The organism is Salmonella enterica subsp. arizonae, assembly GCF_008692845.1.
Taxonomy (GTDB): Bacteria; Pseudomonadota; Gammaproteobacteria; order Enterobacterales; family Enterobacteriaceae; genus Salmonella; species Salmonella arizonae.
Map to the genome: position 1 here is coordinate 115,343 of NZ_VXJW01000003.1, position 57,671 is coordinate 173,013.

Sequence of the window (57,671 nt, forward strand, 5' to 3'; positions counted from 1 at the left end):
CACCACCGGACCTCGGCAGGCGTTAATGAGAATGGCGCCGGGTTTCAGTCGGCGGATCAGCGTCTCATCGACCAGATGCAGCGTTTTGTACGGACCGTCTTTATAGAGCGGTGTATGGAAAGTCAGCACATCCGCCTCCTCCACCACCTCATCCATGGTACGAAAATCGCCCTCGTCCCCGCGCGCGGCGCGCGGCGGATCGCACAGCAGCGTGCGGATGCCCAACGCTTCAAGCCTTGTCTGTAGTCGACTTCCGACGTTACCCACGCCGACAATCCCTACGGTGCGATCGCGTAACGAAAAGCCGTCACGTTCGGCCAGCATCAGCAGCGCGGAAAACACATACTCCACCACCGCGATGGCATTACAGCCAGGCGCGGCTGAAAAACCGATGCCTTCCTGCTTCAGCCATGCCTCATCCACATGATCGGTGCCTGCCGTAGCAGTACCGACAAACTTAATCGGCGTACCGCTCAGCAATGATTCATTCACTTTCGTCACCGAACGCACCATCAACGCATCGGCATGATTCAATTCTTCGACGGGGATCGGGCGACCCGGCACCGTTTTTACCTCACCCAGGCGGCTAAATAATTCGCGGGCATAAGGCATATTTTCATCAACGAGAATTTTCACGACTGTCGTACCTGTTTGAGAACGAGAGTTAACCGGATAAGTGTGCCATAATCTGGCCGCCAGGCATATATTGCTCAGATTTATGGTTAAAGGATAATGAATTATGCATCCCATCTCCGGCGCCCCCGCTCAGCCTCCAGGCGAAGGGCAAAATCCTCTTTCCGCTGCGGGCGAGCAGCCGCTTTCCATGCAACAGCGTACTGTGCTGGAAAGGCTGATAACGCGCCTGATTTCCCTGTCTCAGCAGCAAAGCGCGGAGGTGTGGGCCGGAATGAAACACGATCTGGGGATAAAAAATGACGCGCCGCTACTGTCACGCCACTTCCCCGCTGCTGAACAGAATCTCACCCAGCGTCTGGGCGTAGCACAGCAAAATCACGCCAATCGTCAGGTGCTTTCACAGCTAACGGAGCTGCTTGGCGTAGGGAACAATCGTCAGGCCGTCAGCGATTTTATCCGTCAGCAATACGGGCAAACCGCACTTAGCCAGCTTACGCCCGATCAACTCAAAAACGTGCTGACGCTCCTGCAACAAGGGCAGCTTTCCATTCCGCAGCCGCAGCAACGTCCGGCTACGGACCGGCCATTATTGCCTGCTGAGCATAATACGTTGAATCAGTTGGTGACGAAGCTGGCGGCTGCGACTGGCGAGTCAAGCAAACTTATCTGGCAATCGATGCTGGAACTCTCCGGCGTGAAAAGCGGCGAGCTGATTCCGGCAAAACAGTTTACCCATCTGGTAACATGGCTACAGGCCCGGCAGACGCTGTCGCTACAACACGCGCCAACGTTGCATACGCTTCAGGCAGCGTTAAAACAACCGCTGGAGCCGGACGAGCTCACGGCGATCAAAGAGTATGCGCAGCACACGTATCAGATTCAACCTCAAACGGTGCTGACAACGGCCCAAGTGCAGGATTTACTTAACCATATTTTCCTGCGTCGCGTAGAGCGGGAGGCTGATGAGCTGGAACCGCTCTCCATTCAACCAGTCTACCGCCCGTTCGCGCCGATGATTGAAACCGTGAAGAATCTGTCAGCGCGACCAGGCCTGCTGTTTATCGCGCTGATGATTGTACTGGCGCTTTTCTGGCTGGTTTCTTAGCCGCGCCGGAACGATAAAATCGTCACCAGAATGCCAACCACCGCGGATAGCGCTCCCGCCAGGAATACGGAAGAATAGCCGCATGAAGTGGCCAGCACGCCCGCCAGCGGACCGGTAACGCCGTAGGAGATATCCTGAAACGCGGCATAGCCGCCAAGCGCCGTACCGCGTACCTGGGAAGGTACGCGTTTCACAACTTCCACGCCCAGCGCCGGGAAAATTAATGAACACCCAGCCCCGGTGAGCGCCGCGCCGACCAGCGCTATCCAGGCCATCGGCGCCAGCCATAAAAGCAGCAGTCCTGCCGTCTCAACCAGTAAAGAGACAATCGCCACTTTGACGCCGCCAAAGCGGTCCGGCATCCACCCGAACAGCACGCGCATTAGTACAAACGCGCCGCCGAAGGCTGTCAACGTAAAGCCCGCCATAGCCCAACCGTTACTGGCGAAGTAGAGTGAAATAAAGGTGCCGATAACGGCAAACCCCACCCCCTGTAGCGCCAGGCCAAGCCCAGGTTTCCAGATAAGCCCGACGACGCTCCACAGCGACGGGCGTTCGCCCGCATGAGCAGGCACTTTGCGCACCGTGCCATTAAAAGCCCACGCCAGCAGCGGCAGCGCCATGGTCGTTACCGCCAGAGCGGCGAAACCGAAATGGCTGTGAATCAATAATCCTAGCGGCGCCCCGGCAGCCAGCGCGCCGTAAATGGCCATTCCGTTCCATGACATCACTTTCCCGGAACGCGCCGGTCCCACCAGCCCCATCCCCCAGGTTAATGTGCCAGTCAGTAACTGACTCTCGCCGAAACCGAGAATTAAGCGCCCGACAATAAGCAATGCGAATTTTACCGAGGCAGAAACCGGCAACAGCGCGGCCAGCAGCCAGGCCGCGCCCGCCAGCCCACAGGCAAGCATCCCCTGTAGCGCCGATCGTTTAGCGCCATATTGATCCGCCAGCCTCCCGGCATAGCCGCGCGTCAATACCGTCGCAAAAAACTGAATGCCCACGGCGATACCGACCATTGTGTTGCTATAGCCCAGTTCGTGACGGACAAAAAGGGGAATGACAGGTAACGGTAGGCCGACCGTCATATAGGTCAGAAAAACCGCAAAAGCGATGCGAAACAGTAAAAAATTCGCAGGCGGGGTATGTGTTTTTTGGCTTACGGCTGTCATGCATTACTCCAGAATGCAGAGTAAGGCGGGGAAATGCCACCCCCCTCTACCTGAACATCAGGATTAAGGTGCGTTGGATAACGTTAAACGCTTACGCATTATCAGAAGGATAATGTAGAGCGTGAAGTCTGCCTGTGAGACGTGAAACTTGTCAACCTTGAAATTGCAGCCGGGGTATCAACGTGGCGGCTTACCGTCAAACAGAAAGGGAAAGACGGCTTTCATTCCTTTGACCCTAAACAGCCCGGTCACCTGCTTGCGCTGTTCTGGCGTCAATAATCTGAACATCATCTCCCAGATATCTTTAGGCTCCGCTTCCTGTACGGAAATGTGATCCGACACAGGTTCTTCCCCACCTTCGTCCAGATAACGATGAACGTAGAGAGGGAAGACAGAAATATGGAACTCCTCGGCCTTTGATTTAAGACGCTTACGCCTGACACCCTCTTTCCCTTCGCTGTACTTATATAAACGTTCGCGAACCGCAGGCTCGCTTCCCGGAAACCCCGGTAAGCCAAGACATTCCTTAACCGTGAACCATTCCTTTGCCATCGGTTTCTTTCCTTTCCTCTGATGAAATAAAAATATTTCTTCTTTTGCGCGAAATTCCGCTTTCTTTCTGGCAATATTCTTAGGGTGAAAAAGAAAGTAACTTTCTTTTTCTCACGCTAATTTTTACCTTAAAAATATCGGCGCCGATAACACATCTTCTTAGGATTACAGAATGGAACCAAAAAGCCAAGACTGGCATCGTGCAGATATTAAAAGCGCACTGGAAAAAAGAGGTATTACGCTCAGAGATCTTTCTCGTCAGGCCGGTTTATCCCCTGATTCACTGCGCAATGTTTTTACCCGCTCCTGGCCGAGAGCCGAACGGATTATTGCGGACGCGCTTGGCATCACGCCGCAGGAGATCTGGCCGTCGCGCTATGGCGATATGCAAATAAAAAATGATGCCGATACCGCAGAATAATAGTTAATGTTGAATAAATTGGCCCTAACTTATCATTCTCAACAATTAATGAATATTTAAACTTATTATATTGGAAATAGTAATAGCACTATCTGTCATGCTTCCCGAATCAAATACTGTTAAAGCATTACGTCATTGCTATTACGTATTTTATTAACAGGAATCATTATGAGTTGGGATAAAAGAATGGCGGTCAATTATGCCAAAACGCATGCAGGTTCTCATTCTCAAGGCCGGTGTGCGGAATTCACCCGAAAGGCAATTCAGGCGGGCGGTATCACGCTGGGGCATACTTATCATGCGAAAGATTATGGCCCAATGTTAAGAAGCGCCGGATTCACCGCTATTGGTACCTATGAAATGCCGCGCGAGGGTGACGTCATCATTATTCAACCTTACGCTGGCGGAAACCCGAGCGGTCACATGGCGATATACGATGGTGCAGAGTGGTATTCAGATTTTAAACAACGCGATATGTGGGCCGGCCCGGGCTACCGGGCAGCCAGGCCCTCATATACCATCTACAGGAAGAATTAATGAAAACGTTCTCCCTTGTCGCGCTTATCCTGTTGCTTTGTAGTTGCTCTGCGCCTCATCACGACAGTACGCAGGCCGTGAAGCAGTTCTATACTTCATGGATGACGACGTTCACGAACGATGTGAATACCCCTGACGACACCACCGCCTTAATGCAACGTTACGTTGCTAAAGAGGTTATTCATCGCCTGGCGCTAATACAGTCCCTTTATGAGCAGGCGATTGTGGGGGCAGATTATTTTATGTATGCGCAGGACTATGCGCCAGAGTGGATTCCACAGTTACGGGTTGGGAAGGCACACCCTTTCCTCGGCGGAGAAAAAGTGGATGTTCTGTTGGGTACAGAGTCAACGCCCATCCATTTGGAAGTTTATACCCGTTGGGAAGAGGGACGCTGGAAAATTTACCGCGTTCGGGATGCTGACAAGGGTTATGAACAGCCGATTTATGACGCAGGCGCCATCACCCAGGCTGAGGCATGGTCAGCGAAAATCGCAACAGAATATGAGAAGTATTAAAAAGGGAGCCGACAGGCTCCCTCGAAGATTGGTCAGGTATTTATGCCGCTATCCGGCAATATCTCTTGCCTGATGGCGTTGTGCTTATCAGGCCTACAGACTACGCATTACTCACGAACGTAGGCCGGATAAGGCGCTTACGCCGCCATCCGGCGATATACAAACTTTACCCTTTCAGCTTACGCATAACCAGCGTGGCGTTAGTGCCGCCAAAACCGAAGCTGTTAGACATTACGGTAGTCAGCCCACGCTCGGTCGTTTCTGTCACAATATTCAAACCCGCGGCCTGTTCGTCCATCTGTTCAATGTTGATACTCGGCGCGATAAAACCGTGCTCCAGCATCAGCAGAGAGTAGATGGCTTCCTGCACGCCCGCTGCGCCCAGCGAGTGGCCAGTCATCGCTTTAGTCGCTGAGATAGCCGGGCTCTTATCGCCAAAGACTTCGCGAATCGCGCCCAGTTCTTTCACATCGCCTACCGGCGTGGACGTACCGTGGGAGTTCAGGTAATCGATCGGCGTGTCAACGCCATGCATTGCCATTTGCATACAACGAACAGCGCCTTCGCCTGACGGGGCAACCATATCGGCACCGTCAGAGGTCGCGCCATAGCCGACGATTTCCGCATAGATATGCGCGCCGCGCGCCAGAGCATGTTCCAGTTCTTCGACAACCACCATACCGCCGCCGCCCGCGATGACAAACCCATCACGGTGCGCATCATAAGTACGGGACGCTTTTTCAGGCGTATCGTTATATTTCGTGGACAGTGCGCCCATCGCGTCAAACTCACAGGCCATTTCCCAGCACAGCTCTTCGCCGCCGCCAGCAAAAACGATGTCCTGTTTGCCCAATTGGATTTGCTCAACCGCATTGCCGATACAGTGTGCGGAGGTCGCGCAAGCGGAGCTAATGGAGTAGTTCACACCAAAAATTTTAAACGGCGTAGCGAGGCAAGCGGAAACACCGGATGCCATTGCTTTCGTAACCACATACGGTCCTACGGCTTTCAGACCACGCGGGCTACGCATGGCATCCGCGCCAAAGACCTGAAATTTTGGGGAGCCGCCGCCGGAGCCTGCAATCAAGCCGACTCGCGGGTTATTCTGATAGACTTCCGGCGCCAGACCGGCGTCGGCAACTGCCTGCTCCATAGACAGATAAGCATAGATGGATGCGTCGCTCATGAAGCGCACTACTTTGCGGTCAATGAGGCCAGTGGTATCCAGTTTTACGTTGCCCCATACCTGGCTACGCATGCCGGCGTCCTTCAGCTCCTGAGAGAAAGTGATCCCTGAACGTCCTTCACGCAGAGATGCCAGGACTTCCTGCTGGTTATTACCGATGCTGGAAACGATGCCCAGGCCAGTAATCACTGCACGTTTCATTCAATACCTCTGTAATTCGCACTATTTTTAAGTTTCGATTGGCACAATAGCGTACACTTGTACGCTGAACAAGTCCGATCAGCCATTTAGCACGGAAATTTGCGCCGTCAGGCACACATCGCTAAGATCGCGACACCGCCCGTCAGACGAGTAACTTACGTGAAACAATACGCCATACAACCCGCCACTCTCGAATTTAACGCTGAGGGTACACCTGTTTCCCGAGATTTTGATGATGTCTATTTTTCTAATGACAATGGACTCGAAGAGACACGCTACGTTTTTCTTGGCGGCAATCGTCTTGCGGAGCGTTTTCCCGTGCATTCACATCCATTATTTATAGTCGCGGAAAGCGGTTTTGGCACCGGACTCAACTTCCTGACGCTGTGGCAGGCATTTAACAACTTTCGTTCTGAACATCCGCAGGCGACGCTGCAAAGATTACATTTCGTCAGTTTTGAGAAATTCCCGTTAACACGCGACGATCTGGCGCTGACGCACCAACACTGGCCGGAGCTCGCGCCCTGGGCGGAACAACTTCAGGCGCAATGGCCGCTGCCGCTCGCAGGATGCCACCGATTATTGTTGGATCAGGGGCGGGTGACGCTGGATTTGTGGTTTGGCGATATTAATGAATTGACCGACCAACTGGACGCCACGCTGAATCAAAAAGTAGACGCCTGGTTCCTCGACGGTTTCGCCCCGGCGAAAAATCCGGATATGTGGACGCCAAACCTGTTTAACACGATGGCGCGGCTGGCCCGCCCCGGCGCAACGCTGGCGACGTTTACCTCGGCGGGTTTTGTCCGCCGGGGATTACAGGAAGCTGGTTTTACCATGCAAAAGCGCAAAGGTTTCGGACGTAAACGCGAGATGCTTTGCGGAGTGATGGAACGATGCCTCACGCCGACCATTTCCGCCCCCTGGTTTTACCGTAGCGGAAGCGAAAAACGTGAAACGGCGATCATTGGCGGCGGTATCGCCAGCGCGCTGTTATCACTGGCGTTACTGCGTCGCGGCTGGCAGGTTACGCTCTACTGCGCGGACGACAAGCCCGCCCGGGGCGCTTCCGGCAATCAACAGGGCGCACTTTATCCGCTCCTTAGCAAACATGACGCAGCTATTAATCGCTTTTTCCCGACCGCTTTCACCTTTGCCCGTCGCCTGTATGACGCCCTGCCCGTCTCTTTTGATCATGACTGGTGCGGCGTGACGCAGCTCGGATGGGATGAGAAAAGCCAGCAGAAAATTGCCCGGATGCTTTCCCTGGCGCTGCCAGCCGGACTGGCCTCAGCGCTCAATACCGAAGAGACGACACAGGCGGTTGGCGTTACGACACGTTGCGGGGGAATGACCTATCCGGCAGGCGGCTGGTTGTGTCCGGAACAATTAACTCGCGCAGTCATCGCACTGGCGACTGAACAGGGTTTACAAACGCGCTTTCGCCATACGCTCACGTCGCTCGCTGCGCAGGAGTCGCAGTGGCAACTGCGCTTTGCGTCAGGTGAAGCCGCCAGCCATGATACTGTAGTCCTGGCGAACGGCCATCAGATTAATCGTTTTGATCAGACCCAGCCGTTGCCGGTTTATGCCGTCGGTGGTCAGGTAAGTCATATTCCCACTACGCCCGCGCTCTCCGCGTTGCGCCAGGTATTGTGCTATGACGGCTATCTTACGCCGCAAAACCCGAATAATCGGCAGCACTGTATTGGCGCCAGCTATCACCGGGGTAATGAAAGCACCGTCTGGCGCGAAGAAGATCAGCGGCAAAACCGGCAGCGTTTGCTTGACTGTTTTCCGGATGCCGACTGGGCCAAAGAGGTTGACGTCAGCGACAACAGCGCTCGCTGCGGCGTGCGTTGCGCAACCCGCGACCATCTTCCGATGGTGGGCAATGTCCCGGATTACCACGCCACGCTGACACACTATGCCGATTTAGTGGATAACAAAGCGTCGGCGGTGCCTGCGCCTGTGTATCCGGGTTTATTTATGCTCGGCGCGCTGGGATCGCGCGGTTTGTGTTCTGCGCCACTATGCGCAGAAATTCTGGCGGCGCAGATGAGCAACGAGCCTATTCCACTGGATGCCAGCACGCTGGCGGCGTTAAATCCGAATCGGTTATGGGTGAGAAAATTATTGAAGGGAAAAGCGGTAAAGTAACGAAACAATAGCGGAAGGCGGCGAGCGTCGCCCTCCGGCTTACGGCGTTATTATTTTGCCTTGTCGAACAAATTGTCCCACATCGCTTTGACTAACGCCTGATCGCGCGGCGACAGTTCGCCGGCACCGATCGCTTTTTCCAGACTTTGGCTAACGTTGGCATAGACCGCCTCGACGGAGTGGTCATCACCGCTTTCCAGCTCGGCAATGGCTAACGTCAGGTGGCCACGCAGGTATCCACTGGCAAAAAGCTCATCGTCGCTGGCGTGCTCTACCATATCGTCAATTAATGCCAGAATGCGTGATTCAAACTCCGCGATCATCTTCTTTCCTCATTGTAAACGTGGCGCTGGCTTTAGTTGAGCTCTTCCGGCCACGGGAACTGTTCCGCCTTAAGTTCGGGCGTGTGATAATAATTCTGTAGCGCTTTGATGAAGCGGGCCGGTCGTTCAGGAATGCCCTGCTCCAGATAAGCCATTACCTGCGCATGAACCCGGCGCTGAAACGCCACGCGATCCGGTTCAATGTCGCCTTCCAGATTGTCGCAACTGACGTTAAAGGGATACCCCGCCGCCACGCAAAACAACCAGTCGAAGGCCTGTGGCTTCACCTCAACGTCTTCAAATTGACTTTGGGTCTGCGCGTCGCGTCCGTCCGGGCAGTACCAGTAACCAAAGTCGACCAGTTCGCGGCGCGCCTTACCGGCGATACACCAGTGAGAAATCTCATGCAGCGCGCTGGCGTAAAACCCATGCGCAAAAACGATACGGTTGTATGGTACCTGCGCGTTAGCAGGAAGATAGATCGGTTCGTCGTCGCCTTTAATCAGACGGGTATTAAATTCTTCGGCAAAGCAGCCGTTAAAAATCTCAATTAACTGTTCGTAATGGTGCGTACTGTTCATTAATTCATCCCCAACCAGTGGAGGATCTCCTGTCCGTGGCTATCATAAAGTAACTTGGCGCTCATCACCGCCGAGACAATAACGATCATCGGTCTGATAAGTTTTTGGCCTTTACTCAACACCAGACGCGACCCCATTCGCGCCCCTAAAAACTGCCCAACCAGCATCACGAAGCCCGTCGCCCAGATCACTTTGCCGCCGATGATAAATAACAACAGGCCGCCGACGTTGGAGGTAGCGTTAAGCACTTTGGCATGTGCCGTGGATTTCGCCAGGTTGTAGCCACACAAGGTGACAAACGCCAGCGCGTAAAACGACCCGGCGGCAGGCCCAAAAAAGCCATCGTAAAACCCGACGCATCCCCCGGCTATCAGCGCGAACGGTAAGCCATACAGGCGCCGCTGGCGATCTTCCTCGCCCAGCTTCGGCATTAATAGAAAATAGAGGCCGATGAAAATCACCAGGATGGGCAAGATCTGGCGCAAAATATCCGCCTGCACGTGCTGCACCAGCAGCGCGCCGCTCATCGAGCCAATGAACGTCATCAGAATATTGAGCTTTTGCTCGGCCAGGTTTACTACTTTACGGCGAATAAAATAGAGCGAAGATGAGAGGGAGCCGCCGCACGCCTGTAATTTATTGGTCGCCAGCGCGTTTGCCGGCGACATCCCGGCGGCCATCAGCGCAGGAATCGTGAGCAGCCCTCCGCCCCCGGCGATAGAATCGATAAATCCCGCCAGTACGGCGACAAAAAACAGCACCACCAGCAGCAGCGGGGAGACCATAAACAGCTCATAAAAATTGTCCATTAGAGTACATGCTCATCCAGTAGCGCCTGGCAGGAAGGCGGCAACGGCGGCGGTGTCTTCTTCTCAGGCTTTGTGGTGCCAGGTTTTGGCGGTTCGAACCAGCTTTGCAGTTCAGCGCCGCATCCATCGCCCGGCGGGGGTAAAGGTTGATCTTCGCACTCCAGGCTGTCGGCAGGGCAGCGTAAACGCACGTGCATATGCGCGCGATGCTGGAACCAGGGGCGTACTTTACGTAGCCAGTCACGATCGCTTCCGGCATCGAGACAAAGCTGTTGTTTAATAGCCGGATTGACGAAAATACGGGTGACGTCATTGTCCTCCGCCGCCAGTTTGATCAGACTGGCGATATCCGACGACCAGCGCGACGGCACGACATGTTTACCGTCGCGGGACACCAGATCTAACGCCTGCGGGCGCAATAGCTGCGCCTGGCTCCAGCGCGTTTTCGGCAACTGCAAGAAAATATCCACATCAAGCCCGGTCTGATGACTGGCGTGTCCGCCATTAAAGCGGCCTCCGGCAGGCATCCCCATGTCGCCTATCAGGACGGTTCCGAGCCCCCGTTGATGCGCCTGATGACTCAACCGCTGGATAAACATAACCAGATCCGGGTGGCCGAAATAACGGCGCTGATCGGTGCGCATTACCTGATAATTATCGGACTGTACCGGCAACGTGTCGGCGCCGATGATGCATCCGTTGGCAAAGCTACCGACAGACTGGGCGGCGCCGGGGACAGGATGGGTTATTTTCTGCCATGGCGTCGCCGCCAGGCTGGCGCTACTGACAAACCATGCCAGCAGCGCAATTGCGGTTTTTTTCATTTCTTACCAGCGTGGAATCTCTGTCTTTACATCCGCATTCTGTGCCCGATGGCGCAGCAGGTGATCCATCAGCACGATCGCCAGCATGGCTTCTGCGATCGGCACTGCGCGAATCCCCACGCACGGATCGTGGCGCCCTTTGGTGATCATCTCGACTTCTTCACCCATCCGGTTAATCGTACGTCCCGGCACGGTAATGCTGGACGTAGGTTTCAATGCCATATGCGCCACAATGTGTTGCCCGCTACTGATGCCACCGAGGATACCGCCCGCGTGGTTGCTCTGAAAACCCTGCGCCGTGATTTCATCGCGATTCTGGCTGCCGCGCAGCGCCACCACCTTAAATCCTTCGCCAATCTCCACGCCTTTCACCGCATTGATGCTCATCAGCGCATGGGCGATATCCGCATCCAGCCGGTCAAATACCGGTTCGCCAAGCCCTGCCGGCACGCCGCTCGCCATCACCGTCACTTTCGCGCCGATGGAGTCCCCCTCTTTTTTCAGCGCGCGCATCAGTTCGTCCAGCGCGTCAAGTTTGTCCACATCGGGGCAAAAGAACGGATTACGCTCAACCTGTTGCCAGTCTTTAATCTCCAGCGGAATGTCGCCCATCTGGGTCAGACAGCCGCGGATTTCGATACCGAACTTTTCCGCCAGGTATTTCTTGGCGATCGCCCCTGCCGCTACGCGCATCGCGGTTTCACGCGCGGAAGAACGTCCACCGCCACGATAATCGCGCAGGCCGTATTTCTGCTCATAGGTGTAATCCGCGTGTCCCGGACGAAAAACATCTTTAATCGCGCTGTAGTCCTGCGAGCGCTGATCGGTGTTTTCAATCAGCAAGCCAATGCTGGTGCCGGTCGTCACGCCATCAAACACGCCGGAGAGAATTTTTACCTGGTCCGGTTCGCGGCGCTGGGTAGTATAGCGCGAGGTGCCAGGGCGGCGTCTGTCGAGATCGTGCTGCAGATCGGCCTCCGTCAACGGGATGCCCGGCGGCACGCCATCGACGATACACCCAAGCGCCAGCCCGTGCGATTCGCCGAAAGTGGTTACGCGAAAGAGTTGTCCAATTGTGTTTCCTGCCATCACGGCTCCGTTATCGTTGTTGTCGTTTGCGTGTTTTAATCTTTATAAATGTTGAAATGTTCACGGGCCGCGAGCAGCTGCGCTTTGGTCAACATAAAGACGCCATCGCCGCCGTTGTCAAACTCCAGCCAGGTGAACGGTACCTCCGGATACTGCTCCATCAGATGTACCATGCTGTTTCCGACTTCACAAATCAGAACGCCCGCATCGGACAGATAATCCGGCGCGTTCCCAAGGATACGGCGGGTCAGTTTGAGGCCATCGGTGCCGGACGCCAGCCCCAGTTCAGGTTCGTGGCGATATTCGTTTGGCAGATCGGACATATCTTCCGCATCGACATAGGGCGGGTTAGTGACAATCAGATCGTACTGAACTTTCGGCAGATCGCGGAACAGATCGGAGCGGATTGGCGTCACATGATGGATAAGACCGTGCTCTTCAATGTTATGTTCGGCGACAGCCAGCGCATCCGGCGAAATATCGACCGCATCCACTTCCGCCTCCGGGAAAGCATAAGCACAGGCGATGGCGATACAGCCGCTGCCGGTACACATATCCAGAATATATTTCGGCTGTTGGCTAATAAGACCTGCAAAGTGGTTATTAATCAGCTCGCCAATGGGCGAACGCGGCACCAGCACGCGCTCATCGACATAAAATTCGTGGCCGCAGAACCAGGCCTTATTGGTCAGGTAGGCTACCGGGATACGCTCGTTGACACGACGAATCACCCGCTCGACAATGCGATGTTTTTCGCTGGACGTCAGCCGCGCGGTACGCATATCTTCCGGAATATCCAGCGGCAGATAAAGAGACGGCAGCACCAGTTGCACCGCCTCATCCCACGGGTTATCGGTGCCGTGCCCATACCAGATATTCGCCGCGCTAAAACGGCTTACCGCCCAGCGCAACATGTCCTGAATGGTATGCAGTTCATTCACTGCTTCATCGACGAAAATTTTATCCACGTATTCCTCCAGGGCATGCTCGCATTAAATTCGGCGGCTAGTTTGCCACGAAGACAGGGATAAATCAGCATTGACGCGGCGGGATAATACGAAAAATCCGTTTTGACCATTCGGATGTCATCCGGGTCGGGTAAACTAAAGCAAAATATCAGATGAGACACCCGAATGAAAAAGAAAGCATCGCTCAGCGAGGAGGACCAGACGCTGTTCCGTCAGCTTATGGTCGGCACCCGACAGATTAAACAAGATACTATCGTTCATCGGCCACAGCGCAAAAAAATCACGGAAGTCCCTACCCGAAGGTTAATTCAGGAACAGGCGGACGCCAGCCACTATTTTTCCGATGAGTTTCAGCCGCTGCTCAATACGGAAGGGCCAGTAAAGTATGTCCGGGAAGATGTCAGCCATTTCGAGCTAAAAAAAATGCGCCGCGGCGACTATTCGCCGGAACTGTTTCTTGATTTACACGGTTTAACGCAGATCCAGGCCAAACAGGAATTGGGGGCGCTGATTGCCGCATGCCGTCGGGAGCATATTTTTTGCGCCTGCGTCATGCATGGACACGGTAAACATATTCTGAAACAGCAAACACCGTTATGGCTGGCGCAGCATCCGCATGTGATGGCCTTTCATCAGGCGCCGAAGGAGTACGGCGGTGACGCCGCGCTACTGGTGCTGATTGAAGTGGAAGAGTGGCAACCGCCCGAGTTGCCCTGATGCGAGATCGCCGGATGGCGGCGCAAGCGCCTTATCCAGCCTATGCACAGTCAGCGCTGTCATAGGCTGGATAAGCGAAGCGCTATCAGGCGGCAGAAGATTAAATCGCTTTCGCCATTTTCAGATTGCAGGGACTCATTTGCCAGTTAAATGTCCCTTTGCCGCTTTTATCAAGCGTGACGTTGGCAATTGCGGACGTCGTGAACATCGGCGGCGTTTCGCCCGGACAAAGCTCAGATACCAGATATCCGACCAGAGGTAAGTGAGAGATCACCAGTACCGACTCGATCTCTTCATTGGCCAGAGCATGAAGGTAGGCGCTGACCAGACCGACATCGCCGCAGGGCGTTAGCTCCGGCAGGACATCCACCTGAGCTGGCAGATTCATACAATCGCCGACCACATCTAACGTCTGTTCGGCCCGAAGAAACGGACTAACCAGAACACGTTCGATATCCACTTTTTGACCTTTCAGCCAGTTCGCCATCAGGCGAGACTCGTCACAACCACACGAGGTTAAGGGACGAACCGAATCACTGGCGGCATCGAGGGCTGCGTCGCCGTGACGCATGATAAAAACTTGCATATTGCACCGCTTTTGTTAACCAGTTTCACCAGCACGCTTACCAGATGCCCCTATTGGCTGTGGCAAAAATGCGGTGGCCGGCATTGTGCCTTATCCATTCACCGAATGAAACGCTGTTTTTTACCTCAATGGCGTAAGTATAGTCAATCCTTGATTATTATTTCGCCACCAAGAAGGCATTCAGTGCGGATTCATACTTTCTTTGACCTTAATTTCCCTGGTCAGTTTCCTCATTCATCCAGAAATGCTCCCCGCGCTCAGCCATGCGCATTAATTGTTCACAAGGCGCGTAACGAGGGCCGTAAAGTGCGGCCAGGCGCTGCAAGGTCGCTACCACTTCACCCGGCCCGAGAGCATCCATATAACGAAACGGGCCGCCGAGAAACGGAGGAAAACCAATACCAAACACGGCGCCAATATCGCCATCGCGCGCGCTGCGAATTACTTTTTCGTCGAAACAGCGCGCCGCTTCATTGAGCATTAACATGACACAGCGCTCTGCCACCTGATGCGCAGACAGTCGACTTTGCCCTTGCACGCTAATAACCTTATAAATCGCATTGTCAACCTTTTTTTTGCTTTTACGCCCTTTTTCGCCATAAAGATAGAAACCGCGACCATTTTTTCTACCTTTGCGACCGTCATTCAAAATTGAAGCAACAACATTTGCTGGCGCGCTAAAACGTTCTCCATAAGCTGCCTCAAGCACAGGAATAATTTTAGTGCCCGTGTCGATTCCGACCTCATCCAAAAGTTGGATTGGCCCCACCGGAAAACCAAACTTTACCAGGGCGGCATCAATATGTTCGACACGTTCGCCTTCAGTCAGCATCCGAATCGCTTCATTAATATACGGCGCGAGAATTCGGTTAACATAAAACCCAGCTTTATCGCTAACGACGATCGGGGTTTTACCCTGTTTTTTCGCCAGCTTAACGGTCGTGGCGATGGTCTGCGCGGAAGTAGACGCATGGGGAATGACCTCGACCAGCGGCATTTTTTCGACCGGGCTAAAAAAGTGCAATCCAATCACCTGTTCCGGTCTGCCCGCGTACGCCGCAATATCGCCAATCGGCAAGGAAGAGGTATTGGACGCAAAAATGGTGTGGGAGGCGCAATTTTGCTCCACTTCCGCCACCATCTGTTGTTTTAACGACAGATCTTCAAACACCGCTTCAATTATCAGATCGCGATGACTGAAACCACGGTAATCAGTCGAGCCTGATATCAGCGCCAATTGTTTATCGCGTTCGCTGGCTTTGATATGGCGGCGGCGTACTTTTGTTTCAAGCTGGTCCCAACTATACTTCAGTGCATGATTGATTCCCTTAGCATTTATATCCTTAATACGTACTGGCAAGCCGCCTTTACAGGCCGTGACCAGGGCGATACCGCCGCCCATTAACCCGCCGCCCAATATGCCTACGCTGTTCAGCGGGCCGGACGGCGCATCGCTACCGGGATCTTTTTTCACTTGGGTACTGGCAAAGAAAAGATTACGCAGCGCCTGCGATTGAGGCGTCATCGCCAGCTCGCCGAAAGCACACGCCTCCGCGTCATAGCCGCTACCGCTGCCCTGCGCCAGTCCGGTTTCTATCACGTCAATGATCCGCTCCGTCGCTGGATAATTACCCTGCGTTTTCTGCGCCGTCTTTTTACGCACCAGGCGAAATAGCAGCGCCCGCCCCAGCGCCCCCGCCAGGATACGTTCACGGACCGGTAATGTCCGCTGCGCCAGGCGGTCTTTTTTAGCCAGTTCGACTGCTGCTTCCAGTAAAATAGTCTGCGGCACCACGTCATCAACCAGCCCTGTTTTAAGCGCCTGTCTGGCGCGAAGCTGTTTACCTGTCAGGATCATATCCAGCGCGGTGCTGACCCCCACCAGCCGAGGAAGGCGCTGTGTTCCGCCCGATCCCGGCAAAAGCCCTAACTGTACTTCCGGCAGCCCGAGAACAGTTTTAACGTCATCGGTACAGATACGCCGATGGCAGGCCAGCGCCATTTCAAGACCGCCGCCCAGACAGGCGCCGTGAATAGCGGCGATGACCGGAACAGGCAACGCCTGGATCTCCGCCATAAGTTGCTGTCCCTGACGCGCCAGCGTTTCCGCTTCCTGCGCGCTTTGGCAGCGGCCTATCATGTTGATATCGGCGCCAGCAATAAAGTTATCTGCTTTGGCCGAGATAAAAACAACGCCCTGCAACACTTTATTTTCGCGGATCTGCTTCAGGATGGCGCGCGCCTGGGCGGCAAACTCCGCTTTCAGGGTATTTACCTTTTCCCCTGGGACATCAATAGAGACAACCGCGACATTATCCAGGCGCACGTTAAGCGTAAAAGCTGATGTGGTCATTATTCCGCCTCCAGAACCATAGCCGCGCCAAGACCGCCAGCCGCACAGGCCGTTACCAGGCCAAAACCGCCGCCCCGACGCCGTAATTCATGCAACGTTTGGTTTATCATCCGCGCGCCCGTTGCGGCAAAAGGATGTCCGTAGGCGATTGAACCGCCGAGCACGTTAAATTTTGTGTCATCTACCTCCCCTGTCGCTTGTGCGCGCCCAAGCACATCGCGGGCAAATCGTTCGCTTCCCAGCAGTTGTAAATTGGCCAGCGTCTGGGCGGCAAACGCTTCATGCATGTCAAAAAGCGTCAGATCGGCCATCGTCAGTCCGGCCCGCTCCAGCGCCAGCGGCGTTGACCAGGCCGGTCCCAATAGCATGTCCTGCCAGACATCAATGGCGGTAAACGCGTAGCTACGGAGATAACCGAGCGGACGTAGCCCCAACTCTTTAGCCCGGGATTCGGTCATCAGGATAACGGCAGCGGCGCCATCAGTCAGTGGCGTACTATTGGCGGCGGTCACGGAGCCATGTTTTCTGTCAAAAGCGGGACGCAGTTTGGCGTAGTCCGCCAGCGTGGAGTTGCCGCGAATGTTATTGTCTTCTGAAAAAGGATTTTTATACGGCGGCGCATAGGTCGTCATCACCTCTTCCGCCAGCTTGCCCTCCGCCCATGCCTGTGCAGCGCGCTGATGCGAACGATACGCCAACGCGTCCTGCTGCTCACGCGTAATACCATACGTTTTCGCCATCTGTTCGGCGGTGTCACCCATGCGCAAACCGGTGGAATACTCGGCAACGGCGGGAGGAACAGGCAGCAGGTCGCGTAAGCGCAGGCGGGAAAAAAGCGTTAGCCGTTGGCGGGTTGTACGGGCTTTATTAACGTCTACCAGCACCCGCGCCAGGGCTTTACTCACGCCTATGGGCAGTACCGACGATGAATCTGCGCCGCCAGCGATCCCCGCGCGTATCGTACCTGCCATCAGGCTTTCCGCCACATTCGCTACCGCCTGAAAACTGGTGGCGCAGGCACGGCTTACGCTATAGGCATCGGTATGAACATTCATTCCCGTACCCAGCACAATTTCACGCGCAATATTAGGGGCTTCCGGCATTTGTACGACCTGACCAAAAACCAGTTGCTCGATGGCATCGGCTGGAATTTCACTGCGCGCCAATAGCTCGCTAACCACCATTTTGCCGAGATCAACAGCAGGAATACCATGAAATGCAGTGGCCTGACGAGCAAAGGGGGTTCGCAACCCACTGACAATAGCAATGCGATCGCCCTGACGGGTGACCAACGGTAAAGCCTGACGCATAGTACTCCCCTGTAAAAAATAAATTAGTGGTCTGACCTGATCACATTCTTAACTAATTTTTTACATTTAGCCAAGTGGAGAGAAAAGAAAGTGGGAGCTATGGCACAGTGAAGGGAAACATAAAAAATGAAAACGCCTCCGCCAGACGATGACGGAGGCGTCGTTAATGAACGGATTAACGCAGGCCTAGCTGGAAGATAAGCGTTTCTGCTTCGCAGGCGAAAACAAAATCGATATCCAGACGAACACCGTCAGATTCCTCGGTGAAGGTTGGCGTAATTTGGCAAGGCTCAGACTCCACGCTACGCGCTTTTTCGGTTAACGCCGCCAGCGTCTCTTCAGCCTCTGCACGGGTAGCGAATACGCGACTGTATGACGCGGTGCAATCGGAGTTGTCCATGATGGTTCCAACGTCCATACAGCAGCAAACCGGGGTTTCATCAGCACTGCATTTACTCATTGTAGATTTCCTCTGTATTTGCACCCAGGGTGCCAGATAAACAATGGGAATATTTTACGCTCCCGGCATACGTCTCTCCAGTCGTTAATGGTGGGAAACGCGTTAAGTGACCGAAATCACACTTAAAAATGATCTAAAACAAAAATCGCGCGATCGGATAGCCGTTGAGTCCCTTGATTTTGCCAACCAGATCTCGTTTCTAAGATCAGAATTGAAAAAACTTATAAACATACTTGCAACATTTAAGCTGGTCAGACCTATACTCTCGCCACTGGTCTGATTTCTAAGTTGTATCGCAGACCCTACACTTCGCGCTCCTGTTACATCATGTAACATAGTTTGTATAAAAATAATCAATGAGGTTATGGTCATGAGCCAGAAAACCCTGTTTACAAAGTCTGCTCTCGCAGTCGCAGTGGCAATCATCTCCACCCAGGCCTGGTCTGCAGGCTTCCAGTTAAACGAATTTTCTTCCTCTGGCCTTGGCCGGGCCTATTCGGGTGAAGGCGCAATCGCAGATGATGCGGGTAACGTCAGCCGTAACCCGGCATTAATTACGATGTTTGACCGCCCGACGTTTTCAGCAGGCGCGGTTTATATTGATCCCGATGTCAATATTAGCGGGACGTCGCCCTCTGGCCGGACGCTGGATGCGGATAACATCGCGCCGACGGCATGGGTGCCGAATGTCCACTTTGTCGCCCCGATTAACGATCAGTTTGGCTGGGGGGCTTCTATTACCTCTAACTATGGCCTGGCGACAGAGTTTAACGACACATATGCCGGCGGCTCGGTTGGCGGTACAACTGATCTTGAAACCATGAACCTGAATTTAAGCGGAGCCTATCGCTTAAATGATGCCTGGAGCTTCGGCCTCGGTTTTGATGCGGTATACGCACGCGCGAAAATCGAACGTTATGCGGGCGATTTAGGTCAGTTGATTGCTGCGCAAAGCCCGGCGCTGGCGCCAATAGCAAGCCGCATTCCCAGCGATACTAAAATCGCTCACCTGAACGGTAACCAGTGGGGCTTTGGCTGGAACACCGGTATCCTTTATGAACTGGATAAAAATAACCGCTACGCCCTGACTTACCGCTCGGAAGTCAAAATTGACTTTAAAGGTAACTACAGTAGCGATCTTCCCCTCGTCGTGAATAACTACAATCTGCCCATCCCAACGGCAACCGCAGGCGCGACGCAGTCAGGCTACCTGACGCTGAATCTGCCAGAAATGTGGGAAGTTTCCGGTTATAATCGCGTGGCGCCACAATGGGCCATCCACTATAGCCTGGCTTATACCAGCTGGAGTCAGTTTCAGCAGTTGAAGGCAAAATCCACGGCTGGCGATACTCTGTTTGAAAAGCATGAAGGCTTTAAAGACGCATACCGCATCGCGCTGGGTACAACGTACTACTATGACGATAACTGGACGTTTCGTACCGGTATCGCCTTCGATGACAGCCCCGTTCCTGCGCAAAACCGGTCTATCTCTATTCCGGATCAGGACCGTTTCTGGCTGAGCGCCGGTACGACTTACGCCTTTAATAAAGATGCGTCTGTCGACGTTGGCGTCTCTTATATGCACGGTCAGAGCGTGAAAATTAATGAAGGACCTTATCAGTTTGAATCTGAAGGGAAAGCCTGGCTGTTCGGTACTAACTTTAACTACGCTTTCTAATCTCTTGCCGAAAAGGATCAAAAAGGTGAGCGTAACGCTCACCTTTTTATTTACTGCCGTTCATTCAGAGTCGATCTCTTTGAGTTCGTCCTGAATCTCCTGCGCGTTCGGGTTTTCCTGCGGCTTGAGTTTTCCGCCATTGGCAATAAAGTCATGACGCTGGAAGTACGCCTCGCGTACCATAATATAAGGATCGGAAGACTGACGCAGCAAGCCATCGGAATCCAGCAACTGCGCGCGGGTTTCTATCCCTTCGATAGCCCATTTCCCCACGGACATTGGCCAGGTGAGCCACGAGAGCACCGGATATAAGGTATCCGCCATATCCCCGCCATCTTCACGCAACGTGAAGCTGCCGTAGAACGGAAGTTGCACATAAGGCCCGTAACCCACGCCATAATGGCCCAGAGTGCTGCCAAAGCGGTGCGGTTCAACGCGCTGCAGTTTAGGATTCGCCATTCCCGCGACATCAATAAAGCCGCCCATCCCTAATAAGGTATTCAGGAAGAAACGGGTGAAATGCACCATACCCTGATAAGGGTCGCCCTGCAGGAAATAGTTCACCATGATCGCAGGTTCTTCAAGGTTACCGGTGAAATTGCTTAAACCGTTGCGTGCAGGCTGAGGAACATAATCACGCCAGGCAACCGCGACCGGCCGAACAACATACGGGTCCAGCACATTAAAGTTGAAGTTGTACATGGTGCGGTTAAACCCTTCAAACGGGTCTGAACGCCCCTGCTGTTCTGTACCGGAACTCGCACACCCGACCAGCAGTGTGGTTCCCAGCGCCAGCGCCGACAGGCGAAGCTTCATAAATGTCTCCCTGTAAATTATGGCTATCGCTGATTACCATCCATGACGGAACGAACGCTACCGTATCCGCCTGTTTAGGTGTGAGCGATTTTAACAGCACGTCAAACGATGTCTATATGCGCGATCTCATTGCTCTGAGCATAGCCTGGTAACACAACAACGTGACGGTCCTATTCTAGCGAAACGGATAAAAACGGGCGTGATCATTTTTATTTTTTCGGAGAATGTCCCGGCTCAGGAAAATGAAAAGCCGCTACGCTTTATTAATATGTGTGAAATATAAGGAATCATCATGGATAGCCTTAACAACGACAAAATAAAACAGCACAGTAGTGACCTGGAAGTTGAAAGCGAAGAAAAACAAAGCGGTAAAGAGATAGAAGTGGATGAAGATCGCCTTCCTTCCCGCGCCATGGCGATTCATGAACATATTCGCCAGGATGGTGAAAAAGAGATGGAACGCGATGCGATGGCCTTGTTGTGGTCAGCCATTGCCGCAGGACTTTCTATGGGGGCATCACTACTGGCGAAAGGGATTTTCCACGTACAACTTGCAGGCGTTCCCGGCGGTTTTTTACTGGAAAATCTCGGCTATACCTTTGGTTTTATCATTGTCATCATGGCTCGCCAGCAATTATTTACTGAAAATACCGTTACCGCCGTACTGCCGGTAATGCAAAATCCCACATTGAGTAACGTTGGCCTTCTGATGCGCTTATGGGGGGTGGTCTTATTGGGCAACCTTATTGGCACCGGGGTCGCGGCGTGGGCTTTTGAATATATGCCTATCTTTAATGAAGAAACCCGCGACGCCTTTGTCAAAATTGGTATGGAGGTCATGAAAAATAGTCCAACGGAGATGTTTGCCAACGCGATTATCTCTGGCTGGATCATCGCCACAATGGTATGGATGTTTCCTGCCGCAGGCGGGGCAAAGATTGTGGTCATTATTTTGATGACCTGGCTTATCGCGCTGGGCGATACCACGCATATCGTCGTTGGGTCTGTTGAAATTCTTTATCTGGTTTTCAATGGCACACTGCCGTGGCGCGATTTTATCTGGCCCTTCGCCCTGCCTACTCTCGCCGGAAATATTTGCGGCGGTACCTTTATTTTCGCGTTGATGAGCCACGCACAAATCCGCAACGATATGAGCAATAAGCGCAAGGAAGAAGCCCGTCTACGCGGCGAACGCATAGAAAAAGCGCGGAAAAAAGAGGAAAAACAGAGCTAAATGGCGACGGTTTAACCAGTCAGGCGGCGCTACACTTACTCCGACAAACAAAAAACGCTATACTGGCACCGCACTGTCCTCTTAGTTAAATGGATATAACGAGCCCCTCCTAAGGGCTAGTTGCAGGTTCGATTCCTGCAGGGGACACCACTCGCAGTCTACCAGAATAAATAAAAACCTATAATAATCAGCAGCATAACCAAAGAAGCAACAATTTCATGTCAATCGGCATCTACCCATTTCAACGTAAAACGATACGTATATGGGGCCTTATAGGGGGCTTATTCTGTTCAGCGAAAGTGAGGCCACGGATGCCATAATAGCCTGGAAAGCAGGCTCGCCCGGAAACTGCGGATCCGCCGAGCCCTTCATCACTTTGCCGGTGTTCCCCGGAATGTCATACTCACGCCCGTAGGCTTCATAGCTCGTCGTTCCTTCTCCCCCGGTTGCCGGTTCATGTCAACGCAACCAGGTAAGAGTGAAGATGTTTTGACACAGGCTTGCCCTCAATAGTATTGATTAACCAGAGAATGGGAAATATTGGGTCCGATTCGCGGCCGGATTCCCCGGCCGTACCAGCATTATCCCCTGCGCTGGCAACATCACCGCTGCCGCCACGGTACGTTCACGCCGAATGTCGCCATTGTCGGCCCGCGCTGATCGCGCACTGCGTTTTACACGAAGAAATTATTTTAGCGAGGGCCAACCCATACGATCGCAAAATCATCATCAATAACGAATACGTCATTTTCATAATGAATCCGTTCTTTCAGACCATTCAGGAAGTTTTTCTCTGCCGCCACATAATCGATTGCCCAAATAATAACATCAGCCTCTATATGTTCTGCCCGTTCAACGTCCGGATGTTTATAATGAACCCGACAACGTCCTGACGGTGTCTGTACTACATTACTTACCGAACGGTTTCATTAAATCGAATTCAAGTTCACTTAGCGTAATAAACTGGAGGCAATAGAGCTTCTGATTAATTGCCCGTAACATTGCCCCAGAAATACCGTCGGATGTTAATATATTCTCCCGGTTGTTTTTTTGACACAGGTGCAAAAGCAGTTTACTGAAATATTCCGAATAGCAAGGCATATAAAAATCGTTGGTGAACGTAGAGTCATCAATCGGGAAAAAGCTACGCCGCCGCAACAGTCAGGTAATTCGTTCCGGTCGCTCGCTAGCTGGTTTCGACGACAGCTCAAGAAATACCTCAGCCCCGGACTGACCACCGCCGACAACCACCACCTGCTTCCCTGCGGTATTGTGGTTTTTCTTAATATACTGGCTGATGTGGAGCTGCGAACTACCCAGAAGCGGTAAGCCGCACACACCTGAACTGCGCCAGGAAGCCTTGAAACTGGCCGAACATATTGGCGTTACAGCCGCCGCAGGTGAACTCTGCCTTTACGAGTCACAACCTTATGCCGGGTAAAGCAAAGTCGCTAAATGTAATTGTGCCGTTTGGGATAAACGCCGTTTAAATAGTACTGGCCGATGGCATTAACCTTCCAGCGCACCGGATCATGCAGCGTATGCGTGCGCGCATTACGCCAGTGGCGGTGCAAGTTAAGTGATTCCCGGGTTGAACTGGTTCCGGCAAATTCAAAAAGCTTATTACTGGCCAATAACGCAATGTCGTTTGCCAGTACTTTTGCAATCCCCACGCGCACGGAAAGCCGGGCAAGATCGGCGTCGGTGCTGATTACTGTTTCATCCAGTTCTCCGGCTACCTGATCCAGCATCGCAACAGCGGCGGCATAACGAATTTCGAGATCGCCAACTCCCGAAATAAGATAGGGGTCATCACTCGCCTGTTCCACACCGCTGTCAATCCATGGGCGGGCCGTTTGCCTGATATATTTTATCGTCTCATCAATAGATTCCCTAGCAATCCCGATATCAATTGATGCATGGATCAACTGTGAGACAGCACCTATCGGATGGACATCAAGAAATGCTTCGGTAAACGGAATGATATGTTCTTCATTTACCACGACATCATTCAACAGCACGGTACCGCTTGCCGTCACTTTTTGCCCAAAGCCCGACCAGTCCGCCTTTATATCCATACCCGGCGCATCTTTCGGGACAAATGCATGCATAAATACGCCGATGTCATCTTTGGCAACAATGCCTATCCAGTCCGCGTGTATGCAGCCCGTCGCATAATACTTCTTGCCGTTCAGTCGCCAGCCTCCTCTTTCCTGCGTCAGCATCGTCTGAATATCAGCTACATTTTTACCGCCGATTTCCGATGCTGCCTGAGCGAATTTTTTACCCGCCAGGATTTCACGAAAGAAAAACATTTTCTGGGAAGGAAGAGCTACGGCCTTGAGGAGATCAATAATATGAAAATGGCCGCGGGGAATTTGCGCTATTGAGGGGTCGGCCGCCGCAATAAGGCGCGTTATCTGACTGAGCACTTTATAACCCAAATCAGGACCGCCATACTCCTTGGGTACCGTCACAGCCCAGAGTCCGGATGACGCGTAGGCATCCACCTGCTCCGTGCTGATATGACGGGTCTGATCCCGCTCAGATGCGCTGTGTCGTAACCATTGTGCAATATCATTAGCATCAGACAACAACTTGGATAACTGTGGGCTTATCATCGATTTCATAGCACATGACTCCGGCGTGGTTGCTTTTCAGCATATATATATTAATCGTTAATAATATATTTTACTTAGTTATTTCCGCTGATATCCTAATGAAAATCCTGATCAAGTTATTTTCTGTTACGCCATGTATTTACGCATATCACGATAAAAATTAAAATCAGTTTTTCCTTGATATACTTTCAACAAAAAACTCATATACAGGCATTATTACTCTACTTAATATCCCTGCCATCAAAGAAATAAACTTCGGTGTCATATAACAGGGGAATCAAGTGCTTACCATTATGTCCGTATTCCTATTGGCCGGAATAGTGAAAGGTGTGATCGGGCTGGGGCTGCCGACGATATCCATGGGTTTATTAACCGTCGTTATGGCGCCGGCCAGCGCAGCCAGTTTGTTGATTATTCCCTCTCTGGTGACGAATATATGGCAACTCTTTACCGGCCCTGCATTTCTTAGTTTAATCAAAAGATTATGGGGGTTTATCGCAGGGATTTTCATTGGCACATTATTCAGCGTGTTACCCGGTTTAACCTCTACATCCTCATGGACTGAAGCGGTGCTGGGTATCATGCTTATTATGTATGGTCTGTGGGGGGCTTATTGCCACGAAGTTCCCGTCCCCGGATGAAGCCGAGAAATGGCTTTCACCACTGGTGAGTTATATTACTGGCGCCATTACCGCTGCAACCGGCGTTTTCATTATTCCGGCGGCGCCCTACCTGCAATCGCTTCAGCTAAATAAAAACGATCTTGTCCAGGCGCTCGGACTGGCGTTACGGCTTCAACCATCGCACTGGCGATGCGTTTGTCATTGGGCAGCAAGCTGGATCACGTTGACTATTATTTATCCGCCATTGCCTTAATCCCTACAATTGCCAGGCGCTTATATGGCGTTAAAATAACGACTATGAGTCGACCGGGGGTTGCGCCAGGAAATCCACAACTTCCTTGGTGTAATCGGGAAGATCGGCGAAATCCCGCGCGCAGAAAATCAGTTTACGGTCAGCCCAACGCTCTGACAGGCGGATGATTTTGTAGCTATGGTGATGACAATAACGCTCAGCGGCATGCTTCGGAATAATCGCGATACCGACGCCGCTGCTAACGATCTGCATCATGGCATCAAACGTGGTCATACGGACACGGTAGTTAAGGCGGCGCCCCAACTTTTTGGCGTGATCTTCAATATGCTCCTGAAGCGCGCTACCTTCGAACAATCCGATGAACTCTGCCGCGACGATCTCTTCAAACGTCGTGCTTTCGGTATCATGCCAACGGCCTTTTGCCGGCGCAAACACCACCAGTTCGTCATAACTAAAAGGGAGCGAGGCCAGTCCGTTCAACTGAGTCGAGTCAGCTACGATGCCTAAATTCGCCATTTGATTCTTAACTGCCGCGACAATGTCGTAACTCAGCATCTCTTTAACAGTAATGGAAATAACCGATGTCTTTCCATCAGTCCGCCGCCATAAAGGCTCTTTTTGCTATAAGGCTGATGGTTCATCTTTTAGTGGCTGCCAGTCTTATTTTCCCCACTTACTGGCATAAGGTTATGCCACTACAAGTGATGCGAGTAAACGGCTGAAAGTAAATTCAACAGGTTAACATGACGTGAAAAATTTTTTAGCGTCTGGTTACGCTGTGTTGATACATGAAGTCTTCTTTCTTAGGTACTATGAACGGGATGTATGTATCTGTGCTATCCCTTGCAAGACACTTTTGGACTTTATTAAACACCCCCGCAGGTACTTCCGATTCCATCCTGCGGGTTTTTTTTACGCTGTTTCTCAAACGATTTACGTAATCTTTCCAGCAAATCCTTCTCAAATATTCCGGTGCTCTTACACCCACTGACTTCACCTTATCGTTACCGTCGGTAGTATTGTAGTGGTCAACGAAAACTGGCCACCGCTTTAGAGTTTTTCCAGTATCGGTATTCCGATTCGTTTGGAGGCAACCCACCGTTATATTCATGCGGCCTTAGCGAGCTGTAGTACCCGACGATAATGTTTGTGATCGCATGAGCTGCTTCGCTAAAGTTTATATAACCTGTCACTGGCATCCACTCGTTTTTCAGACTCCTGAAGAAGCGGTCCATCAGGCTGTTATCCCAACAGTTTCCGCGTCGGCTCATACTCTCTGCTTGATCCGGTAACGCCACAGTAACTGCCGGAACTGCCTGCTTGTATAGTGACTACCCTGAACGCTCTTCTAAGAGTCAAGTTGTTATCAGGAGACTGTGTTGACCTGCCTGTTTTGATTGCGCAGCAATGTATAAACTTCGCGTGAGATATATCGCTTCCGACAGCGTATTGCTTCCATTTTCGTATGCCCTTCGGCTATTCGTCTGGCGACATATTCCTTTGTTTTTCGTCAGCTTGCAGGCGTCCGATGGCGATGATGTGCAGTGCACTATTCGCAGCACGATCTCCTCCCAGGTTAAGCCGATATCCTTGCGAGCTCCAGGAATAAAGTTGAATTTGACAGAGCGTTCAACAGGGCATTCCCATCACCAGAAACTTAGAGCGATCTTCTTGATGAAAATGAATGATATGACCTACCCGGCCACTGTGCCGGGTTTTCTTTGCCCGTCACTTATCTGTATGAGTCGCATCTTGATCTGACACATACCTCTGAAAGGTTGATAGCTACCAATCTTGATGATGCTCAATCCTTATACAAAAACAAAGTAACTTTCATACCTAATGTTACTATTTACATGATCAAACAAATAATTTGTTATGAAAAAATTCGATTACAATGGTTTTCTTTATGATGTGCAGTTTGGGAATTTTTTGAAAGTATCTCGCGGAGTTTATTGTTATGATAATGTTTTAATAAAAAGTTATGATTTATTAACCAGCAATACTGGGCAACTTAAGTATTTTTATGAAAATATTAGTATCTTTTATTTGTACTTTTACAAGGCTGTTATTGAACGGAAAAATGCTAAAATGTAGACTTATTACATAAAAGAAAGTTAAGAATTGTAATAAAGAGTGCGTTTTTCGAAAGTGATATACATGTTATGCTATAGTATTTGTAATTCAGGAGACATATGCTCAAACCTATTTTCTACAGTACAAGTGCAAAGGTTCCGCAATATCCGGAAACAGATAAGGCAGAAAATGCCGGATGTATCTCTCTATCTTCAGTCATTCAGCATGTTAAAAATGTTGTTGAAGATGTTCCAGCATTTCCAGAAAGCAGAACGGTGAGTGGTTCTGTTAGCGCAGCGTACAGGCTTTCTTTTGAAGAGGAATTTTGCGGTCTCAGCAATGAAGAACGTAAAAAGGTGTATGGTCGTCTTTTTGGAAAACAAGTACTTGCACATATTAATTCCATCTATCAGCGTGACGCTGACTTAATAAGAGAAAAGCATTAAGGCGGGTAAGCCGTGAGTGTGGCGCAGAAATAGATTGCGTTAGCTTGTTAAACAAGATGGTGGATATTTTACAAAATGCCCGACTGACAATAAATTTTAATGCCGCAAAAATTGACTTTGTCTCTCTCTTAAAAAATAAACAATATCTAAACTCTCATGCTATAGGTTGCAGACCAGGAAATTTACCTGCTTATAACGTCGGACGTAATTCAGTTGAAACTAAAACATTTGAGCTGGGGAAGCTTGCAGATTCACCTTATGCCCCATATGGTCAGACAGGAGATTTTTCCTTAGCATATACTCCTCAAAATAGAAATTTTAGCCCTACAAGCAGACCAATTTATGCCGCACTGGACTTTCTGAAAGAGAGCGCATGGAGGAGCCAGCTCTTATGGGAAGTCATTTTTTGAACTAAATGATAATGTCAAAACAAATTGTACATTCTCACCTTTTGATATCTACGGTCACAGATTTGGTCTGGATACCAGTAAATTATCTACATTCTGGCATATGGAGAAACTCATTGCATTCTGTCAAGATGATTTGTTCGGTTATAATTGCTTTAAGAGCTTAGTTAAAATGGCTAAGGGTGAAAAATTTTCAGCTCATTCTAATTATGGTACGGGTTATGAAGGAAATTATATAGAGGCTCACATTCCTGGTGACGTATATTTATTTAGAGACATAAAATACGCTCATTTATATATGAAAGAAAGCTCTTATTCGAAAAATCAACTGGATGATTATGCAAAACAAATAAACCAAACGCTTAATGAAAATTGCATAATACTATATCAATAAACTCGTTATAAGGTTATTTAAAGAAACTTTAAATTGTTTTGGCCGTGTACAGATCTGATATATGGGTTTCTCGTGATATCCAATGCCGCCTAAGAGCAATTTCTTTTGCCTGATTTGCAGGTTCGCAAAGAGTGGTCATCGGCCTGTTTTGACCGATGACATCCCTCTGTGGTCTAGAAGCGGTACTGAAGCCCCGCAGTAACCGTATAGTTATTATTAGCGATACCTGCGACATCGCCACCAAAATACTCCGAATCACCGCTGGTTTTATCTATGATTTGCGTACCCCCCTTGCCTTCTTCATATTTACTGTAAGCAAATTCCGCAAAAATTTTTGCATTATTTGTAATATAATATCCTGCGTTAACAGAGGCTCCATAATATCTCGAACTTCCCGTTTTTTCACGAAAAGTAAGTTTGCGCATGTAGTGTTCGTCATTATCATGCGCATGTACCCAGTCGCTGTATTTAAACATTACATTACCCTCAAAATCATTAATACGATAATGACCCGCCAGTCCGATATAGGGCATTTCGAAACGCTGGCTATAACCTATGACGCGTTTGCCCGGAGGAAAGTTACCAATATATTGGCCATTATCATAACTATAAGACCCACCTCTTGCCGTCCAGCTAAAACGGGTTTCCTGATAACCCGCTGTTACGCCAGCCTTGAAGTTATCTCCCTGCAATAACCAGCCTTTTACATTCAAATCATATTCATTAGCATGGTTGACACTGGTGTCCGGATGAATTGAACGATCGGTCCAGCCTGACTGCTCGCTGTTCATCCAGTCGCGGTCAACCATATGACCCGACCCCGACGCCAAAGAAGTCCAGCCGCGGGCATTTAGCGTCACGAACGAATAGGGATCCCATGATAAATCCCCCTGCAAAATGGCGACATTTTTTATTTTCCAGTCCAGTTGACTAAGTTTCCGCCCGGTATCAATGTCATAAACCAGTTCCCTGGATTTACCATTTAACACTCCCGCGGAAAGGGACGTCGTGACGCTATCAGGAGAGAAATCCGGAATAAATAAGGTAGACTCCGCATAAACCGACTCAGAAAATACGGTGATTATCATTACTGCAATAACATGTTTTTTCATTTCTCTTACCCTAATATTCAGATATAATCTGGAGAGGTGATGAAGTTTTATCTTGTCAAATCGCCGGACAAGAGTACATTTGTTCCGCCAGAAAACTTGACGCATTTTTACCGTATATTTAAGTTAAGAAACAGGATTCGATAATCTAATGAATAATAAGGAGCCTATAATAAGAATGAGAGGGCTTACCTGTGTGGTGATTCTCGTTATGTGGCTAACGTCATTGCTGCCAGTGCTGCCAGCCAGATTGAACGCAACTGTGATGTCAGAATTTATAATGTCCTCTACTTAAACCATATTTTTTCATGCGCAGATAAAGTTTTTTACGGGGAATTTGCAGGTATTCCGCTACTTCATTCATCCGCCCCTGATGAATATTTAATGCTTCGGTAATAATTTGTCGCTCATACTCTTCAACGCGCCGGTCAAGCGGGGGTGGCTCCTGAAGGAGCAACTGTGGGTTGACCGTTTCCGCCAGCGGTAGCACGCCGACAGCAAAAAGTTCTGCCGCATTGGCCAGTTCGCGCACATTGCTTGGCCAGGCGCGTCGCATTATTCCTTTCAGTAATTCCCCCGCTATTTCCGGCACTGGATGATCCAGCCGCAGACTGGCTTTTCAAAGATAATGGCGGAATAACGGCTCAATATCATCCGGCCGCTGAGAAAGAGACTGGCAGGCGATTTGGGTCATGGCAAAACAGTAAGATAGCTCGGCCGCAATATGATTAGCTGCCGCCTGCCCCAACAGCGAAGCGCTGCCAACGCCTACCAGACGAAAAGGCCGATGTTCCAGACTTTGTAGACGCGCCAGATGGTGCTGCTGTTCGCGAGTCAGATATTCAGGATGACTCAACACCAGCGTACCTCCTTGCGCCTGGTCGATAAATACTTCTAGCTGCGCGGCATTATCCGGCGTGAGTTCATAGCGTACAAACGGGCCTTTTGCGTTACGCCCCAGTTGATGAAGATAGCGGGCGCCAGTCATACGTCCGGTTCCATGCTCACCGTAAAACCACACGGCAATGTCCGTTTCCGCCAACTGCTTTAACCGATGTCGAAATTGATTCATCCACTCGCTGCGCCCAATCAGTTCAACCTGTAACGTCTGCTGGCAATATTGCTGCCGTGCAATGACCGATCGGCGCTGGCGTAGCGCTTCTTCAATTAACATTAATAGGTTGAGCGGATAGAACGCGGCACCAACTTCTGGCTGGCGGCAGGCGCGCTATCAAATAGCGCCAGCTTTTGGTGCTCCTGAAGGTGTTGCAACAGCATGGGGGATGAGGTCAGGATCAAATCGACATTTTCCGCATTCGCTGTATCAAGTAATTGCTCTAAAGAGCCGCTGGTGCGGTTGAGAGTACGAATCATGACGGAGCCCGGCTCCGTCTGCCAACGCTGGATAATCCATGTGGTCGCGCCGGGTTAAAACGTCGTCGCCATCACCAGCTCGCGGCTGTATGCCTGGCAAGAAACAAGCATCGCAGCCAGCCACAGCGTAAAACCACCCACTCTGGCGAAACGACCATAGCAACAGAAAAGCCGATTTGTGATCCCGTTCATAAATATTGACATCACATAAAGAAAACCTTGAGACAAAACTTACCCTTTTATTTCTGTTAGCATCCAGAACAGCGTTATTTGAATAATAACGGGTCTGTCATCCGAAAGCACTAATAAATCGTATCAGATAACTGGCAGCAAATTTGTTAATATCCGCACATGATAACAATAAAACGGTTATGCCAATAATTAATCTCCCCTCACCTTTAAGATGGGTCAAAAATAGCCGCCAGACTCACCAAATTGAGTCAATTTTGACACATTTTCACGACTTGAGTTTTATTGTCATCTCTTTCATTCTGCCAACAAAACCTCCTGATATTAATCTCACTATAAAATACAGGTGACTCCATGTTATCAATATTAAAAAAGGGCGATCGGCGAATAAAGTCCCAGCGGAAAAAGTTCAGGCTACGTATGGACGATACCGTATGCAGGCATTGTTGAGCGTATTTCTGGGATATCTCGCTTATTATATAGTCAGAAACAGTTTCACTTTATCGACGCCTTACTTAAAAGAACAACTGGATCTTAGCGCTACGCAAATTGGCCTGCTGAGTAGCTGTATGCTTATTGCTTACGGAATCAGCAAAGGCGTGATGAGCAGCCTGGCAGATAAAGCCAGCCCGAAAGTCTTTATGGCATGCGGTCTGGTACTCTGTGCGATTGTTAACGTCGGATTGGGGTTCAGTGGCGCATTCTTGATATTTGCCGCTCTGGTAGTTTTCAATGGCCTTTTTCAGGGCATGCGCGTCGCCCCTCTTTTATTATCATAGCAAACTGGTTCCCTCGTCAGGAACGCGGGCGCGTAGGCGCTTTCTGGAATATCTCGCATAACGTTGGCGGTGGAATTGTCGCGCCTATCGTCGGTACGGCTTTCGCTATATTAGGCAGCGAACACTGGCAAAGCGCCAGTTATATCGTTCCGGCCTGTGTCGCCGTTATTTTTGCTTTAGTCGTTCTGCTCCTGGGAAAAGGTTCGCCGCGTGAAGAAGGTCTTCCCTCACTGGAACAGATGATACCAGAAGAAAAAATCATTCTGAAAACGAAGAATACAGCGAAAGCACCAGAAAATATGAGCGCATTTCAAATATTCTGTACTTATGTGCTGCGCAATAAAAATACCTGGTATATTTCGCTGGTGGATGTCTTCGTTTACATGGTGCGATTTGGCATGATTAGCTGGTTGCCTATCTATCTGTTAACGGTAAAATATTTTTCAAAAGAACAGATGAGCGTCGCATTTCTCTTTTTCGAGTGGGCGGCGATTCCCTCCACGCTACTGGCGGGTTGGCTGTCAGATAAACTGTTTAAAGGCCGTAGAATGCCGTTAGCTATGATTTGTATGGCGCTGATATTTGTCTGTCTGATCGGATACTGGAAAAGTGAATCTTTACTGATGGTAACGATTTTCGCCGCCATTGTGGGCTGCCTGATTTACGTCCCGCAGTTCCTGGCATCAGTACAGACGATGGAGATAGTCCCCAGTTTCGCCGTAGGCTCCGCCGTCGGATTACGTGGGTTTATGAGCTATATCTTCGGCGCCTCGTTGGGCACCAGTCTCTTTGGCGTGATGGTGGACAAACTTGGCTGGTACGGCGGATTTTATCTGCTGATGGGCGGCATTGTGTGCTGTATTCTGTTCTGTTATCTCTCCCATTGCGGTGCGCTGGAACTGGAGCGGCAGCGCCATGCGTTACATAACCAGAATTCGCTGCAACTTGCCGATGCGCAATAATCGATTAGCCTTCCCAGGGAAAATAAGCGCCGACGTTATCGGCGCTATCTATTTACTGACACTATGTATGCTAACGCTTGCCGTACCCTACCATAAAGCGAATGATTAACCCGCATGCCGGTGAGAGAAAAAGCAATAATCCGCTACCAATTTCATCGCCATCTTGCAGCCATACATTGAGTAAATAAATCAGTGCGACAAGAATAACCATTCCAGTAAAAGAAGAAACCGCAGAAAAAGCCCCCATCACCTGACCGATATAGCAACTTACGGCAAGTATACTTATTACAAGAAATGTCCATAAATAAATCATCTATAATACCTCCTGTCTATGGCAAGGCTTCCATATCGCCTTACAGTCCCTATCATTCCCCATTTAAGATAAACCTTATCGGTAAGTCATTTCCATAACATTTATCTCACATTTTATTTTTCTAATCACTTTCAATAACCTTCGTCTGAAATTAAATTAATAGTTTAAAAACAAAGGATTAAAAATAGTTGTCGATCTATTTTTGTTACCGAAGAAATATTTACGCTTCTTGATAAAGAATTTCTGGGCGCGAGTAAATAACTGGTGGTACATTAGCCTGCCTGGCATTCATGCCCCTCGTGGTTTAGTACTGACTTAGTTTTACACTCCTTACAGGAACCATTGTCGTACATGATGGCCTAACTAAACACAAAATCATTCAAGTTGCAGCAAGGCGGCAAGCGAGTTCTCTCAAGTAAGTGATTCAGGCGGCCCTTAAGGGCGAGTCTCATGGATGAGACGAGTAAACTCAGCAGCCTACACAGAGGCAGCCTGAAGGATGACGTGTATTTCAGAGTGTACCGCTGCGGATAATAACTCTTCTGCGATACATTATTTGCGTATCTACAGAAGGTATTTTATGTTTCCTCAAAGCAAATTTTCGCGCGCGTTTTTGCATCCGCGCTACTGGCTGACGTGGTTTGGCGTCGGCGTCCTCTGGTTACTGGTGCAACTTCCCTACCCTGTTTTACGTTTTTTGGGAACCCGCACGGGAAAACTGGCGCGCCCCTTTCTGAAGCGACGTGAGTCGATTGCCCAGAAAAATATTGAACTCTGCTTCCCGGCACTCTCGTGGGAAGAAAGGGAAAAACTGCTCGCCGAGAACTTTCACTCTCTTGGCATGGCGCTGCTTGAAACGGGCATGGCCTGGTTCTGGCCTGACAGCCGGGTTCGAAAATGGTTTGATGTGGACGGGCTGGACAACCTTACCCGCGCGCAGGCACAAAATCGCGGCGTAATGGTCGTCGGCGTGCATTTTATGTCGCTGGAGTTGGGAGGCCGGGTGATGGGTCTCTGTCAGCCGATGATGGCCACCTATCGTCCGCATAACAATCCGCTCATGGAGTGGGTGCAAACGCGCGGCCGTATGCGCTCAAATAAAGCGATGATCGGCAGAAACAACCTGCGTGGCATTGTGGGCGCGCTGAAAAAGGGAGAAGCCGTTTGGTTTGCTCCCGACCAGGACTACGGCCCTAAAGGCAGCTCCTTTGCACCGTTTTTCGCTGTTGAAAACGTCGCTACCACGAACGGCACTTATGTACTGTCCAGGCTGTCTGGCGCCGCTATGTTGACCGTCACGATGGTGAGAAAAACCGATAACTCAGGTTATCGTCTGTATATTACCCCTGAAATGGAAGGTTACCCGGCAGATGAAAATCAAGCCGCTGCTTATATGAATAAAATTATTGAGAAAGAGATCATGCGCGCCCCGGAGCAATATCTTTGGATTCATCGCCGTTTTAAGACTCGCCCGCTGGGAGAAGCGTCACTCTATATCTAAAAAAGGCTGAAAGGCCTTTTATTTTGTCATGCCGCATTGCCATGATATTCATATCGTAAATTACTTATCCCTACTTTTAGCGCCATGCCTCCTGGTTACAGGAGGTTTTTAATGCGTCGTCAGCTTCGCTCAATAGCGATTTATCACTGCCAGAAATCAAACTGTCGCCGATTCACGACACCTGTAAGTTACTAAAAGTAAATGGGAAAATCCCTCTTGTCTCACCTCATTTTTAGGCGTACATTAGCGCCGTCTGGAGCGATGAAGCTCAGAATTCCGAGGTGATGCAGGCAGTTGAAACACGAATAATTCTCAATTTCGTATTGTCCGGCGTCAACTCTTTATAATCAGGTAAGTGTTAGTTCATTTAGGCGTACGACAGGTACGCGGAGAGATGAAACGTGAAATATTTCTTTATGGGCATTTCATTTATGGTCATCGTTTGGGCCGGTACTTTCGCTCTGATGATTTAAAAGTACAATGCAGAGAAAAACAGGAGCCCGGGGCTCCTGTTTGCTTTTCTACTCCGAACGCGCCTCAACGGGCTTCAGATTTGCCGACAGCGCGCCATCGGCGCGGAACATCGCTTTAATCCCCCGGACGGCCTGCCGAATACGATCGCGATTCTCTATTAATGCAAAGCGTACATGAGTATCGCCATAATCGCCAAAGCCTATTCCTGGAGAAACGCAGACCTTCGCCTCATTCAGCAGCTTTTTGGCAAACTCAAGCGAGCCCATCGCCGCATATTGCTCCGGGATTTTCGCCCAGACGTACATTGAGGCTTTCGGCATTTCAACCATCCAGCCCGCCTCATATAGCCCCTTCACCAGTACATCACGACGGCGTTTATACTGCTCTGCAATATCACGCACGCACTGCTGATCGCCCTCCAGAGCGGCGATAGCCGCCACCTGAAGCGGGGTAAACGTACCATAATCGTGATAACTTTTAATACGCGCCAGCGCGCTGACCAGAGTTTTATTGCCCACCATAAAGCCAATACGCCAGCCTGCCATATTGTAGCTTTTCGACAGGGTAAAAAATTCGACCGCCACGTCGCGCGCGCCGGGCACCTGCATAATCGATGGCGCTTTCCAGCCGTCGTACACGATATCGGCATATGCCAGATCGTGTACGACCAGCACATCATAACGTTTAGCCAGAGCGACCACTTTTTCAAAAAATTCCAGTTCAACGCACTGAGCCGTAGGGTTAGACGGAAAACCCAAAATCATCATTTTCGGTTTCGGATAACTTTCGCGAATAGCACGCTCCAGCTCGTTGAAGAAATCAACCCCCTCCACCAATGGAACCGAACGAACCTGCGCGCCGGCGATAACAGCGCCATAAATATGAATCGGATAACTGGGGTTCGGCACCAGTACCGTATCGCCATGATCCAGTGTTGCCAGCATTAAATGCGCCAGCCCCTCTTTGGAACCGATGGTCACAATCGCTTCGGTTTCCGGATCGATATCGACATCATAACGTTCCTGATACCAGTGAGAAATCGCGCGGCGTAAACGCGGTATACCGCGAGACGTTGAATAACCGTGCGTATCCGGGCGCTGCGCGACGGTACAAAGTTTTTCAACAATGTGGGGAGGGGTTGCGCCATCAGGATTGCCCATACTGAAATCAATAATATCTTCGCCGCGCCGGCGCGCAGCCATTTTGAGTTCAGCGGTGATGTTAAATACGTAGGGCGGAAGGCGATCGATACGCGTAAAACGACGATCAGGGCGGAAGTCAGCCATAATATCCTCAGATTAACGTTAGCGCCCGGACCGTCCGAGCGACGTTGCCACGATGGTGGCTCCTTTAGAAAATAGCCTGAAAATTTTCTTCCTGTCGAGAGGGTAATGGAAATATTTTTTAGCGGCATAAAAGAGGAACAACAGTGAACAATCATCGTTTAAGTTTGTCAGTTATCGCGTAAAACAAACCAATTAATTAACAAGTTGATATCATAGAAGTTACCAAATCCGATATTACCGACGATAATTTCCTAGCAATAAACCTTATCTTAAATAATCCCCTTTTGATTTTGTGGTTTTTCCTCTTTAATTAAAGCCCTTACTAAGAGCAATGGTATTTATTCATGCCGTATTGAGGAGTTTTCAGGCACATTTATCTGAGAGCAAGGACCATTTTCGGCAATCTGGCGTGATGCAACAAATAAGGCAGCGATCCGGGTACGTGCAGTAAAGTGAATCCCTATTTTCCAATATTGATGATCGCCGTTATGTTATGGCTCAACGCTCTGGCGTTTGATCTTTCCTTTAGCAGGAGTAAAGTTAAATAATTCAGTTAGTTGAGGTATCTATAGCACAGGAACGGCAATGAACAAATCAGACTTACCGGCAGACCAACAGTTTTTTGCCGATCTGTTTAGCGGTCTGGTGCTTAATCCACACCAGTTAGGACGCGTATGGTTTGCCAGCCACCCCTCCACCCTGCCTTCCGGCAGTTTATGTATCGACCTGCCCCGGCTGGATATCGTGCTGCGCGGGGAATATGGTAATCAACTGGAAAAAACGCAACGTCGGCTGACGGAAGGCGAAATGTTGTTTATCCCTGCCCGTGCGGCGAATCTACCGGTGAGCGATAAACCGGTGATGCTGCTTAGTCTGGTATTCGCGCCCTCCTGGCTAGGGTTATCATTTTACGAAAACCGTACAGCGTCGCTTTTACGTCCGGTGCGCCGTATCGAATTGCCACACTTGCAGCGCGGCGAAGGCGAGGCAATGCTGACCGCGCTTACCCATTTAAGCCGTTCGCCTCAGGAGCAGAATATTATTCAGCCACTGGTGCTCAGCCTCCTGCATTTGTGCCGGAACGTGGTGAATACACGCCCCGATATCTATCGTCCACGCACCGAGTTTCTCTATCAGAGTATCTGTAACTGGGTGCAGGATAACTACGCCCAGCCGTTGAGCAGAGAAAGCGTCGCGCAGTTCTTTAATATCACCGCCAATCACCTGTCCAGGCTATTTACACAGCATGGCACGATGAGCTTTGTAGAGTATGTTCGCTGGGTGCGAATGGCGAAGGCGCGCATCGTGTTGCAGAAATACCACTTGCCGATTAACGAAGTCGCTCTGCGCTGCGGGTATCAGGATAGCGATTATTTTTGCCGTCTGTTCCGGCGCCAGTTTGGTCTGACGCCAGGGGATTACGGCGCGCGGTTTCAATAACAGGCCCCTCGCCGGATGGCGGCGTAAACGCCTTATCCGGCCTACATTATCACTCGTGCGTGTAGGCCTGATAAGGCGTAGCGCCATCAGTCTGTTAACCCACGTTAAAATGTCAACTCCGCTTCCAGCAGCGCCAGAATACTGTCGGTATCACTGGCGGCAAACAGCGACTGACGGAAGTTTTTATTCACCAGCTTACGGGCGAGCTGCGAAAAAACCTTCACATGATTTATCCCCTCATCCGCACCAAGCGTCAGCATAATCACCAGCTCCACGTCACCCATTTCCGACTGCCAGTCCACGGGCTGGGCGAGACGCGCAATACTGATCGACGAGTGGCGAATCCACTGCGATTTTGTATGGGGGATCGCTACGCCAAAACCGACGGCAGTAGTAACAATCTCCTCACGCTGCCAGACATCCTCTTCCAGTTCAAACGGATGTTCGGTACGCCCGTTCACGCCAAGGTTGCCGCACAGAAACTGAATAACCTGCTCCTTATTATTGAGCGGCTCGCCGACGAAGATATTTTCCAGCGCCAGCAGCGGGCGTACCTCTTTTTCCGGCGCAAACTGGTTCAGCAACGCTTCTATCTCTTGGGCGCTGCGGCACTCGCAGGCCTGACGCGCCAGCGTCCGACACGCCTGGCTATCCAGATGACGTAGCTGACTTTTCACCGCCGGGATACGTGGGCTGCTCATACTCAGTTCATCCAGCCCCAGTCCCAAAAGTAGCGGTAAATAGCGGCTTTCTCCACCCAGTTCACCGCAAATGCCGACCCATTTACCTCGTTCATGGGCAACATGGATAATCTGCCGCAACATGCGTAAAAACGATGGCGTAATCGGGTTATACAACGGCGAGACGCGCGGATTATTACGATCGACCGCGTACAGATATTGCGTCATATCGTTCGAACCGATGCTAAAGAAATCCACTTCATCACAAAAATGATCGATGATGTAACAGACCGACGGCACCTCAACCATAATCCCCAGCGGAATATCCTGCGCGTGACGCAGCCTTTCCTCTTTCAGCTCCGCGATCGCTTTTTTCAGCTCGCTTTTTACCCATAAAATCTGGTCAAGGCTATGTACCATCGGAATCATCAACTGCGCGTGACCGAAAACAGCGGCCCGCAAAATAGCGCGAAGCTGGGTGCGAAAGAGCCCGGAAAATTCAGGGTAGATGCGCACCGCGCGGTAACCAAGAAAGGGATTATCTTCCTGCGGAATATTGAGATAGCGGATGTTTTTATCACCGCCAATATCCATTGTGCGAAAAATCACAGGCTTTTCGCCCGCCGCCAGCAAAACTTGTTGGTAAGCTTCAAACTGCTCCTGCTCATCCGGCGCGCTGTCACGATCCATAAACAGCATTTCGGTACGGAACAGGCCAATCCCTTCCGCGCCGTTGGAAAACGCGCCGGGCGCTTCCAGCGCGGTGCCAATATTCGCCGCGATATCGATACGCTGGTTGTCCTGCGTACAGGCAAGCAACGCCGCATCGCACGCCTGCCGCTGTTGCCGTTTATCCGCCAGCTTCTCCGCCACGGCATAATAGCCGCGCACCGAGGAATTCGGGTTAATCGCCAGTACGCCGCACTGAGCGTCCAGCACCGCAGGCCGGGTCGCATAACGGCCAATGGCCTCAGCAGACAGCCCGCTAAGCACCGGGATCGCGGAGGCGCGCGCCAGAATCAAGGTATGTGACGTCCGACCGGTCTTTTCCAGGATCATACCGGACAGATACTGCAAATCGAGGCTTAAAAACTGGCTGGGCGTTAAGTCTTCCGCCACCAGAATGGTAGGGCGCGTAAGCACCAGCGCATTACGCGGTTGTTTTTCAGGCCAAGTAATGTGTAACAACTGCTCGCTGATATCGCGAATATCGCTTACCCGCTCGCGCAAATAGTCGCTTGCCGAGGCCGAAAGCTGGCTGCAAACCTGCTCCATATTGGCAATAATCGCCGCTCCCAGCGCCAGATGACGTTCAACCATTAAGCGACGAATGTTCCCCGCAAACTCATCGTCCTGAATGAGCGATAAATGAGCGCTTAAAATGGTTTTACTCTCGCCGTCACGCTCGCGAAGCTGTTGATTAAGCTGTTCCGCCAGCGTCGCCAGACTATTTTCAAGACGGGTAAGATCTTCAGCGCTCGCGGGAATGGTACGGTAGCCCTCCAGATTGTCGCTCTGCCATAGCGTCAGCATCCCCTCGCCCACGCCGCTTGCCAGGACGTCACCGTAAAGTAAATCTGGATTCAGGCGAAGTAACGATCGCGGCAGCGGACGCGCCGCCAGTTCAGCCGGCCCAGGCTGTACGCTATCGCTGTCGATAAAATGGTGCGCAAGCCAGACCTCCAGCGATCGTTTGGCCTGTTCCTCATCACGCCCGCTGATGTTCAGCATGCAGCTATCATTGAACAGCGTACCGGTGCCGATAAGCGCCAGCGAACTTTTCGCGTCCGCCCGCACGTTCTGGCGACGATTAATAAAAGTGATATCACTTTGCCACTGGCTGCATTGCTCTTTTAGCTCCCACGCGGGACGCGCATGAATACCATTAGGCAGCGGGCAGAGAAATTCAATTGTTAACATAACGACTCCTTTAGCGCGAAATCAGCACCTGAAATCCGTCAGGCGAGCCACAGTATCACGCGTAAAACCGGTAATCAGCGCCGACAGCAACTGCTGTGTTTGCAGAATGTCGCGACAGTCGGCAATCGAGGCGGCGCAATGTCCGTGGCGGGTCGCCGGGCCGAGCACCACCGTCGGGATGCCCGTGCCGCTCAGATGTACCACCCCGCCGTCCGTTCCGCCGTTGCTGAACATATCCAACTGTAGCGGTATCCCCGCCTGCGCCGCGATGCTCTCAATCCAGGCGGTTAGTTTTGGCGGTGCAATCAGCGATTTATCGCTCAACACCAGCATCGGCCCCTGGCCGATTTGCCGATGGTTTGCCGCCCCATAATCAAAATTTTTCGCCCAACAGGCAGTGTCCAGTACGATGGCTAAATCCGGCGCAATGGCGCGGGCCGCCGTTTGACCGCCGCGTAATCCCACCTCTTCGCTGGAGCTGGCCGCCAGCCAGATTTCCGCCGGTAATTCCGCATCATGCCATTCGCGCAGCAATGCGATTAGCAGATAGCAACCGAGCCGGTCATCAAAGGCTTTACCCATCACCCGCTGATGCGGCAGCACCTGAAACGCGCTATCAAAGGTCACACGATCGCCGGGACGAATCCCTGCCTGTATCACCTCGTCATGAGAACGCGCACCGATATCCACCCGCAGTCCGCTCACCTCGTTGCCGCTGCGTTCGCCCTCAAGCAGGCCGGGAATTTTGCACTCTTCTCGCGTGGTGATACGGACCGGCTGGAGCTGACGCGCCGCCATCCGCACATTACCCACTGGCAGCACATCAATCGCCCCCTCGCCGGAGATGCTGCGCACCATAAATCCCACTTCATCCATGTGCGCACAGATCATGACTTTCGGGCCATCCGAGGCATTAAGTCGGATCAATACCGATCCTAATCCATCGAAGCGCACCTCTTTATGCAGGCGATCCGCTTCGTCGAGTAAGATCTGACGGACCTCCTGTTCTGACGCGGCGATCGCATCCGCCTCGCACAGCGCTTTCAGTAACGACAAATCCATCATGCGACTCCTGTTAGTAATACGGTTTTCGGCATGGAATAGAGCACTTCCGCCCCTTCCGGCGTGACCAGTACAACATCTTCAATGCGTACCCCGCCCTGCTCCGGCAAATAAATGCCCGGTTCTACGGTCAGTAACATCCCCGGAGCGAGCACGGTGTTGTCATCAGGTGAAAAGCGAGGCTCTTCATGTACCTCAATGCCGATAGAATGACCGGTGTTATGGGCGAAAAACTCGCCATATCCCGCCCGTTCGATAACGTCGCGCGCGGCGGCATCCACTGCCAGACAGCGCACGCCCGGTCGAATAGCCGCAATGGCGGCAAGCTGCGCCTCAAGAACAATGTGATAGATGGGAAACAGCGGATGCTCCTGCAGCGCGCCCGCGCCGGATATCAGAAAGGTTCGGGTCATATCGGAACAATATCCCTGATACAGCGCGCCGAAATCGAGTGTTATCCATTCCCCCGCCGCTACGATTTTATCGCTGGCTTTACCGTGCGGCAGCGCGCCGCGCCAACCGCTGGCGACAATCGTATCGAAGGCGGCTTTCTCCGCGCCGCGCTGACGCATAAACCACTCAAGTTCAGCGGCGATTTCCCTCTCGCTCTGGCCTGGCGCGATAAAGCGACGAATATGTTCCGCACTCGCATCGGCAATGCGGCACGCCTCACGAATCCGATCGATTTCCGCCGCCGTTTTAATACGCCGCAGCGCGTCAATGGAGACACTGACCATGGTCGCCCGCAGTTCCGTCTGCCAACGACGCGCCGTCTCCCAACTGACCTGCGCGCCTTCAAAACCGACCGTTTGCAGATTTTCCGCAGCGATAATCTGATTCACCAGCGACGTCAGCCTCTGCTGCCCGCCGAGCAGATGTATGCAATACCCGTTCGCGCGCGCTTTTACATCGGCGTAATAACGAGCATCAACCAAAATATGCGCATGTTGACGGCTGATCAGTACAAACCCTGAGCCGCTGGAAATCCCCAGATGCGGCTGCTTGTTCGGGCGCGAGGAGATCAGTACCGCATCTAATTGACGCTCGTTGAGCCATTGGCGAAGCGATGTCAATCGCGTCATGGTATCGGTCCTTATTTTCACAGGCTTTCGATCAGCAATTTGCCACGGCGGTACATCATATGGCGCAAGAAGACCACCATCAGCGCCGTAATGACCGCGCCCAGTAAAATCCCTGCGATATAGACGCTGAGATGGCTTACTAGCGGCCACGCCCAGATTGCCGATTCAGGGAACCATTGCACCGCGCCCAGCCAGACGGCGAACGTCGAACCAACGATAGCGCCGACCATATAAGACGGGATGGCGGTGACAGGACTTTCCAGCGCAAACGGAATCGCCCCCTCGCTGATCCCCATAAATGCCAGGAACATCGCTGTTTTGCCCTGCGGATAAAGCTGCGCGTTGAACAGACGTTTACCGGTCAGACGGCGGTCAAGCAGAGTCGCCAGTCCCAGACCAATCGGCGGGATGACAATCGCGATGGAACGCGCCGTTACCGGCAATACATGGTCCGTGGTAAAACTGAAAGCAACAAATCCTGCGGCTTTGTTAATAGGGCCGCCGAGGTCAATTGCGGTCGCGGCAGCGATTCCCATCGCGTACATTAATGCCCCCTTTTCACCCGCCGCGGTGAGCAGAGTGCGAATTCCGCCATTGATCCAGCCGCCAAAGGGCGTAATCACGTAGTACATCGCCAGCATCACAAAAATGGCAGAGAGAATCGGCAGTAAAAAGGTTGTCTTAAAGGCCAGCAGAAAGTCAGGCAACTGGATTTTTTGGTTCATCCACTTCACCAGATATCCCGCGACGATAGAAATAATCAGCGCGCCGATAAAAGTTGACGGCACTGGCGCGGAGGTCACCCAATGCAGACTAGCCGAATCAAAATTCAGCACCTGCGTTGGCTGAGTGGACATCAACCCACCGATAAAACCAGCCGGGAACGCCAGCTTGCCGCCGATGGAGTTCGCCACAAAAGCGGCGAACATCGGGATGGCGAAACCAAACAACACGCCGCCGAAAGATTGCGATAACCAGGCGAACTTCAGTAAGGAGAGGTTAAAACCCGCGAATTTTCCGCTGTTCAACGCGTCCATAATGCCGGTGTCGGCGGGAATGTCCAGCCAGCTATAGGCAATCAACTGCGAGAAAGCGAGGATCACCCCGCCCATGATTAACGTCGGCACCATGCGCGAAATACCGGACATGACATGCTGCGGTAACTCGCCCCAGAAACTGTTGCGGGAGGCCTCGGTTTTTTTAATGGTTGTTGCCGCGCCGGATACGCCGGACACAATAGTCGCACTGCGTTTTTTAATGGCCATATCTGTATCCCTGTCGAGAATTACGGTTGTTCAGCGGCAGTCATCTCTTCAATTTCTTTGATAATGCCCGCGGCATTTTTAATGGCATCCTGAAGCGTGATCTCGTATACATCGCGTGATTCAAAACGTTCGTTATCTTCAGGCGTTACCGCCACGGAATGGATAATTAACGTCGCTTCGGCAATGTCCTGCGCCGTAAGACGGTTTTGAATACCATCAGCGCCCTGGGTTTCGATTTTGACCTCGTATCCCGCTTCCACCGCCGCCTCTTCCAGCGCCTGCGCCGCCATAAAGGTGTGGGCCAGACCCATAGGGCACGCGCAAACGGCAATCAGTTTTTTAGTCATAACATTTTCCTCGTAATAGTTAACGAGTGAAATTATGACGGTGAGAAGCCAATGATTGTTACCAGATGAATGATGCTTTTACTGGATAAATAATTCCACCAAACAGAAATGTGACACGTGTCGGCATAGCATGTAACAGGCGAAAAAAAACCGCGTAAGGGACGCGGTTTGAGACTACTAATAAAGTTCTTAACGGCCTGATGGCGCACTTTGCAGGTTGATAAAGCGCTTGCGCCGCCATCCGGCGATACCTGTCTTAATTATAAAATATGGCCTAATGTCTGACGCAGATGCGCGCCGGAGCCCAGCAATCCAGGATTATCATGGACAATCAGATAAACCGGAATACTATGCACATAATCTTTAAAACGACCTTTATCTTCAAAACCGCCCCGGAAGCCGGAGGCTTTAAAGAATTCCAGGAAACGCGGGACAATGCCGCCTGCGATATAAACCCCGCCAAACGTCCCCAGGGTTAACGCCAGATCGCCGCCAAATCGGCCCATAATAACGCAAAAGAGCGACAACGCGCGGCGACAATCAATACAGCTATCCGCCAGGGCGCGCGCGGTAATATCTTTCGGGCGCAGATTTTCCGGCAGACGATTATCGGATTTAACAATCGCCCGGTAAAGATTCACCAGCCCAGGGCCAGACAAAACGCGCTCGGCGGAAACGTGGCCAATTTCAGCGCGCAGTATTTCCAGAATCATGGCTTCTTCTTCGCTGTTAGGCGCAAAATCGACATGACCGCCTTCTCCCGGAAGGCTAATCCAACGCTTATCCACATGCACCAGATGCGCTACGCCAAGCCCGGTTCCCGCGCCATACACCGCGATGGGTTTGCCGTCTACCGGTTCGCCGCCGCCGAACTGAATTAAATGCTCTTTTTTCAGCATCGGGATCGCCATCGACACGGCGGTGAAATCATTGATAATCTCCAGATGACTAAAGCCGAGATTTTTTTTCATTTCCGCAATAGAAAATGCCCAGGTATGGTTTGTCATTGCCACCCAGTCGCCGGTAATCGGACAGGCGATGGCGATACAGCCATCCTCTACGCTGACGCTATGCTCATCGAGATAAACGCGCACCACAGCCTCAAGGCTGGGATAGTCCAGACCAGAATACGTTTTGGCCTGCGAGATTTCTCCACTGGCGATATCACACAGGGCAAGACGCGCATTCGTGCCGCCTACATCTCCTACTAAAGCATACTTTGTCATTCTTCTACTGCTCCGCTAAAGTCAAAATAAGTCTTTGTCACACTGTAAATTCATGGGGGCATAACAACAACGACCATCAGGCTGACTGCCTATAAATATAGATCTCCATCACAGAATTACTTTCTTGTTTCAGCACCAATTGCAGCAATGCCGTTGGGCAGGCTGTGCAAAAATAGGTATACGACCCCGTGTAAGGAAGAGATTATGTTCCACCCGCGTGCCCGAGCGATGCTGCTGCTGTCGCTCCCTGCACTGATTATTGGCGTAGCGTCAAGCCTGATTTTAATCGCCGCGATGAAAGTCGCGTCGGTTTTTCAGCAATTTCTTTGGCAACGACTGCCCGCCAGCATCGGAATCGCTTATGATTCGCCGTTCTGGATAGTGGGTATGCTCACGCTAACCGGGGTCGTGGTAGGTTTGATTATCCGTTACAGCCCAGGACATGCAGGCCCCGATCCCGCCATCGAGCCGTTAATCAGCATGCCGATCTCGCCCTCTGCACTGCCAGGACTGCTTCTCGCCTTAATCATCGGCCTTGCCGGTGGGGTAAGTCTGGGGCCGGAGCATCCGATAATGACAATAAATATCGCGCTGGCGGTGGCTTTCGGCTCTCGCCTGTTTCCGCGTATCACGACGTTAGACTGGATGATTCTGGCCTCGGCGGGCACCATCGGCGCGCTGTTCGGCACGCCCGTCGCTGCGGCGCTGATTTTTTCGCAAACGCTTAGCGGTTCTAACGATGCACCCATGTGGGATCGCCTGTTTGCGCCGTTAATGGCGGCAGCGGCGGGGTCGCTAACCACCAGCCTGTTCTTTCATCCGCATTTTTCGTTACCCATCGCCCATTACACGCAGATGCGACTAATGGACATTGCCAGCGGGGCGATCGTCGCGGCGATCGCTATTGCTGCAGGAATGGTCGCCGTCTGGTGCCTTCCACGTCTGCATGAGTTACTGCACCGGCTGAAAAATCCGGTCCTGATTCTCGGCTTTGGCGGTTTTATACTGGGTATCCTGGGCGTCATTGGCGGGCCGCTTACCCTGTTTAAAGGGTTGGACGAAATGCAACAAATGGCATTTAGCCAGACGCTGGGCGCGGGAGATTATTTTACCCTAGCCATCGTCAAGCTCACCGCGCTGGTCATCGCGGCGGCGAGCGGCTTTCGCGGCGGACGCATTTTTCCGGCCGTATTTATTGGCGCGGCGCTGGGACTCATGCTCCATGCCCACGTTGAGACCGTACCGGCAGCGATTACCGTCTCCTGCGCAATTCTTGGCTTAGTGCTGGTGGTGACGCGTGACGGCTGGCTCAGTCTGTTTATGGCGACAGTCGTCGTACCAGATACCAATCTGCTGCCGCTGCTATGCATTGTGATGCTCCCGGCCTGGCTATTGCTGGCGGGAAAACCGTTGCTGGCCGCCAACCGTCACGAGCCCTAATCCGGCGCAGCGGGGGCCATTATCCCCCGTTGCGGGCTTCCAGCGCCCGGGTCACGGTACGCAGTAATTCCGGCAGATCGGCTTTTGGCAACATCACTTCAATGAATGACAAACGTTGCGGACGCGCCAGCCGTTCGAGGACCTCTGCCAGTTGGGTAGCCTGCGTCACCCGCCAGCACTCCGCCTGTTGCGCCGCGTTTAGCGCCTGGGGTATCTGCGTCCAGTTCCAGCTCGCGATGTCATTATACCGCTGGGCTGCGCCGTGAATGGCGCGTTCTACGGTATAGCCGTCATTGTTGAGCAACAGAATGATCGGCGCCTGTCCGTCGCGTAGCATCGAGCCCATCTCCTGAATCGTAAGCTGCGCCGCGCCATCGCCAATAATCAGAATCACCCGCCTGTCGGGGCAAGCCGTTTGCGCGCCAAACGCGGCAGGCAAGGAATAGCCAATAGATCCCCACAACGGCTGAACCACAACTTCCGCACCGTCCGGGAGCGACAGGGCGGCGGCGCCAAATGCGGCGGTCCCCTGGTCGACAAGGATAATATCGCCGGGTTTGAGATACTGCTGTAAGGTTTGCCAGAAGTTTTCCTGGGTCAGTTCTCCCTTTTCAATCTGCACAGGCTGGCAGACGGGACGCGTCGGCGGCGGCGCAAAAGCGCATTCAAGACACAATTCGCGCAGCGTAGATACTGCCTGCGCCATCGGGAGGTTGAACCAGGTCTCGCCGATGCGCGACGCGTAAGGCTGAATCTCCAGCGTGCGTTCCGCCGGCAGTTGCTGGGTAAATCCGGCGGTAAGGGTATCGACAAAACGGGTGCCGACGCAGATAACCATATCGGCGTCCTCTATGGCCTGACGCACCGCTTTGCTACTGGCGCCGGCGCTATAGGTGCCAACGAAGTTCGGATGCTGTTCATCAAAAAGCCCTTTTCCCATCAGTAGCGTCGCATGGGCGATAGAGGTTTCCGCCATCCAGCGCTGCAACAGAGGGCGTAAACCAAAACGCCGGGCAAGAAAGTCGGCCAATAGCGCAATGCGCCGACTGTCCATCAGACACTGGCGGGCGCGATAACGAAATGCCGTCTCCACGCCGCTTTGTGCTTCATGCGCGGGCAACGTAAGCGCCTCAGTGGGCGGGATAGCCGTTGTTTTCGCCACGTCGGCAGGCAACATGATATAACCGGGCCTGCGTGCGGCGACCATTTCCCCCAATACACGATCAATCTCGAAACAGGCATTCTGTTCATTCAATATCGCGCTGGCGGCAGATATCGCCTGGCTCATACGATAGAAATGATGAAAATCACCGTCACCCAGGGTGTGGTGCATCAATTCGCCACTCTGCTGCGCATCACTACAGGGCGCGCCGACGATATGCAATACCGGCACATATTCCGCGTAGCTGCCCGCGATACCGTTAATGGCGCTAAGTTCTCCCACGCCAAAGGTGGTTAGCAGCGCGCCCGCGCCCGACATGCGCGCATAACCGTCGGCGGCATAAGCAGCGTTCAGCTCATTCGCGCATCCCACCCAACGCAGGGTCGGATGATCAATAACGTGGTCAAGAAACTGCAAATTATAATCGCCCGGCACGCCAAAAAGATGGCCAATGCCGCATCCGGCCAGTCTGTCCAACAAATAGTCGGCTACGGTGTAGGGGTTTTGCATGACAGCGTTCCTTCTGACGTTAACAATATGTTGAGTATTAAGGAATGACGATGGCTGTCCAGCACGACGGGCATGAAAGCCTGGAAAACAATGTTTACAGTGGCGAGGCGTAAAATCCAGATACCGCATGGCGAGTGTCACCGTATACACTAGTTACTCACGCCAAAGGGGGAAAGGTTATGGTTTATCAGCCCGATGAGAATCGTTATCACACAATGGAATATCGCCGCTGCGGGCGCAGTGGCGTCAAACTTCCCGCCATTTCGCTGGGGTTATGGCACAACTTCGGCGATGCGACACGGGTAGAAAATAGCCGGGCGCTGCTGCAACGCGCGTTCGATCTGGGCATTACCCACTTTGATCTCGCCAATAATTATGGGCCGCCGCCGGGCTCCGCAGAATGCAATTTTGGCCGCATTCTGCAGGAGGATTTTTTACCGTGGCGTGATGAGTTGGTCATCTCCACCAAAGCGGGCTATACCATGTGGGATGGCCCTTATGGCGACTGGGGGTCACGTAAATACCTTATCGCCAGCCTCGATCAAAGCCTGAAACGTATGGGGCTGGAGTATGTCGATATCTTTTATCACCATCGTCCCGATCCCGAAACGCCGCTTAAAGAGACGATGAAAGCGTTGGATCACCTTGTCCGCCAGGGCAAAGCGTTGTACGTGGGGATCTCTAACTATCCTGCCGATCTGGCCAGACAAGCTATCGATATTCTGGAGGATCTCGGCACGCCCTGCCTGATTCATCAACCAAAATATTCGCTTTTTGAGCGTTGGGTAGAGGACGGGCTGCTGGCGCTGTTACAGGAAAAAGGCGTCGGTAGTATTGCCTTCTCGCCGTTGGCGGGCGGGCAGCTCACTGACCGTTATCTGAATGGCATTCCGGAAGATTCCCGCGCGGCGAGCGGAAGCCGTTTCCTTAAACCAGAACAGATTACCGCCGACAAACTGGAAAAAGTTCGCCAGTTGAATGAACTGGCTGCGCGACGGGGCCAAAAATTGTCTCAGATGGCGCTCGCCTGGGTGCTGCGTAACGATAACGTTACCTCGGTGCTGATTGGCGCCAGCAAACCGTCGCAAATCGAAGATGCCGTGGGAATGCTGGCAAACCGCCGTTTTTCAGCGACGGAATGTGCAGAAATTGACGCGATTCTGGACGGTCGGTTTTAGCAAAAAATGCTCTCCTTCATGATTTAAGAGTTAAGGCGATGAAACAAATCTTTACTGCTTTGTAATATTGCATTAACAGGCCGGCTACGGCTCGATCGTGAAGGAGAGAAAGTATGTTCAGGTCACTGATTCTGGCGGCAGCCTTGCTGGCTTTTACACCGCTTGCCGCGAATGCGGGTGAAATCACCCTGTTGCCCTCAATAAAATTACAGATTGGCGATCGCGATGATTACGGTAACTACTGGGACGGCGGTCGCTGGCGCGACCGGGATTACTGGCACAACCATTATGAATGGCGTAAAAATCGCTGGTGGCGCCATGACAACGGCTATCATCGCGGCTGGGATAAGCGTAACGCGTATGAACGCGGTTATCGGGAAGGCTGGCGCGATCGTGACGATCATCGCGGGCGAGGCCGGGGTCACAAACACCATCACTAAGCCTCCTGCTGAATAACAGCCCGATGACGCCAACGCATCGGGCCTGCTATCTTTTCAGCCGCTATGACAATCCCATCACCGTTCCAACCAGCAACCAGATATTCAGGGCGACGACCAGTACGACAATTATCCAGCCAACCTGTTTTACCCGGCGCGTATTCACCAGCTCGCCCATTAGCGTGGAGTTACTGGTGAAAATCAGTAGCGGCACCAACGCCAGCGCAATACCAAAACTCAGCAGCACCTGGCTCATCACCAGAATTCGGGTAGGGTCCAGCCCCATAAAAATCACAATAAATGAGGGCAGCATAGTGATGGTACGCCGTACCCACAGCGGAATGTGAAAACGGACAAACCCTTGCATCACCACCTGCCCCGCCAGAGTCCCTACGACGGTGGAGGAAAGCCCTGCCGCTACCAGACTAAGACCAAACACCGTTGCCGCCGCATGACTAAGCAAAGGTTCCAGCGTCAGGTATGCCTGATCGAGATCGGCGATGCCGGTGTGGCCGCTAAAATGGAACGCCGCAGCGGCGGTCGCCATCATTGCCAGATTGACAAAACCAGCAATCGTCATGGCAATGGCGACATCCCATTTCGTTGCTGAATACCTCTGTTGCCGCGTTCCGCCATGCAGATGCTGCGTTAAGGAAGAGTGCAGATAAATCACATGCGGCATAATCGTCGCGCCAAGCACCCCGGCGGCCAAGAATACGGCTTCCGAGTTCGGCAGTGCCGGGATAACCATTCCTTTGCCGAGCTGCGCCATATCAGGCTGAGAGAAAAATAGCTCCACAATGTAAGCGGCGGCGACAAAAAGCAGTAAACCGCCGATGACTTTTTCAAGCGGTTTTTGACCGCGGCGCTGTAGCATTAAAATCAGAAACGTCGCGATCCCGGTTAATACCGCGCCCTGTAATAAAGAGACGCCAAGGATCAGCCTGAAGCCAATTGCCGCGCCGATAAATTCAGCTAAGTCGGTGGCCATCGCGATAATTTCCGCCTGTACCCAGTAAAACCAGACCACCGGGCGCGGATAATGGTCGCGAATTTGCTCCGCCAAGTTCTTGCCTGTGGCGATCCCAAGCTTTGCCGAGAGGATTTGGATCAGCATTGCCATCAGGTTCGCCCAAACCACGACCCAGAGTAGCTGATAGCCAAAGCTGGCGCCGGCCTGAATATTGGTCGCGAAATTACCGGGATCGATATAACCAATCGCGGCAATGAACGCAGGTCCCATTAATGCGAGCCTTAGCTTGCGCCCCGCCCGTCCACTGCTATTCTCTACACGATTGTCAGTCATCTTTTGCCTCAAAAACATAGCCTTTGCTATGTTTTATGCTATGTTTATTGATAATGATTATCAAGTGCATTCCAATGGGTACGGGTGATTACTTTGATAGTGTGAAACGATAGACCGATACGATGACGACCTGTATCAGAACAGTTTGGCTTACATTTACAATTGTAGCACGCTGATATAACTTTTCATTTTCATATTCAGTATAGTAAAAGTGTATTACAGATCACTAATTTTGAATCTCGTCACAGCTCCTTATTATAGTGTGTGCTGGATCTCGTTTTCTTTACGCCTGTTGCATAGAATGTGCACGAAAATTAAACCTGCCTCATATTTGGAGCAAATATGGACCGCGTCCTTCATTTTGTCCTGGCGCTTGCCGTTGTTGCGGTACTCGCACTGCTAGTTAGCAGCGACCGTAAAAAAATTCGCATTCGTTACGTCATTCAATTACTCATCATCGAAGTATTACTGGCCTGGTTCTTCCTGAACTCTGATGTTGGCCTTGGCTTCGTAAAAGGTTTCTCCGAGATGTTTGAAAAACTGCTCGGATTTGCCAACGAAGGGACAAACTTCGTCTTCGGCAGTATGAACGATCAAGGTTTGGCGTTCTTCTTCCTGAAAGTATTGTGCCCGATCGTCTTTATTTCCGCGCTGATCGGTATTCTCCAGCATATCCGCGTTCTGCCAATGGTCATCCGCGCGATTGGTTTTCTGCTGTCCAAAGTAAACGGTATGGGCAAACTAGAGTCTTTTAACGCCGTCAGCTCGCTGATCCTGGGCCAGTCCGAGAACTTTATCGCTTATAAAGATATCCTCGGCAAAATGTCCCGTAACCGTATGTACACCATGGCGGCGACAGCAATGTCTACCGTTTCCATGTCTATCGTAGGCGCGTACATGACGATGCTGGAGCCTAAGTATGTAGTCGCTGCGCTGGTTCTGAACATGTTCAGCACCTTTATCGTTCTTTCGCTGATTAACCCGTATCGCGTGGACGCCAGCGAAGAAAATATTCAGATGTCTAACCTGCATGAAGGCCAAAGTTTCTTCGAAATGCTGGGCGAGTACATTCTGGCAGGTTTTAAAGTGGCGGTTATCGTCGCGGCGATGCTGATCGGCTTCATCGCTCTGATCGCAGCGCTGAATGCGCTGTTCGCAACGGTTACCGGTTGGTTCGGCCACAGCATCTCCTTCCAGGGCATTCTGGGCTACATCTTCTACCCGGTAGCGTGGGTAATGGGCGTGCCGTCCAGTGAAGCGCTGCAGGTAGGAAGTATCATGGCGACCAAACTGGTTTCCAACGAATTCGTAGCGATGATGGACCTGCAGAAAATCGCCGCCACCCTCTCTCCACGCGCTGTAGGCATTATCTCCGTTTTCCTGGTATCCTTCGCGAACTTCTCTTCCATCGGTATTATCGCAGGCGCAATTAAAGGCCTGAACGAGGAGCAAGGCAACGTGGTTTCCCGTTTTGGTCTGAAACTGGTTTACGGTTCTACCCTGGTGAGCGTACTGTCCGCCTCTATCGCGGCGCTGGTACTGTAAGTCTGCGCCGGCTTTAGCTTTTTCATTCAGAAACCGGGGATATCCCGGTTTTTTTATGCCGCTTACTCGCCTAACGGGCGCGGGCGGCCAATTAGATATCCCTGCAAACTGTTTACGCCAAGCTGTAATAGCAGATCGCGCTGCTCAGGCGTCTCTACAAACTCAGCCACTACGCTCAACGATTTCGCTTTCGCTAAGTCAGTGATGGATTTCACTATCATCGCATCCAGAGAGTCCGTCAGAATATCTTTTACGAAGCAGCCGTCGATTTTAATGATGTCAGCCTTGAGGCGTTTTAGACGCTCATAGTTTGCATAACCAGTGCCGAAATCATCAATCGCGATTTTTAGGCCAAACTTACGCAGTTGATTGATATTGTACATACTGATTTCGGAATGAGAAAAGGCCTGTTCTTCAGTAACTTCGATGATGACCGAAGCTGGCGGGACGCCGTAGCGTTTGAAAAGCTGAATAATGCGCGGCGCTGTCTCTTTTTGCAGCAGCGTCAGCGGCATCAGATTAACCGAGAAACGCGCTCCCTGCTCCGCCGAAGGATGGGCGGAAAGCCATTGCAGAAGCGCTTCCACCACCTGCATATCAAACCGCACGCTCAGGTTAAATTGGGCGATAAGCGGAATAAACTGATTCGGCATCATGATACCTTCATCGCATCTGAGCCGCGTCAGAATCTCGTCATATCCTTTTCCCTGCGCGTCGCGGATGGGCTGCGCATACAAAACCAGTGCGCCGCGCTCCAGCGCCTGACGGATTTTCTGCAACCGCAACACCCGCTCAGTAGTCTGGCCGGAAGCGGCTTCAATACTATGTGTCAGTGACAGCACCCGACGATGCGAACAGGATTGCTCCGCCAACCAGCTTAGCTGTCCCAACAACGGCTGTAAGGTTTCCTGGCGACCATCAAATGTCCCCCACGATGCGCCGTATTCCATTTCCAGACCGGTATTGTTCCAGTAGATTTTTCGATTATTAAGCACATTGATCATATATTGCAGACGGGCTTCAGTCTCCGGTCCTGCCAGTACCAGCAATAACTCACTGCCCGGCAGATGAAAAACTTTCTCCTTTTCCTGCAGCAGCGGCTGCAGCGCGCGAAACACTTCGCGTTCGCAATGAACGCGCATCAGCATACCGTAATGGCGGCTCAGAAATTCCAGGTTTTCCATGCGTAAATAGCACACGCTTTGCCCGGCACCCTGTAAAAGAAACTGCTCCAGCGCGCGCAGGTTTGGCAATTGCGTCAACGGTTCAGTCAATGCCCGCGAGTGCCATTGTCGATTCAGCCACTCGCTGCGCTGGTTAATCCGCGCCATGTATAACAAACAAATACTAAAAGAAATGAGAACCGAAAGAATGAACGCCAGTGAATATTCTGAGCCCACGCCCTGCAGAAAATTGCGGTTATAGATAAGCAGGAACAACGTCGTGATAGCCCAGCTAAAATTCAACAGCGGATAGCTTATTTTCCCCACGCCGAGGGTAAATCCAATAAACAGGACTGGCACCAGATAACCAGCAATATACTTTGTCTCGAAAGGCGTACACAGTACCGTTAATAGCGTCGCCAGCGTCGCAAACCAGATAAGCGTAAACAGGCGCTTTTCTTTGGCGAGATAAGGAGCGACATTCCTGCGCCAGAAAATACGAATATAGTGCGGGCTGACTATCATCCGCATTGGATAATAGAAAAAGAGGGTAAAAATGAGCACAGCAGAAATTAGACTCAATAGATCGACAATCAGGAAAATAGCGGTACCAGCGCCAAAAAAGGTAGAAATTGTCACCGGGAAAGCAAGGTAATGCCCGGCCAGATGCATACTGATTTTTATGCCTAACGGCGTCATTAGCCCTAACCAGAAGACGCGTAGCCAGATGTCTTTGTTCGGTATTCCATAGCGCCAGCGAGCGCCCAACTGCCAGCGTACTATGGCGCAAGCCAGCAACACGGGAAAAGTCTGGCAAAATAACAGCACCATCGCCTGAGGCAGAGGCAAATGAAAATTCCATTCATTGGTCAACATCATTCCGCCTGCCATCGGCGCGACGCCGCGGCGGCCAAATAAGAATAGAACGGCAAACATGACGCAGAGCGGTAGCCAAGCCAGAAAAATATAGCTGGAATCAATTGTGGCGCGGGGAGAAATGACACGGGATACAAGAATAGCCGGAACGGTCAGGCTGAGTGCCAGTAAAAATATTTTTATATTTTCTAGCAACTTACACTTATCCGGCATTACTTTAATGCTCACATCATTATATAAGAAGCATGAATAATAAGTATATTCGTACCGTGAAGCAATCCAACAAAAGCTCACATTGACGGCAAAAGTAGTGGCAAACAAACGAAAGCGAAGGGCAGACTGGAAGCCATAAATGCTGTGAAAAAAAGCAAAAACCCCCGCGTTACAGCGAGGGTTTGAATGTTGGTGGAGCTAAGCGGGATCGAACCGCTGACCTCTTGCATGCCATGCAAGCGCTCTCCCAGCTGAGCTATAGCCCCACGATGCTTTTACGTCTACGCCAAATTTATTGGGAGTAAATTTGGTGGAGCTAAGCGGGATCGAACCGCTGACCTCTTGCATGCCATGCAAGCGCTCTCCCAGCTGAGCTATAGCCCCATTACGTAAAGCTTGTCGAGTTGACGGGCGGCATCATATGAATTCCCTTCGCATGTGTCAACGGCAAAATGAACTTGCCGAATTCAATCGCTGAAAAAGCATTCAAATAAAGAACATTGCGGCACAACTCGCATTCAGTAGTTAAACACGTCACGGTTTCGACTAAAATGGTGCTATAAAATGAACCACTAATTAACCCCACGACTATTCAGGGAATCGCTATGTTCAAGGAACGGATGACGCCAGAAGAACTCGCTAATCTCACCGGTTACAGCCGACAAACCATCAATAAATGGGTACGGAAAGAAGGCTGGGCGACGTCACCCAAACCCGGCGTCCAGGGCGGTAAAGCCCGTCTTGTTCATGTAAATGAACAGGTTCGTGAATATATCCGCAGCGCTGAACGCTCGGTTGACCACCATACAGACACATTCATGCCTGCCAGCGACGCGTCGCTTGAAGCATTACTCATGACGCTCGCCAAAGAGATGACCTCATCCGAGCAAAAACAGTTTACCTCTCTCCTCGTTCGTGAAGGGATTACCGGTTTGTTACAACGCTTAGGGATACGCGATAGCAAATAATATGAAAAGATTACGCAGTAAAATGACCACTGAAGAGCTGGCTGAATGCCTCGGCGTGGCGAGACAAACCGTCAATCGCTGGATCAGAGAGCAAAGTTGGAAGACCGAAAAATTTCCCGGCGTTAAAGGCGGACGCGCAAGACTCATCCATATTGATGCCGGCGTGCGGGAATTTATTCTGAACATTCCGGCTTTTCGCAAACTGCCAGCGTTTTATCAGGCGGAAGAACCTTTTGCAGAATATGCCAACGCGGCGCACAGTCACGCTTATCGTCAAATTATTGATGCCGTTGAAAATATGTCGGCTCAGGAACAGGAAAAACTGGCGCTGTTTTTGTCACGAGAAGGTATTCGCGGATTTCTGACGCGTTTAGGTATCAATGCGTCAGACTAACAAATAATAAACGGCAGGCGTCTTCCCTGCCGTTTATTCTGTTTCAGCTCGCGTTACTGTTGGCTTTCACGTTCTGCAATAAAGCCCAGCGCTTTGTTGATGCGCTCAATGCTGCGGGTTTTGCCAATCGCATGTACGGTGACATCCAGCGCAGGAGACTGCCCTGCGCCTGTCACAGCCACACGCAGCGGCATCCCCACTTTACCCATCCCCACTTCCAGCTCCTCCGCCGTGGACTGAATCGCGTGATGGACGTTTTCTGCTGACCAGTCCGTAATCGCCGACAGCTTGTCGCGCACCACTTCCAGCGGCTGGCGCGCCACCGGGCGGAGGTGTTTTTTCGCCGCATCGGCGTCAAACTCGCTGAAGTCTTCATAGAAGTAGCGGCAGCTCTGCGCCATCTCTTTCAGA

At 51.5% G+C, this 57,671-nt stretch carries 48 protein-coding genes, 3 tRNA genes and 9 pseudogenes (2 of these 60 running past the window's edge); 22 read left to right on the plus strand and 38 right to left on the minus strand.

From position 1 onward, the window contains the following. On the minus strand, window positions 1–636 hold the 5' portion of the coding sequence (gene pdxB, locus F4V61_RS07735) for a 4-phosphoerythronate dehydrogenase PdxB (RefSeq protein ID WP_000699185.1). 501 nt of this gene lie to the left of the window's left edge; the window shows 636 of its 1,137 coding nt (coding positions 1–636); the start codon lies at window positions 634–636; its stop codon lies off the left edge, out of view. Between the two features lie 103 nt (window positions 637–739). On the opposite strand from pdxB, the gene flk reads away from it, so the two are divergent. Next, window positions 740–1,741 (plus strand): flagella biosynthesis regulator Flk, encoded by a 1,002-nt coding sequence (gene flk, locus F4V61_RS07740; protein WP_038395107.1) that lies wholly within the window; start codon window positions 740–742, stop codon window positions 1,739–1,741. Here flk and F4V61_RS07745 read toward each other — a convergent pair. Next, window positions 1,738–2,916, minus strand: a complete 1,179-nt coding sequence (locus tag F4V61_RS07745; RefSeq protein WP_079798710.1) for an MFS transporter — start codon at window positions 2,914–2,916, stop codon at window positions 1,738–1,740. The two genes, flk and F4V61_RS07745, sit on opposite strands and share 4 nt — an antisense overlap. 177 nt (window positions 2,917–3,093) lie before the next feature. Then, complete coding sequence (locus F4V61_RS07750) at window positions 3,094–3,468, minus strand: hypothetical protein (protein WP_001051262.1); 375 nt, start codon at window positions 3,466–3,468, stop codon at window positions 3,094–3,096. Window positions 3,469–3,640: 172 nt separating this feature from the next. Here F4V61_RS07750 and F4V61_RS07755 point away from each other — a divergent pair, with 172 nt between their 5' ends. From F4V61_RS07755 to F4V61_RS07765, 3 genes are all read left to right on the plus strand, one after another. Further along, window positions 3,641–3,889: a helix-turn-helix domain-containing protein gene (locus tag F4V61_RS07755; RefSeq protein ID WP_000433428.1), complete on the plus strand. Its 249-nt coding sequence runs from the start codon at window positions 3,641–3,643 to the stop codon at window positions 3,887–3,889. Between the two features lie 168 nt (window positions 3,890–4,057). After that, complete coding sequence (locus F4V61_RS07760) at window positions 4,058–4,426, plus strand: NlpC/P60 family protein (RefSeq protein WP_000118253.1); 369 nt, start codon at window positions 4,058–4,060, stop codon at window positions 4,424–4,426. Further along, window positions 4,426–4,944 carry a YbjP/YqhG family protein gene (locus F4V61_RS07765; protein WP_000847537.1) on the plus strand — a complete coding sequence of 173 codons (519 nt, stop codon included), beginning with the start codon at window positions 4,426–4,428 and terminating at the stop codon, window positions 4,942–4,944. Before F4V61_RS07760 ends, F4V61_RS07765 begins: the two co-directional genes overlap by 1 nt. A gap of 166 nt (window positions 4,945–5,110) precedes the next feature. Here the strand turns inward: F4V61_RS07765 and fabB are convergent, their stop codons facing one another. After that, window positions 5,111–6,331, minus strand: a complete 1,221-nt coding sequence (fabB, locus tag F4V61_RS07770) for a beta-ketoacyl-ACP synthase I (RefSeq protein WP_000817156.1) — start codon at window positions 6,329–6,331, stop codon at window positions 5,111–5,113. 159 nt (window positions 6,332–6,490) lie between these two features. Here fabB and mnmC point away from each other — a divergent pair, with 159 nt between their 5' ends. Continuing rightward, window positions 6,491–8,491, plus strand: coding sequence for a bifunctional tRNA (5-methylaminomethyl-2-thiouridine)(34)-methyltransferase MnmD/FAD-dependent 5-carboxymethylaminomethyl-2-thiouridine(34) oxidoreductase MnmC (gene mnmC, locus F4V61_RS07775; RefSeq protein ID WP_170243774.1), 2,001 nt, complete (start codon window positions 6,491–6,493; stop codon window positions 8,489–8,491). A 50-nt stretch (window positions 8,492–8,541) separates the two neighbouring features. On the opposite strand, the gene F4V61_RS07780 is transcribed toward mnmC, so the two are convergent. Genes F4V61_RS07780 through prmB form a run of 6 tightly spaced genes read right to left on the minus strand, consistent with a single transcriptional unit; the run spans window position 8,542 to window position 13,085 of the window. Continuing rightward, window positions 8,542–8,814: a YfcL family protein gene (locus tag F4V61_RS07780; RefSeq protein ID WP_038395092.1), complete on the minus strand. Its 273-nt coding sequence runs from the start codon at window positions 8,812–8,814 to the stop codon at window positions 8,542–8,544. Between the two features lie 32 nt (window positions 8,815–8,846). Further along, on the minus strand, window positions 8,847–9,395 hold the full coding sequence (locus F4V61_RS07785; RefSeq protein WP_080161000.1) for an elongation factor P hydroxylase: 549 nt from the start codon (window positions 9,393–9,395) through the stop codon (window positions 8,847–8,849). Continuing rightward, a complete protein-coding gene (locus F4V61_RS07790; RefSeq protein ID WP_000368602.1) occupies window positions 9,395–10,204 on the minus strand; it encodes a sulfite exporter TauE/SafE family protein in 810 nt (269 codons plus the stop codon). Before F4V61_RS07790 ends, F4V61_RS07785 begins: the two co-directional genes overlap by 1 nt. After that, entirely contained in the window at window positions 10,204–11,028 is an 825-nt protein-coding gene (mepA, locus tag F4V61_RS07795) for a penicillin-insensitive murein endopeptidase (RefSeq protein WP_000750432.1), read from the minus strand. Before mepA ends, F4V61_RS07790 begins: the two co-directional genes overlap by 1 nt. A gap of 3 nt (window positions 11,029–11,031) precedes the next feature. Continuing rightward, window positions 11,032–12,117 carry a chorismate synthase gene (aroC, locus tag F4V61_RS07800; protein WP_038395086.1) on the minus strand — a complete coding sequence of 362 codons (1,086 nt, stop codon included), beginning with the start codon at window positions 12,115–12,117 and terminating at the stop codon, window positions 11,032–11,034. A 35-nt stretch (window positions 12,118–12,152) separates the two neighbouring features. Continuing rightward, window positions 12,153–13,085, minus strand: coding sequence for a 50S ribosomal protein L3 N(5)-glutamine methyltransferase (gene prmB, locus F4V61_RS07805; protein ID WP_038395083.1), 933 nt, complete (start codon window positions 13,083–13,085; stop codon window positions 12,153–12,155). Window positions 13,086–13,250: 165 nt separating this feature from the next. Between prmB and smrB the strand changes: the two genes are divergently transcribed. Further along, complete coding sequence (smrB, locus tag F4V61_RS07810) at window positions 13,251–13,802, plus strand: endonuclease SmrB (protein WP_038395079.1); 552 nt, start codon at window positions 13,251–13,253, stop codon at window positions 13,800–13,802. Window positions 13,803–13,902: 100 nt separating this feature from the next. Here the strand turns inward: smrB and sixA are convergent, their stop codons facing one another. The 4 genes from sixA to F4V61_RS07830 all read right to left on the minus strand — a co-directional run bounded on the left by sixA (window position 13,903) and on the right by F4V61_RS07830 (window position 18,511). Further along, the gene (sixA, locus tag F4V61_RS07815; protein WP_038395077.1) at window positions 13,903–14,388 is read right to left on the minus strand and encodes a phosphohistidine phosphatase SixA; all 486 of its coding nucleotides are present in this window, start codon (window positions 14,386–14,388) and stop codon (window positions 13,903–13,905) included. A 208-nt stretch (window positions 14,389–14,596) separates the two neighbouring features. Next, window positions 14,597–16,744, minus strand: a complete 2,148-nt coding sequence (gene fadJ / locus F4V61_RS07820) for a fatty acid oxidation complex subunit alpha FadJ (protein ID WP_038395075.1) — start codon at window positions 16,742–16,744, stop codon at window positions 14,597–14,599. Further along, a complete protein-coding gene (gene fadI / locus F4V61_RS07825; protein ID WP_038395072.1) occupies window positions 16,741–18,051 on the minus strand; it encodes an acetyl-CoA C-acyltransferase FadI in 1,311 nt (436 codons plus the stop codon). Before fadI ends, fadJ begins: the two co-directional genes overlap by 4 nt. Before the next feature lie 175 nt (window positions 18,052–18,226). Continuing rightward, window positions 18,227–18,511 (minus strand): YfcZ/YiiS family protein, encoded by a 285-nt coding sequence (locus tag F4V61_RS07830; protein WP_000030903.1) that lies wholly within the window; start codon window positions 18,509–18,511, stop codon window positions 18,227–18,229. 370 nt (window positions 18,512–18,881) lie between these two features. Here F4V61_RS07830 and fadL point away from each other — a divergent pair, with 370 nt between their 5' ends. After that, window positions 18,882–20,189, plus strand: coding sequence for a long-chain fatty acid transporter FadL (gene fadL / locus F4V61_RS07835; protein WP_141029332.1), 1,308 nt, complete (start codon window positions 18,882–18,884; stop codon window positions 20,187–20,189). A 60-nt stretch (window positions 20,190–20,249) separates the two neighbouring features. Here fadL and mlaA read toward each other — a convergent pair whose 3' ends face one another. Beyond that, complete coding sequence (mlaA, locus tag F4V61_RS07840) at window positions 20,250–21,005, minus strand: phospholipid-binding lipoprotein MlaA (RefSeq protein WP_038395067.1); 756 nt, start codon at window positions 21,003–21,005, stop codon at window positions 20,250–20,252. A 292-nt stretch (window positions 21,006–21,297) separates the two neighbouring features. Between mlaA and F4V61_RS07845 the strand changes: the two genes are divergently transcribed. Then, the gene (locus tag F4V61_RS07845; RefSeq protein WP_038395064.1) at window positions 21,298–22,239 is read left to right on the plus strand and encodes a formate/nitrite transporter family protein; all 942 of its coding nucleotides are present in this window, start codon (window positions 21,298–21,300) and stop codon (window positions 22,237–22,239) included. Between the two features lie 75 nt (window positions 22,240–22,314). Then, a tRNA-Arg gene (locus F4V61_RS07850) sits at window positions 22,315–22,389 on the plus strand. Window positions 22,390–23,148: 759 nt separating this feature from the next. On the opposite strand, the pseudogene F4V61_RS07860 reads toward F4V61_RS07850, so the two are convergent. After that, a pseudogene (locus tag F4V61_RS07860) lies at window positions 23,149–23,577 on the minus strand (SidA/IucD/PvdA family monooxygenase). On the opposite strand from F4V61_RS07860, the pseudogene F4V61_RS22815 reads away from it, so the two are divergent. Further along, window positions 23,537–23,671 (plus strand): annotated as a pseudogene (locus F4V61_RS22815) (IS3 family transposase); the annotation flags it as partial. The pseudogenes F4V61_RS07860 and F4V61_RS22815 overlap by 41 nt on opposite strands. A gap of 19 nt (window positions 23,672–23,690) precedes the next feature. Here F4V61_RS22815 and F4V61_RS07870 read toward each other — a convergent pair. Then, the gene (locus tag F4V61_RS07870) at window positions 23,691–24,869 is read right to left on the minus strand and encodes an SfnB family sulfur acquisition oxidoreductase (protein WP_000839652.1); all 1,179 of its coding nucleotides are present in this window, start codon (window positions 24,867–24,869) and stop codon (window positions 23,691–23,693) included. A gap of 284 nt (window positions 24,870–25,153) precedes the next feature. Here F4V61_RS07870 and F4V61_RS07875 point away from each other — a divergent pair. Further along, window positions 25,154–25,774, plus strand: a pseudogene (locus F4V61_RS07875) (sulfite exporter TauE/SafE family protein); the annotation flags it as partial. Window positions 25,775–25,778: 4 nt separating this feature from the next. Here F4V61_RS07875 and F4V61_RS07880 read toward each other — a convergent pair. From F4V61_RS07880 to F4V61_RS07890, 3 genes and pseudogenes are all read right to left on the minus strand, one after another. Further along, window positions 25,779–26,312, minus strand: a complete 534-nt coding sequence (locus F4V61_RS07880) for a LysR substrate-binding domain-containing protein (RefSeq protein ID WP_349251640.1) — start codon at window positions 26,310–26,312, stop codon at window positions 25,779–25,781. A gap of 452 nt (window positions 26,313–26,764) precedes the next feature. Continuing rightward, window positions 26,765–27,081 (minus strand): annotated as a pseudogene (locus F4V61_RS07885) (integrase core domain-containing protein); the annotation flags it as partial. 21 nt (window positions 27,082–27,102) lie between these two features. Next, a pseudogene (locus tag F4V61_RS07890) lies at window positions 27,103–27,326 on the minus strand (IS110 family transposase); the annotation flags it as partial. A 605-nt stretch (window positions 27,327–27,931) separates the two neighbouring features. On the opposite strand from F4V61_RS07890, the pseudogene F4V61_RS07895 reads away from it, so the two are divergent. Next, window positions 27,932–29,059: pseudogene (locus F4V61_RS07895) on the plus strand (DUF3626 domain-containing protein). Between the two features lie 173 nt (window positions 29,060–29,232). Here the strand turns inward: F4V61_RS07895 and pgtE are convergent. From pgtE to pgtC, 3 genes and pseudogenes are all read right to left on the minus strand, one after another. After that, window positions 29,233–30,171, minus strand: a complete 939-nt coding sequence (gene pgtE / locus F4V61_RS07900; RefSeq protein WP_038395055.1) for an omptin family outer membrane protease PgtE — start codon at window positions 30,169–30,171, stop codon at window positions 29,233–29,235. A gap of 265 nt (window positions 30,172–30,436) precedes the next feature. Further along, window positions 30,437–31,357: pseudogene (locus F4V61_RS07905) on the minus strand (sigma-54-dependent transcriptional regulator); the annotation flags it as partial. Then, window positions 31,348–31,653, minus strand: a pseudogene (pgtC, locus tag F4V61_RS07910) (phosphoglycerate transport regulator PgtC); the annotation flags it as partial. The pseudogenes pgtC and F4V61_RS07905, both read right to left, overlap by 10 nt. 437 nt (window positions 31,654–32,090) lie before the next feature. On the opposite strand from pgtC, the pseudogene pgtP reads away from it, so the two are divergent. After that, window positions 32,091–33,472, plus strand: a pseudogene (pgtP, locus tag F4V61_RS07915) (phosphoglycerate transporter PgtP). A gap of 70 nt (window positions 33,473–33,542) precedes the next feature. Here pgtP and F4V61_RS07920 read toward each other — a convergent pair. Then, entirely contained in the window at window positions 33,543–33,785 is a 243-nt protein-coding gene (locus tag F4V61_RS07920) for a YfdY family protein (protein WP_000639891.1), read from the minus strand. A 580-nt stretch (window positions 33,786–34,365) separates the two neighbouring features. Here F4V61_RS07920 and lpxP point away from each other — a divergent pair. Both lpxP and ypdK read left to right on the plus strand, forming a co-directional pair. Continuing rightward, window positions 34,366–35,286, plus strand: coding sequence for a kdo(2)-lipid IV(A) palmitoleoyltransferase (gene lpxP / locus F4V61_RS07925; protein WP_000484426.1), 921 nt, complete (start codon window positions 34,366–34,368; stop codon window positions 35,284–35,286). 401 nt (window positions 35,287–35,687) lie between these two features. Continuing rightward, window positions 35,688–35,759 (plus strand): membrane protein YpdK, encoded by a 72-nt coding sequence (ypdK, locus tag F4V61_RS07930; RefSeq protein WP_010723117.1) that lies wholly within the window; start codon window positions 35,688–35,690, stop codon window positions 35,757–35,759. Between the two features lie 48 nt (window positions 35,760–35,807). Here ypdK and alaC read toward each other — a convergent pair whose 3' ends face one another. Then, window positions 35,808–37,046, minus strand: coding sequence for an alanine transaminase (gene alaC, locus F4V61_RS07935; protein WP_079827492.1), 1,239 nt, complete (start codon window positions 37,044–37,046; stop codon window positions 35,808–35,810). Between the two features lie 585 nt (window positions 37,047–37,631). Between alaC and F4V61_RS07940 the strand changes: the two genes are divergently transcribed. Beyond that, window positions 37,632–38,486 (plus strand): AraC family transcriptional regulator, encoded by an 855-nt coding sequence (locus tag F4V61_RS07940; protein WP_001042955.1) that lies wholly within the window; start codon window positions 37,632–37,634, stop codon window positions 38,484–38,486. Window positions 38,487–38,590: 104 nt separating this feature from the next. On the opposite strand, the gene ptsP is transcribed toward F4V61_RS07940, so the two are convergent. The 6 genes from ptsP to glk all read right to left on the minus strand — a co-directional run bounded on the left by ptsP (window position 38,591) and on the right by glk (window position 46,068). Further along, on the minus strand, window positions 38,591–41,086 hold the full coding sequence (gene ptsP / locus F4V61_RS07945) for a phosphoenolpyruvate--protein phosphotransferase (RefSeq protein WP_000955498.1): 2,496 nt from the start codon (window positions 41,084–41,086) through the stop codon (window positions 38,591–38,593). 21 nt (window positions 41,087–41,107) lie between these two features. Beyond that, window positions 41,108–42,148, minus strand: coding sequence for an aminopeptidase (gene ypdE / locus F4V61_RS07950; protein ID WP_000365990.1), 1,041 nt, complete (start codon window positions 42,146–42,148; stop codon window positions 41,108–41,110). Next, window positions 42,148–43,230: an aminopeptidase gene (gene ypdF / locus F4V61_RS07955; RefSeq protein ID WP_079827491.1), complete on the minus strand. Its 1,083-nt coding sequence runs from the start codon at window positions 43,228–43,230 to the stop codon at window positions 42,148–42,150. Before ypdF ends, ypdE begins: the two co-directional genes overlap by 1 nt. 17 nt (window positions 43,231–43,247) lie before the next feature. Then, complete coding sequence (locus F4V61_RS07960) at window positions 43,248–44,495, minus strand: PTS fructose transporter subunit IIC (RefSeq protein ID WP_038395041.1); 1,248 nt, start codon at window positions 44,493–44,495, stop codon at window positions 43,248–43,250. A 20-nt stretch (window positions 44,496–44,515) separates the two neighbouring features. Next, window positions 44,516–44,842 carry a PTS fructose transporter subunit IIB gene (locus F4V61_RS07965; protein ID WP_000162760.1) on the minus strand — a complete coding sequence of 109 codons (327 nt, stop codon included), beginning with the start codon at window positions 44,840–44,842 and terminating at the stop codon, window positions 44,516–44,518. Window positions 44,843–45,102: 260 nt separating this feature from the next. Continuing rightward, complete coding sequence (gene glk, locus F4V61_RS07970) at window positions 45,103–46,068, minus strand: glucokinase (protein ID WP_000170374.1); 966 nt, start codon at window positions 46,066–46,068, stop codon at window positions 45,103–45,105. A gap of 204 nt (window positions 46,069–46,272) precedes the next feature. On the opposite strand from glk, the gene F4V61_RS07975 reads away from it, so the two are divergent. Continuing rightward, a complete protein-coding gene (locus F4V61_RS07975; RefSeq protein WP_038395039.1) occupies window positions 46,273–47,508 on the plus strand; it encodes an ion channel protein in 1,236 nt (411 codons plus the stop codon). Window positions 47,509–47,527: 19 nt separating this feature from the next. Here F4V61_RS07975 and F4V61_RS07980 read toward each other — a convergent pair whose 3' ends face one another. Beyond that, window positions 47,528–49,180: an alpha-keto acid decarboxylase family protein gene (locus F4V61_RS07980; RefSeq protein ID WP_038395037.1), complete on the minus strand. Its 1,653-nt coding sequence runs from the start codon at window positions 49,178–49,180 to the stop codon at window positions 47,528–47,530. Window positions 49,181–49,359: 179 nt separating this feature from the next. Between F4V61_RS07980 and mgrA the strand changes: the two genes are divergently transcribed. Together mgrA and ypeC are read left to right on the plus strand one after the other, a co-directional pair. Next, entirely contained in the window at window positions 49,360–50,358 is a 999-nt protein-coding gene (gene mgrA / locus F4V61_RS07985) for an L-glyceraldehyde 3-phosphate reductase (RefSeq protein ID WP_058819486.1), read from the plus strand. A gap of 113 nt (window positions 50,359–50,471) precedes the next feature. Next, window positions 50,472–50,798, plus strand: coding sequence for a DUF2502 domain-containing protein YpeC (gene ypeC, locus F4V61_RS07990; RefSeq protein WP_058344773.1), 327 nt, complete (start codon window positions 50,472–50,474; stop codon window positions 50,796–50,798). 61 nt (window positions 50,799–50,859) lie between these two features. Here the strand turns inward: ypeC and F4V61_RS07995 are convergent, their stop codons facing one another. Next, window positions 50,860–52,101 (minus strand): Nramp family divalent metal transporter, encoded by a 1,242-nt coding sequence (locus tag F4V61_RS07995; protein WP_024131801.1) that lies wholly within the window; start codon window positions 52,099–52,101, stop codon window positions 50,860–50,862. After that, the gene (locus tag F4V61_RS22820) at window positions 52,094–52,171 is read right to left on the minus strand and encodes a hypothetical protein (protein WP_419146551.1); all 78 of its coding nucleotides are present in this window, start codon (window positions 52,169–52,171) and stop codon (window positions 52,094–52,096) included. Before F4V61_RS22820 ends, F4V61_RS07995 begins: the two co-directional genes overlap by 8 nt. 272 nt (window positions 52,172–52,443) lie before the next feature. Between F4V61_RS22820 and nupC the strand changes: the two genes are divergently transcribed. Then, window positions 52,444–53,646 carry a nucleoside permease NupC gene (gene nupC, locus F4V61_RS08000; protein WP_000376338.1) on the plus strand — a complete coding sequence of 401 codons (1,203 nt, stop codon included), beginning with the start codon at window positions 52,444–52,446 and terminating at the stop codon, window positions 53,644–53,646. Window positions 53,647–53,708: 62 nt separating this feature from the next. On the opposite strand, the gene F4V61_RS08005 is transcribed toward nupC, so the two are convergent. The 3 genes from F4V61_RS08005 to F4V61_RS08015 all read right to left on the minus strand — a co-directional run bounded on the left by F4V61_RS08005 (window position 53,709) and on the right by F4V61_RS08015 (window position 56,282). Beyond that, window positions 53,709–55,898 (minus strand): EAL domain-containing protein, encoded by a 2,190-nt coding sequence (locus F4V61_RS08005; RefSeq protein ID WP_080160998.1) that lies wholly within the window; start codon window positions 55,896–55,898, stop codon window positions 53,709–53,711. A 190-nt stretch (window positions 55,899–56,088) separates the two neighbouring features. Continuing rightward, window positions 56,089–56,164, minus strand: a tRNA-Ala gene (locus F4V61_RS08010). Window positions 56,165–56,206: 42 nt separating this feature from the next. Beyond that, window positions 56,207–56,282: transfer RNA gene (locus F4V61_RS08015), tRNA-Ala, on the minus strand. Between the two features lie 221 nt (window positions 56,283–56,503). On the opposite strand from F4V61_RS08015, the gene F4V61_RS08020 reads away from it, so the two are divergent. Together F4V61_RS08020 and F4V61_RS08025 are read left to right on the plus strand one after the other, a co-directional pair. Next, on the plus strand, window positions 56,504–56,866 hold the full coding sequence (locus tag F4V61_RS08020; protein WP_000472037.1) for a MerR family transcriptional regulator: 363 nt from the start codon (window positions 56,504–56,506) through the stop codon (window positions 56,864–56,866). 1 nt (window position 56,867) lies between these two features. Next, the gene (locus F4V61_RS08025; RefSeq protein WP_000826519.1) at window positions 56,868–57,260 is read left to right on the plus strand and encodes a MerR family transcriptional regulator; all 393 of its coding nucleotides are present in this window, start codon (window positions 56,868–56,870) and stop codon (window positions 57,258–57,260) included. Window positions 57,261–57,313: 53 nt separating this feature from the next. Here the strand turns inward: F4V61_RS08025 and gltX are convergent, their stop codons facing one another. Then, on the minus strand, window positions 57,314–57,671 hold the end of the coding sequence (gene gltX, locus F4V61_RS08030) for a glutamate--tRNA ligase (protein WP_000695615.1). It continues 1,058 nt past the right edge of the window; the window shows 358 of its 1,416 coding nt (coding positions 1,059–1,416); the start codon falls outside the window, past its right edge — the gene reads right to left on this strand; the stop codon is at window positions 57,314–57,316.

Coding starts and splice junctions, on each gene's coding strand:
- flk (WP_038395107.1), top strand. CDS start 740: ATGCATCCCATCTCCGGCGCCCCCGCTCAGCCTCCAGGCGAAGGGCAA.
- F4V61_RS07745 (WP_079798710.1), bottom strand. CDS start 2,916: ATGACAGCCGTAAGCCAAAAAACACATACCCCGCCTGCGAATTTTTTA.
- F4V61_RS07750 (WP_001051262.1), bottom strand. CDS start 3,468: ATGGCAAAGGAATGGTTCACGGTTAAGGAATGTCTTGGCTTACCGGGG.
- F4V61_RS07755 (WP_000433428.1), top strand. CDS start 3,641: ATGGAACCAAAAAGCCAAGACTGGCATCGTGCAGATATTAAAAGCGCA.
- F4V61_RS07760 (WP_000118253.1), top strand. CDS start 4,058: ATGAGTTGGGATAAAAGAATGGCGGTCAATTATGCCAAAACGCATGCA.
- F4V61_RS07765 (WP_000847537.1), top strand. CDS start 4,426: ATGAAAACGTTCTCCCTTGTCGCGCTTATCCTGTTGCTTTGTAGTTGC.
- fabB (WP_000817156.1), bottom strand. CDS start 6,331: ATGAAACGTGCAGTGATTACTGGCCTGGGCATCGTTTCCAGCATCGGT.
- F4V61_RS07780 (WP_038395092.1), bottom strand. CDS start 8,814: ATGATCGCGGAGTTTGAATCACGCATTCTGGCATTAATTGACGATATG.
- F4V61_RS07785 (WP_080161000.1), bottom strand. CDS start 9,395: ATGAACAGTACGCACCATTACGAACAGTTAATTGAGATTTTTAACGGC.
- F4V61_RS07790 (WP_000368602.1), bottom strand. CDS start 10,204: ATGGACAATTTTTATGAGCTGTTTATGGTCTCCCCGCTGCTGCTGGTG.
- mepA (WP_000750432.1), bottom strand. CDS start 11,028: ATGAAAAAAACCGCAATTGCGCTGCTGGCATGGTTTGTCAGTAGCGCC.
- aroC (WP_038395086.1), bottom strand. CDS start 12,117: ATGGCAGGAAACACAATTGGACAACTCTTTCGCGTAACCACTTTCGGC.
- smrB (WP_038395079.1), top strand. CDS start 13,251: ATGAAAAAGAAAGCATCGCTCAGCGAGGAGGACCAGACGCTGTTCCGT.
- sixA (WP_038395077.1), bottom strand. CDS start 14,388: ATGCAAGTTTTTATCATGCGTCACGGCGACGCAGCCCTCGATGCCGCC.
- fadI (WP_038395072.1), bottom strand. CDS start 18,051: ATGCGTCAGGCTTTACCGTTGGTCACCCGTCAGGGCGATCGCATTGCT.
- F4V61_RS07830 (WP_000030903.1), bottom strand. CDS start 18,511: ATGAGTAAATGCAGTGCTGATGAAACCCCGGTTTGCTGCTGTATGGAC.
- fadL (WP_141029332.1), top strand. CDS start 18,882: ATGAGCCAGAAAACCCTGTTTACAAAGTCTGCTCTCGCAGTCGCAGTG.
- mlaA (WP_038395067.1), bottom strand. CDS start 21,005: ATGAAGCTTCGCCTGTCGGCGCTGGCGCTGGGAACCACACTGCTGGTC.
- F4V61_RS07845 (WP_038395064.1), top strand. CDS start 21,298: ATGGATAGCCTTAACAACGACAAAATAAAACAGCACAGTAGTGACCTG.
- F4V61_RS07870 (WP_000839652.1), bottom strand. CDS start 24,869: ATGAAATCGATGATAAGCCCACAGTTATCCAAGTTGTTGTCTGATGCT.
- pgtE (WP_038395055.1), bottom strand. CDS start 30,171: ATGAAAAAACATGTTATTGCAGTAATGATAATCACCGTATTTTCTGAG.
- F4V61_RS07920 (WP_000639891.1), bottom strand. CDS start 33,785: ATGATTTATTTATGGACATTTCTTGTAATAAGTATACTTGCCGTAAGT.
- lpxP (WP_000484426.1), top strand. CDS start 34,366: ATGTTTCCTCAAAGCAAATTTTCGCGCGCGTTTTTGCATCCGCGCTAC.
- alaC (WP_079827492.1), bottom strand. CDS start 37,046: ATGGCTGACTTCCGCCCTGATCGTCGTTTTACGCGTATCGATCGCCTT.
- F4V61_RS07940 (WP_001042955.1), top strand. CDS start 37,632: ATGAACAAATCAGACTTACCGGCAGACCAACAGTTTTTTGCCGATCTG.
- ptsP (WP_000955498.1), bottom strand. CDS start 41,086: ATGTTAACAATTGAATTTCTCTGCCCGCTGCCTAATGGTATTCATGCG.
- ypdE (WP_000365990.1), bottom strand. CDS start 42,148: ATGGATTTGTCGTTACTGAAAGCGCTGTGCGAGGCGGATGCGATCGCC.
- ypdF (WP_079827491.1), bottom strand. CDS start 43,230: ATGACGCGATTGACATCGCTTCGCCAATGGCTCAACGAGCGTCAATTA.
- F4V61_RS07960 (WP_038395041.1), bottom strand. CDS start 44,495: ATGGCCATTAAAAAACGCAGTGCGACTATTGTGTCCGGCGTATCCGGC.
- F4V61_RS07965 (WP_000162760.1), bottom strand. CDS start 44,842: ATGACTAAAAAACTGATTGCCGTTTGCGCGTGCCCTATGGGTCTGGCC.
- glk (WP_000170374.1), bottom strand. CDS start 46,068: ATGACAAAGTATGCTTTAGTAGGAGATGTAGGCGGCACGAATGCGCGT.
- F4V61_RS07975 (WP_038395039.1), top strand. CDS start 46,273: ATGTTCCACCCGCGTGCCCGAGCGATGCTGCTGCTGTCGCTCCCTGCA.
- F4V61_RS07980 (WP_038395037.1), bottom strand. CDS start 49,180: ATGCAAAACCCCTACACCGTAGCCGACTATTTGTTGGACAGACTGGCC.
- mgrA (WP_058819486.1), top strand. CDS start 49,360: ATGGTTTATCAGCCCGATGAGAATCGTTATCACACAATGGAATATCGC.
- ypeC (WP_058344773.1), top strand. CDS start 50,472: ATGTTCAGGTCACTGATTCTGGCGGCAGCCTTGCTGGCTTTTACACCG.
- F4V61_RS07995 (WP_024131801.1), bottom strand. CDS start 52,101: ATGACTGACAATCGTGTAGAGAATAGCAGTGGACGGGCGGGGCGCAAG.
- F4V61_RS22820 (WP_419146551.1), bottom strand. CDS start 52,171: ATGCACTTGATAATCATTATCAATAAACATAGCATAAAACATAGCAAA.
- nupC (WP_000376338.1), top strand. CDS start 52,444: ATGGACCGCGTCCTTCATTTTGTCCTGGCGCTTGCCGTTGTTGCGGTA.
- F4V61_RS08005 (WP_080160998.1), bottom strand. CDS start 55,898: ATGCCGGATAAGTGTAAGTTGCTAGAAAATATAAAAATATTTTTACTG.
- F4V61_RS08020 (WP_000472037.1), top strand. CDS start 56,504: ATGTTCAAGGAACGGATGACGCCAGAAGAACTCGCTAATCTCACCGGT.
- F4V61_RS08025 (WP_000826519.1), top strand. CDS start 56,868: ATGAAAAGATTACGCAGTAAAATGACCACTGAAGAGCTGGCTGAATGC.